At 45.8% G+C, this 57,671-nt stretch carries 41 protein-coding genes and 2 tRNA genes (1 of these 43 running past the window's edge); 13 read left to right on the top strand and 30 right to left on the bottom strand.

Annotated features, from left to right (window positions below):
* Together QUB64_RS13265 and QUB64_RS13260 are read right to left on the bottom strand one after the other, a co-directional pair.
* Positions 1–261, bottom strand: the 5' portion of a protein-coding gene (locus QUB64_RS13265; RefSeq protein WP_333268728.1) for a type II toxin-antitoxin system RelE family toxin. 3 nt of this gene lie to the left of the window's left edge; only the first 261 of its 264 coding nucleotides appear in the window; its start codon is at positions 259–261; its stop codon lies off the left edge, out of view.
* Positions 258–497: a hypothetical protein gene (locus QUB64_RS13260; protein WP_333268730.1), complete on the bottom strand. Its 240-nt coding sequence runs from the start codon at positions 495–497 to the stop codon at positions 258–260. The genes QUB64_RS13265 and QUB64_RS13260 overlap by 4 nt, the downstream gene beginning before the upstream one ends.
* Positions 498–1,256: 759 nt before the next feature.
* Here QUB64_RS13260 and QUB64_RS13255 point away from each other — a divergent pair.
* A complete protein-coding gene (locus QUB64_RS13255; protein WP_333394078.1) occupies positions 1,257–7,055 on the top strand; it encodes an Ig-like domain-containing protein in 5,799 nt (1,932 codons plus the stop codon).
* 126 nt (positions 7,056–7,181) lie between these two features.
* Positions 7,182–8,732 (top strand): ATP-binding protein, encoded by a 1,551-nt coding sequence (locus tag QUB64_RS13250; protein ID WP_333268734.1) that lies wholly within the window; start codon positions 7,182–7,184, stop codon positions 8,730–8,732.
* A gap of 169 nt (positions 8,733–8,901) precedes the next feature.
* On the opposite strand, the gene QUB64_RS13245 is transcribed toward QUB64_RS13250, so the two are convergent.
* From QUB64_RS13245 to QUB64_RS13235, 3 genes are all read right to left on the bottom strand, one after another.
* The gene (locus tag QUB64_RS13245) at positions 8,902–10,956 is read right to left on the bottom strand and encodes a transglutaminase-like domain-containing protein (protein WP_333268737.1); all 2,055 of its coding nucleotides are present in this window, start codon (positions 10,954–10,956) and stop codon (positions 8,902–8,904) included.
* 2 nt (positions 10,957–10,958) lie between these two features.
* Positions 10,959–12,077, bottom strand: a complete 1,119-nt coding sequence (locus QUB64_RS13240; RefSeq protein WP_333268739.1) for a DUF58 domain-containing protein — start codon at positions 12,075–12,077, stop codon at positions 10,959–10,961.
* A 237-nt stretch (positions 12,078–12,314) separates the two neighbouring features.
* Positions 12,315–13,277: an AAA family ATPase gene (locus tag QUB64_RS13235; protein WP_333268741.1), complete on the bottom strand. Its 963-nt coding sequence runs from the start codon at positions 13,275–13,277 to the stop codon at positions 12,315–12,317.
* Between the two features lie 290 nt (positions 13,278–13,567).
* Here QUB64_RS13235 and QUB64_RS13230 point away from each other — a divergent pair, with 290 nt between their 5' ends.
* Positions 13,568–14,860, top strand: coding sequence for a leucine-rich repeat domain-containing protein (locus QUB64_RS13230; protein ID WP_333325402.1), 1,293 nt, complete (start codon positions 13,568–13,570; stop codon positions 14,858–14,860).
* Here the strand turns inward: QUB64_RS13230 and QUB64_RS13225 are convergent.
* From QUB64_RS13225 to QUB64_RS13205, 5 genes are all read right to left on the bottom strand, one after another.
* Positions 14,771–15,145, bottom strand: coding sequence for a hypothetical protein (locus tag QUB64_RS13225; protein ID WP_333268745.1), 375 nt, complete (start codon positions 15,143–15,145; stop codon positions 14,771–14,773). The genes QUB64_RS13230 and QUB64_RS13225 overlap by 90 nt on opposite strands.
* 260 nt (positions 15,146–15,405) lie before the next feature.
* Complete coding sequence (locus tag QUB64_RS13220; protein ID WP_333268747.1) at positions 15,406–17,883, bottom strand: GH116 family glycosyl hydrolase; 2,478 nt, start codon at positions 17,881–17,883, stop codon at positions 15,406–15,408.
* Positions 17,884–18,007: 124 nt separating this feature from the next.
* Positions 18,008–18,166, bottom strand: a complete 159-nt coding sequence (locus QUB64_RS13215) for a hypothetical protein (protein ID WP_333268749.1) — start codon at positions 18,164–18,166, stop codon at positions 18,008–18,010.
* Positions 18,150–18,266, bottom strand: coding sequence for a Uma2 family endonuclease (locus QUB64_RS13210; RefSeq protein WP_333343206.1), 117 nt, complete (start codon positions 18,264–18,266; stop codon positions 18,150–18,152). Before QUB64_RS13210 ends, QUB64_RS13215 begins: the two co-directional genes overlap by 17 nt.
* 196 nt (positions 18,267–18,462) lie before the next feature.
* Positions 18,463–19,008 (bottom strand): gamma carbonic anhydrase family protein, encoded by a 546-nt coding sequence (locus QUB64_RS13205; RefSeq protein WP_333268751.1) that lies wholly within the window; start codon positions 19,006–19,008, stop codon positions 18,463–18,465.
* A 105-nt stretch (positions 19,009–19,113) separates the two neighbouring features.
* Here QUB64_RS13205 and QUB64_RS13200 point away from each other — a divergent pair, with 105 nt between their 5' ends.
* Positions 19,114–19,623, top strand: a complete 510-nt coding sequence (locus QUB64_RS13200) for a TIGR02652 family protein (RefSeq protein ID WP_293178626.1) — start codon at positions 19,114–19,116, stop codon at positions 19,621–19,623.
* A 108-nt stretch (positions 19,624–19,731) separates the two neighbouring features.
* Here the strand turns inward: QUB64_RS13200 and QUB64_RS13195 are convergent, their stop codons facing one another.
* A complete protein-coding gene (locus tag QUB64_RS13195) occupies positions 19,732–19,932 on the bottom strand; it encodes a hypothetical protein (protein WP_333268756.1) in 201 nt (66 codons plus the stop codon).
* On the opposite strand from QUB64_RS13195, the gene QUB64_RS13190 reads away from it, so the two are divergent.
* A complete protein-coding gene (locus QUB64_RS13190; RefSeq protein WP_333268758.1) occupies positions 19,924–20,376 on the top strand; it encodes a VOC family protein in 453 nt (150 codons plus the stop codon). The genes QUB64_RS13195 and QUB64_RS13190 overlap by 9 nt on opposite strands.
* A 322-nt stretch (positions 20,377–20,698) precedes the next feature.
* Positions 20,699–22,003 (top strand): Nramp family divalent metal transporter, encoded by a 1,305-nt coding sequence (locus tag QUB64_RS13185; RefSeq protein ID WP_333268759.1) that lies wholly within the window; start codon positions 20,699–20,701, stop codon positions 22,001–22,003.
* Positions 22,004–22,330: 327 nt separating this feature from the next.
* Here the strand turns inward: QUB64_RS13185 and QUB64_RS13180 are convergent.
* Together QUB64_RS13180 and QUB64_RS13175 are read right to left on the bottom strand one after the other, a co-directional pair.
* Positions 22,331–22,402, bottom strand: a tRNA-Gln gene (locus QUB64_RS13180).
* A 101-nt stretch (positions 22,403–22,503) separates the two neighbouring features.
* Positions 22,504–25,293 (bottom strand): GAF domain-containing protein, encoded by a 2,790-nt coding sequence (locus QUB64_RS13175; protein ID WP_333343200.1) that lies wholly within the window; start codon positions 25,291–25,293, stop codon positions 22,504–22,506.
* 704 nt (positions 25,294–25,997) lie between these two features.
* On the opposite strand from QUB64_RS13175, the gene QUB64_RS13170 reads away from it, so the two are divergent.
* Positions 25,998–26,387, top strand: coding sequence for a response regulator (locus QUB64_RS13170; protein WP_333268763.1), 390 nt, complete (start codon positions 25,998–26,000; stop codon positions 26,385–26,387).
* A gap of 325 nt (positions 26,388–26,712) precedes the next feature.
* Here QUB64_RS13170 and cheB read toward each other — a convergent pair whose 3' ends face one another.
* The 3 genes from cheB to QUB64_RS13155 all read right to left on the bottom strand — a co-directional run bounded on the left by cheB (position 26,713) and on the right by QUB64_RS13155 (position 32,646).
* Positions 26,713–27,804 (bottom strand): chemotaxis-specific protein-glutamate methyltransferase CheB, encoded by a 1,092-nt coding sequence (cheB, locus tag QUB64_RS13165; RefSeq protein ID WP_333268766.1) that lies wholly within the window; start codon positions 27,802–27,804, stop codon positions 26,713–26,715.
* Positions 27,805–27,969: 165 nt separating this feature from the next.
* Positions 27,970–30,456 (bottom strand): hybrid sensor histidine kinase/response regulator, encoded by a 2,487-nt coding sequence (locus QUB64_RS13160; RefSeq protein WP_333268768.1) that lies wholly within the window; start codon positions 30,454–30,456, stop codon positions 27,970–27,972.
* A gap of 306 nt (positions 30,457–30,762) precedes the next feature.
* Positions 30,763–32,646: a methyl-accepting chemotaxis protein gene (locus QUB64_RS13155; protein ID WP_333268770.1), complete on the bottom strand. Its 1,884-nt coding sequence runs from the start codon at positions 32,644–32,646 to the stop codon at positions 30,763–30,765.
* Between QUB64_RS13155 and QUB64_RS13150 the strand changes: the two genes are divergently transcribed.
* Complete coding sequence (locus tag QUB64_RS13150; RefSeq protein WP_333268772.1) at positions 32,645–32,839, top strand: hypothetical protein; 195 nt, start codon at positions 32,645–32,647, stop codon at positions 32,837–32,839. The two genes, QUB64_RS13155 and QUB64_RS13150, sit on opposite strands and share 2 nt — an antisense overlap.
* Here QUB64_RS13150 and QUB64_RS13145 read toward each other — a convergent pair.
* The 8 genes from QUB64_RS13145 to QUB64_RS13110 form a co-directional block, all read right to left on the bottom strand.
* A complete protein-coding gene (locus QUB64_RS13145; RefSeq protein WP_333268774.1) occupies positions 32,828–34,540 on the bottom strand; it encodes a methyl-accepting chemotaxis protein in 1,713 nt (570 codons plus the stop codon). The two genes, QUB64_RS13150 and QUB64_RS13145, sit on opposite strands and share 12 nt — an antisense overlap.
* 245 nt (positions 34,541–34,785) lie before the next feature.
* Positions 34,786–36,246 (bottom strand): methyl-accepting chemotaxis protein, encoded by a 1,461-nt coding sequence (locus QUB64_RS13140; protein WP_333268776.1) that lies wholly within the window; start codon positions 36,244–36,246, stop codon positions 34,786–34,788.
* A gap of 240 nt (positions 36,247–36,486) precedes the next feature.
* Positions 36,487–37,608, bottom strand: a complete 1,122-nt coding sequence (locus tag QUB64_RS13135) for a chemotaxis protein CheW (RefSeq protein WP_333268778.1) — start codon at positions 37,606–37,608, stop codon at positions 36,487–36,489.
* Positions 37,609–37,724: 116 nt separating this feature from the next.
* Entirely contained in the window at positions 37,725–39,383 is a 1,659-nt protein-coding gene (locus QUB64_RS13130; RefSeq protein ID WP_333268780.1) for a CheR family methyltransferase, read from the bottom strand.
* A gap of 310 nt (positions 39,384–39,693) precedes the next feature.
* Entirely contained in the window at positions 39,694–41,478 is a 1,785-nt protein-coding gene (locus QUB64_RS13125; protein ID WP_333268782.1) for a R3H domain-containing nucleic acid-binding protein, read from the bottom strand.
* A gap of 416 nt (positions 41,479–41,894) precedes the next feature.
* Complete coding sequence (ldpA, locus tag QUB64_RS13120; RefSeq protein ID WP_333268785.1) at positions 41,895–43,046, bottom strand: circadian clock protein LdpA; 1,152 nt, start codon at positions 43,044–43,046, stop codon at positions 41,895–41,897.
* A gap of 523 nt (positions 43,047–43,569) precedes the next feature.
* A complete protein-coding gene (locus QUB64_RS13115) occupies positions 43,570–44,901 on the bottom strand; it encodes a four-carbon acid sugar kinase family protein (RefSeq protein WP_333268787.1) in 1,332 nt (443 codons plus the stop codon).
* 552 nt (positions 44,902–45,453) lie between these two features.
* Positions 45,454–46,104 carry a hypothetical protein gene (locus tag QUB64_RS13110; protein ID WP_333268789.1) on the bottom strand — a complete coding sequence of 217 codons (651 nt, stop codon included), beginning with the start codon at positions 46,102–46,104 and terminating at the stop codon, positions 45,454–45,456.
* 96 nt (positions 46,105–46,200) lie between these two features.
* Here QUB64_RS13110 and QUB64_RS13105 point away from each other — a divergent pair, with 96 nt between their 5' ends.
* Positions 46,201–47,370: a cysteine desulfurase family protein gene (locus QUB64_RS13105; protein ID WP_333268791.1), complete on the top strand. Its 1,170-nt coding sequence runs from the start codon at positions 46,201–46,203 to the stop codon at positions 47,368–47,370.
* A gap of 700 nt (positions 47,371–48,070) precedes the next feature.
* Here QUB64_RS13105 and QUB64_RS13100 read toward each other — a convergent pair.
* Positions 48,071–49,093, bottom strand: a complete 1,023-nt coding sequence (locus QUB64_RS13100; protein ID WP_333268793.1) for a glycosyltransferase family 2 protein — start codon at positions 49,091–49,093, stop codon at positions 48,071–48,073.
* 17 nt (positions 49,094–49,110) lie between these two features.
* On the opposite strand from QUB64_RS13100, the gene QUB64_RS13095 reads away from it, so the two are divergent.
* A complete protein-coding gene (locus tag QUB64_RS13095; RefSeq protein ID WP_333268795.1) occupies positions 49,111–49,260 on the top strand; it encodes a hypothetical protein in 150 nt (49 codons plus the stop codon).
* A 122-nt stretch (positions 49,261–49,382) separates the two neighbouring features.
* Here the strand turns inward: QUB64_RS13095 and QUB64_RS13090 are convergent, their stop codons facing one another.
* On the bottom strand, positions 49,383–50,123 hold the full coding sequence (locus tag QUB64_RS13090; RefSeq protein ID WP_333268797.1) for a C40 family peptidase: 741 nt from the start codon (positions 50,121–50,123) through the stop codon (positions 49,383–49,385).
* Between the two features lie 89 nt (positions 50,124–50,212).
* Between QUB64_RS13090 and QUB64_RS13085 the strand changes: the two genes are divergently transcribed.
* Positions 50,213–51,151 (top strand): serine hydrolase, encoded by a 939-nt coding sequence (locus tag QUB64_RS13085; RefSeq protein WP_333268799.1) that lies wholly within the window; start codon positions 50,213–50,215, stop codon positions 51,149–51,151.
* Positions 51,152–51,593: 442 nt separating this feature from the next.
* On the opposite strand, the gene QUB64_RS13080 is transcribed toward QUB64_RS13085, so the two are convergent.
* Both QUB64_RS13080 and QUB64_RS13075 read right to left on the bottom strand, forming a co-directional pair.
* Positions 51,594–51,682, bottom strand: a tRNA-Ser gene (locus tag QUB64_RS13080).
* A gap of 176 nt (positions 51,683–51,858) precedes the next feature.
* Positions 51,859–52,986, bottom strand: coding sequence for a patatin-like phospholipase family protein (locus tag QUB64_RS13075; protein ID WP_333268801.1), 1,128 nt, complete (start codon positions 52,984–52,986; stop codon positions 51,859–51,861).
* A gap of 6 nt (positions 52,987–52,992) precedes the next feature.
* On the opposite strand from QUB64_RS13075, the gene QUB64_RS13070 reads away from it, so the two are divergent.
* On the top strand, positions 52,993–53,349 hold the full coding sequence (locus tag QUB64_RS13070; protein WP_333325412.1) for a hypothetical protein: 357 nt from the start codon (positions 52,993–52,995) through the stop codon (positions 53,347–53,349).
* 97 nt (positions 53,350–53,446) lie between these two features.
* Here the strand turns inward: QUB64_RS13070 and QUB64_RS13065 are convergent, their stop codons facing one another.
* Complete coding sequence (locus QUB64_RS13065; protein ID WP_333268805.1) at positions 53,447–54,295, bottom strand: mechanosensitive ion channel family protein; 849 nt, start codon at positions 54,293–54,295, stop codon at positions 53,447–53,449.
* Positions 54,296–54,441: 146 nt separating this feature from the next.
* Positions 54,442–55,644 carry an alanine racemase gene (gene alr / locus QUB64_RS13060; RefSeq protein WP_333268807.1) on the bottom strand — a complete coding sequence of 401 codons (1,203 nt, stop codon included), beginning with the start codon at positions 55,642–55,644 and terminating at the stop codon, positions 54,442–54,444.
* A gap of 254 nt (positions 55,645–55,898) precedes the next feature.
* On the opposite strand from alr, the gene QUB64_RS13055 reads away from it, so the two are divergent.
* Positions 55,899–57,476, top strand: coding sequence for a peptidoglycan-binding protein (locus QUB64_RS13055; RefSeq protein WP_333268809.1), 1,578 nt, complete (start codon positions 55,899–55,901; stop codon positions 57,474–57,476).
* Positions 57,477–57,671: the final 195 nt, after the last annotated feature.

Here is a 57,671-nt window from a genome sequence, read left to right as displayed (position 1 = left end):
ACCTTCTCTGTAAACGTCCTTCCGATGTTTGCATTGTAACAGCAGAATCGTTAGCTTTTCATCTTCTATTTCATAACGAACGCGATAATCACCGATGCGAATACGGTATTCATTTTCATAACCTTTGAGTTTAACCACTCCATCTGGGCGAGGGTTTTCGGCAAGTTGCTGGACTTTGACAGCGATACGCTCGTAGACATCATCGGGCAAGGCATCTAGCTGTTTTTGCACAGCTTTGGGTATGATGATTGTATAAGTCATAATGACTTTCTTACCCGTTGATTCATGTATTCGTCGAACGTGGTGCAATCACCAGCTTTGTAATCAGCACGGGCGGCCTCAATTTCAGCAATATCTTCGGGAGAATCTTCCTCTTCCGGGAATAGTTCAGCTTCCAAGAGTTCCCAAAGCTTCTGTTTTTCCGCAATTTCCAGTGACAAAATTGCTTCCAGTAGTGATTGAAATGTGATATCTACTTTCACGATATTCTCAGCCATTCAAACTTTTCTCCATATTTAGTTTTACATTTTTAATTATGCCTGTGCCCATTGTCGCAGTTGCTCGTCGGGGCGATTCACGAAGAGGGATAGCTGCGCCGCGCGTACTTTAAAATTTTTCCATCAAAAATAATGTATTTGTTTTAGGTCAACACTTCGGACAGTTTTGGATTGCCGACCGTAGAATCAGGGCTTCAGGGCGATCGAGATGCTTTCGGGTAAATCAAGGGTTTCACACTGCGACCTAAAAAATGTCCAGACTATTGATATATCGTACCCGGTAATTTTACCATAATTCCGCTCCGGGGTGGGTTCACGCCCGGTTTCCAATATCAGCCAGAGAGCGGCGTAAACTCGCCACTGCAAAAATATTGCGATCGATCGAACACGATATCGTTTGTTGGTTATTTTTGATATTTAGGCGGCTAATTAGTCGCCTAAATATCAAAAAATTTATGAATAAAATTTATTGATGTGACCGGATGCTTGACATTATAAATTTGATTGGCTAAATTTAAATTATAGTATTTTTCATTAATTCACATAAATTATTAGTAGGAGTGCGTTAAGCTGTTAATTATATATCCGCACGTCTGGTGGGTGCGTCATATCCTCACATCTTTTCCCATACTTCAAGCGAACGGTATGACACACCCTACGGTCGAAAAATAAATCCTCACTTGCTTGAATGTTGTCAGAATGTGACTGTTTTTTACACATTATTTATCTGATTATTATATCTAATTTAGGTGCCTCGAAATGGGACAGATAATTATTAACGAATTCCGGCGCGATACTGGAGACTTTACAGGCAATGAGTATGTAGAGTTACTGCTGACAGAAGATTTAACAGCTACTCAGCTTCAGAGCTATTTTGTAGGCGACTCAACTGCTCCAACAACAACTAAATATTCAGCTTATCGATTTGCCAGCATGGCGAGTATTGCTCCCGTGTTTAAAGCAGGAACAATAATTGCGATCGGTGGAGCAATCGCCAATCAAGAGATTACCTACAACCCCATACCTTTGGGAACAGATAGCGATTGGAACATTAGATTGAGTCCCGAAGGTGGATTTTTGACAAAGTTGCTCCCAGCGGGAAATTTTGATGGGGATTTCGCGGCTTCTGATGTTGTTTATGTTGATAATACTAGCACTATAAACACCGATACAGTAGATGCGATCGCCTGGAGGTCATTGGGAACGCACGGAGCCTTTGGTAGTGCAGCTAAGGTGCAAATTTCAGCCCCAAATAACGGGCGTAATGTCGAGTTTTCCAGTGCTCTTGGGGGCGTCAACCGAACTGCTAATTATGCTGTTGATAGTCCAGGTTCTATCGGTTTGCCCAACGGTGGAATTAACACTATTTATATTAACAGCCTCCGCAACCCGCAGGTCAACAGCGCTCCGACTTTGATAAATCCTAATGTTAATAATACGCCGATCGCAATTGATGAAGATCCAGCCAACGCAGCTAACACGGGCTTTAGTATTTTCAACATCACTAGCGAGTTAGGCGGTGACGCTAATGGCGATCCGTTGGGTGTCGCAGTCACAGCAGCAGACAATACTAACGGCAATTGGCAATTTTCAACGAATGGCAATACTTGGACAAATTTCGGTACATTGTCGGAAAGTTCAGCAACAGTGTTCGGCCAGACTCCTCTTTATAATGGCTTGCTGGGCAACACTCCCAGTTCTCAAAATAGGCTGTATTTGACTAATTTAAATTTTATTTCTCCTAGCACTACAGCTTCGGAAATATTTAGCGGTAATGGAGCTAATTTAAACAGCACTGCTGCGAATAGCATTTATGCTGGTTATACAAATGATCCTTTAAATACGTCATTTCCGCCCCTCGATCGCACGCAGGGATTTAGCTTATCTTTTAATCTGCAAATTATCTCCGAAGCCCGTACTAATGCCAATCGGGCGGGTTTTAGCATTGTTGCCGTTACAAGCGATAAAAAAGCAATTGAAATCGGTTTCCAACAGCTATCTGCAACTACGGGCAATATCTTTGCTCAAGCAGACGGAATTACTCCCAATCCTGGCGGACAACCCAATAGCTTATTTCTGGCTGCCGAAAAGGCTGCTTACAATACGAATCTTGCTACTAACTATACTCTGAAAGTTCTAGGCGACAATTACTCTCTTTCGGACGGAAGCAATAATGTTATACTAACGGGGCCGCTGCGAAATTATGCTGCATTTACTGGCGCGAATGACCCCTATGAAACTGCTAATTTTCTATTTCTCGGAGACTACACAACCTCAGCTCAATCTAACATCAACTTAACGCGGGTTTCTCTACAAACGCCTGCGAAAGTCCGCTTTGTACCCAACCCAAATTATTACAGTATCGCTGGCAGCGAACCAACAATTACGGTGCGGGCGTGGGATGGAACGAATGGAGTTGCTAACGGTACTGTGGGTGTGAACGCTTCAGTTACTGGGGGAACAACGCCGTTTAGCACTAATTCGATCGCACCGACAATTACCGTTAATCCAGTCAACGATGCACCCTCGTTTGTCAAAGGGGGCGATCGCACTCTCAAGAGTAATTCCAGCGCGCAAACAGTCCCCGGATGGGCGACGGCAATTTCTCCAGGCCCCGCCAACGAGTCGGGACAAACTGTGGCTTTTCAAGTAGTCGGGAATGACAATGCTGCTTTGTTTAGCGTACCGCCTGCGATCGACTCGGCGGGCACGCTAACATTTACACCGGCCGTGGGTGCGATCGGCAGTGCTAAGATCGCTCTCAATCTCAAAGATAATGGCGGCGTAGCTAACGGCGGTGTCGATACATCCGCCAATCAAACTTTCGTCATCAACCTCACCAACTTGCCGCCTGCGGGACAAACAGACAATTACACCATTCCCCACACCAAGGTATTCAACCAGCAAGCCCCCGGAGTATTAGGCAACGACAGCGACCCCGACGGCGATATCCTGACAGCCAAGGTATTGTCAAACCCAATCAACGGCAAGGTCGATTTTAAGGCAGACGGTTCATTCAGCTATACTCCCAATGCGGGTTTTGCCGGGCCAGACAACTTCACCTACAGCGTCAGCGACGGAGTATCGCCGTCTGGGGCTGTTTTCGTCAACCTCAATGTCGCCAACTTGCCGCCTGCTGGACAAACAGACAATTACAGTACCTCACTTGATACCGCCCTCAACATTTCTGCGATCGCAGGCGTCTTAGGCAACGACAGCGACCTCGACGGCGACCCGCTGACGGCAACTTTATCAACTGGCCCCAAAAATGGCAAGGTCGATTTTAAGGCTGATGGTTCCTTCAGCTATACTCCCAACCCCGCCTTTGTCGGTGCAGACATTTTCAGCTACAGCATCAGTGACGGGATCTTGCGATCTCCTGCCATTTCGGTGAATATCAACGTCACCAACTCGCTAACCAACCAGCCGCCAGTAGCAAATAGCGACAACTACACAACTCTCCACAGCAAGGGACTGAATGTTCCAGCCCCCGGAGTCCTGGCCAATGACATTGACCCCGACGGCGACCCCTTGACTGCCACAGTGGAGTCACTTCCCAACAACGGCAAGGTCAATTTCAAGGCTGACGGTTCCTTCAGCTATACTGCCAATCCAGGTTTTATCGGTACAGACAACTTCAGCTATAGCGTCACTGACGGCATCACCCCACCTGTTTCGGTGCCGGTCAAGATCAATGTCACGAATCAGCAGCCACAAGCAAATAGCGATCGCTACAACACTCCCCACAACAAGACACTCAATATTCCAGCCCCTGGAGTCTTAGGCAACGACAGCGACCCCGACGGCGACCCCTTGACTGCCAAACTGGTAATATTACCCAAAAACGGTAAGGTCAATTTCAACCCTGACGGTTCCTTTAGCTATACTCCCAATCCGGGTTTTGTCGGCCTGGACGAATTCAGTTACAACATGAGTGACGGGGTATCTACGTCTGCGGACACTCCGGTAAGTATCAATGTCACCAATCAGCCACCACAAGCAAATAGCGATCGTTACAATACTCCCCACAACAAGACACTCAATATTCCCTTCCCCGGAGTCCTGGGAAACGATCTCGATCCCGATGGCGACCCCTTGATTGCCAAAATAGTCACGTTACCCACCAACGGTCAGGTGAGTTTCAATGATAATGGTACCTTTAGCTATACTCCGAGGCCGGATTTTGTCGGCTTGGAGGAATTTAGCTACAGCATCAGTGACGGGGCGTTCACTTCCGCGCCCACTTCGATCGGGATTAATGTCACCAACCAGCAGCCGATCGCCAATCCAGACAGTTACAGTACATTGGATACCAGTGTTCTCTACGTGGATGCGATCGCGGGCGTCTTGGCCAACGACTCCGATCCCGACGGCAACCCGCTGACATCAGTCCCGGCTGATTTGCCCAGCAACGGCAAGCTGACATTCAATAAAAACGGTTCTTTTACTTATACTCCGAATACTGGCTTTTCTGGAACAGACAGTTTTACATACATAGTTAATGACGGCATCCTTGACTCTGCGCCCGTCGCGGTGAACATTACTGTTAAGAGTGCGGGCGCGTTTAACTTCAGTAAAGCTAACTACAGTATCAAGGAAAATGCTGCTGCTGCGACAATTACCGTCATTCGTACAAATACTGATGTTGCTGCTGATGTCAGTTACAGTACGTCGAACGGCACTGCTAATGCTGGCGCCGACTATACTGCTGCATCGGGTAGGCTGAATTTTGCGATCGGCGAAACTCAGAAAACTTTTACTGTACCAATTATTGACGACTCCTTAGTAGAAGGCGATGAAACTGTTAATCTCAGCTTGAGTTTGCCTAGCAATGGTGCCAGTTTGGGAACGAATTCTGCTGCTATTTTGACTATTTTAGACAATACTCCCACACCGACTCCGACGCCAAATCCGATCGCAATTCCCACGCCAACTCCTGCGGAAACTCCCACGCCAACTCCTGCGGAAACTCCCACGCCAACTCCTGCGGAAACTCCCACGCCAAATCCTGCGGAAACTCCCACGCCAACTCCTGCGGAAACTCCCACGCCAACTCCGATCGCCATTCCGACTCCCACGCCAGCGCAAACTTCCACGCCGACGCCAAATCCGATCGCAATTCCGACTCCCACGCCAGTGGAAACTCCTACGCCGACGCCAAATCCGATCGCAATTCCCACTCCCACGCCAGCGGAAACTCCCACACCGACGCCGCTCGCAATTCCCACGCCAACTCCCACGCCGACGCCGCTCGCAATTCCCACCCCAACTCCCACGCCGATCGCACCCATTCGCACGCCGATCGCAATTCCGACTCCCGCGCCAGTGGAAACTCCCACCCCGACTCCCGCGCCAGTGGAAACGCCGATCGCCCCCATCGCACCTCTTCCAACCGAAACCCCAATACCTGAGGTCATTCCTGCTGATTCTGAAGACTGTACGTGCGATCGAATCAATTTACCCGATCGCACTGCCATTCCCGGCCCCAACCTCACTGCAAACACTCTCAACGGTACTGACGGTAAAGATACTCTTACCGGCAGCAATCTTAATGACAGCATCAACGGTTTTAACGGCAACGACTTGCTAATTGGCTTGTTCGGCAGAGACAATATTTACGGCGGCCTTGCGAGCCCGGTTCCTGTGGGCGCGGATGCAGACAGCGACACGATATTTGGCAACGAAGATAACGACTACATCGTCGGAGACGCTGGGAATGATGTTATTTATGCGGGAAAAGATGACGATCGGGCGATCGCAGGCAAAGATAATGACATAGTTTGGGGTGACAAAGGCAACGATACCTTGCTGGGGGATGAAGGTAATGACAGTTTATTTGGCGGCACTTCTGACTCCTCTGACGGCGATTTTACAGGAAAAGATTTGCTATTTGGGGATAACGGCAACGACCTTTTATACGGGCAAGAAGGTGCAGATACTCTTGCTGGTGGCAATGGCAATGACAGCATCCACGGAGGCAAAGATAACGATCTAATTTGCGGCGAATCTGGCAACGATCTGCTGTTGGGAGATTTGGGAAGTGACACCATCTGCGGCGGCGAAGGCGACGATACAATTTTCGGAGATATTGACAATATTCCGACGGATGGTAGCAGCCAAAAAGATTATTTGTGTGGCGGTAGCGGCAACGATCTAATTTTTGGCAATGAAGATGCGGATAAATTGTGCGGCGGTGACGGTAACGATACTCTGTACGGCGGCAAGGGTGACGATACTTTGATTGGGGGAAGTGGTGACGACTGGTTGATTGGAGACTTCGGAAACGATACGCTGCAAGGGGGAAGCGGGCGCGATTACTTTGGCTTAACTGCGGGGGATGGTGGCGATGTGATTGCTGATTTTAAGCAAGGTGAGGATTTATTGGTTTTGACGGGAGGGCTAGCAGGCTTAAAGGTCGATCGACTCAGCATAGTTCAAGAAGGCGGTGCAACATTAATCAAAATTGCCAATACAGATCAAATCTTAGCTACTCTCAACGGCGTACCAGCTAACCTCATCACCCAACAAGATTTTAGAGTAATTGAGTTAGGTTTGTAGATTTAAGATAGCGGTTGCAACCGCTTCGAGGGTGCAAAATCGAATCTGGTAACGCTGGGGCGCGATCGGCCTTCCGACAATCGCAAGGTAAACTGAAAGCAACCCCTGACTCACCCCAGTTTACCTATGCCTCGCTGGTTCAATACCGCTGGCCCCTGCCAGGAAGACATTCATTATACGCTGTCTCCAACACTGCGCTTACCCAGCTTGGAACGATTAATTGCCCAACGCAACTATTTCGTCATCCATGCACCGCGACAAATCGGCAAAACCACTGCCATGTTAGCTTTAGCCAAGCAACTCACTGACAGCGGAAAATATACCGCCGTCATGCTATCAGTGGAAGTTGGCGCACCTTTCAGTCAAGACATTGCTGGCGCTGAAAATGCCATTCTCGGCGCTTGGCGAGATAATATTGCTTTTCGCCTTCCGAGTGAACTTCAACCTCCTGATTGGACAGGTATAGAGTCTGGACAAAAAATTCGGGCAGCTTTACAGCTTTGGGCGCAGGCATCGCCCCGTCCTCTAGTCATTTTGATCGATGAAATTGATGCCTTACAAGACCAGGCTTTAATTTCAATTCTACGCCAATTGCGAGATGGTTATCCCAATCGTCCAACAGCTTTTCCTCAATCAGTCGGCTTAATCGGTTTGCGAGATGTGAGAGATTATAAAGTAGCAGCAGGTGGCAGTGAAAGGCTCAATACTTCCAGTCCGTTTAATATTAAAGTTCGTTCCCTCACTATGCGGAATTTTAATGCTGCTGAAGTGGTCGAACTCTACCATCAACATACTGAAGATACCGGACAATTTTTTACAACTGAAGCCTCAGCTTTAGCTTTTGAATTGACTCAAGGACAACCTTGGTTAGTGAATGCGTTAGCTAAAGAAATCGTTGAAGAGTTAGTCACGGATGAATCTGTAGCCATTACAGGCGAACATATCTTAACAGCCAAAGAGATTCTGATTAAACGACAAGATACACATTTAGATAGTTTAGCCGAACGACTCAGAGAAAAGCGAGTTCAAGCCATTATCGAACCAATTTTAGCGGGTTTAGAACTGGGAAATGTCCCCAATGATGATATTCAGTTTCTCATTGATTTGGGTTTGTGTAAAATGGATACTCAAGGCGGATTGACCATTGCCAATCCCATTTATCGCGAAGTTTTGCCGCGCGTGCTAACGGTAACACCAATGGCTTCATTGCCACAAATTGCACCGAGTTGGTTGACGGCTGAGGGCAAATTAAACACAGATGCCCTTCTCGATGCCTTTCTCGCCTTTTGGCTGCAACATGGCGAACCTTTGCTCAAAAGTGCCTCCTATCCCGAAATTGCACCGCATTTAGTGTTGATGGCGTTTCTGCATAGGGTGATTAATGGTGGGGGAACTCTAGAGAGGGAATATGCTATTGGGCGCGATCGCATGGATCTCTGTTTGCGCTATGGTGAGGTGACATTGGGAATTGAATTGAAGGTGTGGCGCGATCGGAAAGTCGATCCTTTGACTAAAGGATTGGAACAGTTGGATGGGTATTTAGCGAGATTGGGGCAAGATGAGGGTTGGTTGGTAATATTCGATCGTCGCGACAATGCGCTGGAAATAGAAGAAAGACTCAAAACTGAAATTCATCCCAGTCCCTCGGGGCGAGAGATTACAGTCATTCGGGCGTGAGGATTCTTTTTAATTAAAAATCTATCAATCTAAAATCTAAATCTGTACCTCATCTACCTGAGAAAGGCTATAGCCTTTCTCACATTAGTGGGGTATGAATCTTGACCTGAAAAGCTTGCTGTAAGGGTTGTAGCATAACTCAGCATACCTCATATGAAAGCTCGAAACGCTATATAGTAGATTTACCACTTTTATTAACCAGAGAGTTTGAAGCGATCGCCTGCGTGCGATATCGATTTAGCCAGGATTTAATTGCCAATTTAAATTCAGCTTTTTGTGCCTCTTGAATTCCTTCCGGATCGAAGCGATCGCAATAATGAATCTCAATCAATAATGTCAACTCGTCGAGTAAATATAATTCCGGTTGTTCCTCTTTCAACCTCTCGATCCAATTTTTAAAAGACTCGGAAGAATGGCGAATCAATCCTAGCTCATTTAAAGCCTGTTCGATCAAATAAAAATTAGATTTCGGACTCAACGAATCTTTTTTATAAATAGCTTTTAGCCACCTCCGTTTCTTAGGTGAAAAGCGGAAATTTTTCTTAAATTTGGGATTGCACGTCAGGAAAAATATTACTGCCAACAGCATTCCTCCCCCATACTTCAATCCATTGTCGCCATCTGATAAATATCGCAACCACAGCCAAGTTTTGAAACTCAACAACGACCATAAATCAGAGATAAATGCCAATTGGGGAGCAGCACTATCCTCAATGCTTGTCCAATCAGAAGGCGTAGTATCAAAAGCTTGCCATTTTCCCGCGACATAAGCCAAAGTCCAAGCATGAGCGTGGCGGCTTCTTACAATATATTGGTTCTCCAAAGAACTAAATTCATGAACGGAATATCCCACAGCATAACGGGCTGGAATACCTAGTTTTCTCAAGAGAAGTGCCGCAGCAGTCGCAAAATATTCACAATGTCCGGTGCGGGATTGCAGTAAAAATGTTGACATAGGAGTAGCATCATTATCTTGACCCGCAAGCTTTAGTGAATAAACGAAATTCTTCAGAAAAAACCACTCTATTCGATCTAATATTTCTGGTTGCGATTTTCCTTGAATATTCAGTTGGCTGATAATGGTATTCAGTGCGACTATCTCGGATTTTGGTATTTGCAGGTCGTCTTCTGTAGGCGGGCTATCTAAAGAAAAATTATTATTAAAATAGGTTTTATAAACTGGTCGCTCGACTTTTCCCATCACTTTAACTGTACCGTATTGATTCTTTTCCATCTGACTGACAGGCAATGCGTCAATTTGAAAAGTTCCATCGGGCAGTTTTAATAAACCTCCACCTCCTTGCAGTGCAGCCGCAATAGTAATCCTGGAGGAATTAGGTAATTTGTCGGCTAAATCCCAAGTTGTGCCATTAATCTGTGGTTGTATCGGGACAAAATTAGGATTTAAGGCGATCCAAGTTGAAGATTTGTAGCGATTGTAAGTGGCTTCTCTTAGCAGTCGAGGCGGAGTCTGTTTAGCTTCAGAAGCAACTCTAAAAATAATTTCATTTGACTGTTTTAATAATCCCACTTCCCCGATGTTCGTGTGTTTTTGCAAAGAATCTGTCTGTTGGGAATTCATATTACTAAGCCATGAAATTGCTTGCTTTTCTACTACTAGGTGAAGTTGGTGCAACCCCATCTGTCCTATAAATCCTATACTGCCAGCAATTAACATCAGACCAATCCAGAGAATAGATGAAAATCTTTGCGATCGCACCGACTGCAAAGCAATAGCAGTTAAGATAAACATCCCAGGATAAAAAGATATCTCTCTACTGTTCGAGGTACTGGCAGATAACACGCAACAGATAAAATATGGATAAGTCAGATTCACCATCAAGGGGTTAAGTAGTGCTTTTTTTGTTCCCTTGTTTAGCCACGAAAAAATCATGCGTATATCCAGACTTTCATTAACAGAATAGAGCTGAGCAGCCACCAATGGGAAAAATACAGCAGGAAGCCACTGCAACAAAATATATATCACGTAAATAGAGCGGTTATTGAAAATAGAGCGGTTAGTGACCAAAAGATAAGCCAGTAAACAGCACAAAATAATCAGGCAGAAATTAGCAATGCGCCTCAAATCACTAGCTGAAAAATCCCACCGATAAGGCAACCAGTTAGCTGCTTCTAAGATAAAAGCAATTGGCAAAGCCAAAAACCACATTCCCGTCTGCCAGCCCCAAAAAAATATAGTAGCACCCAAAAGCATCACTGGCATTTTCATAATTTCATTAACTCCTCTTGTATTTTGCCTAACTTTAAAATATGGCAGTTTGTTAAGTTATCTTTAATTAACCCTAAATTTAAGCTATCTAATTCAGCGTGTCGCTCGGTTAGAATTAAAACTAAGGTATGGATACCGCGACTTCTTAGATAATTTACTAATTTTTTTCTCTGTTCGTCCCAACACAAAAATATGCAAATACAACCGCTTACTAGAGAAATTTTATCCATCACGACTGAGATTAGGGAGTCAAAAACTTTATCCTGACAGGCACTGATGGAGGCGAGAACTTCTAGCATTTTTTCACTAGAGTTCAGCCCCCTGCCAAAGGTAAAACAATAAGCTTCTTGAACGACGAACATCAAATCTAATAATGATTCTTGAGTCTGAACTTCACAGGCTAATGAAGCTGCGATCGAGATTGCTTCTTCTAAAATTTCACTGTATTTTACACTTTGAAATGTATCCAAAATTAGGGCGTGGCGCACAAAAAATTCATCCTGTTCTTCTTTAACAATTGGTTTACCCGTTTTTGCCCAACTTTTCCAGTGAATTTTGCGTAGCGAATCTCCCGATCGATAATCCCGCAGAGACCTAAATTCTTCGGAATCTCCTACGGATGAAGCTAACGTTACTCCACCTGATTGATATCTTCTTAAACCAGGAAGCTGAATAGGTGGTAAATGATATAGTTTTGGTAAAATTAACATAGATTGGGGTAAGGAAATTGTTTGACAAGCATTCCAAATCCCAAAAGGATCTGACCTGGTAACTGTTAAACCTGTCAGGCGGATAACACCTCTACATGACGGCGTAATTTCACCAAAAACTTCTGTTTTGCTATTGTGTGGAAGAGGAGGCAAGTTTATGACTTTAGCTGTGGCGCACTGTTTTCTATAAATCAGCCATAGCCAACGATAATAGCCGCAGTATCGATCGAATGAATTGCGCTGTTCTTCACTGGGTTCAGGTGTTTCTATAAATTCTTGAAAACTCGGTCTGCTATCGGCAAAATTTTCCCACAATTTCAGGTTGGTTTGACTCTGGCTGGTTTTGTTGTGAACGAGGATGCGGTATTTTACAGTGATTCCAACAGTTGCAAATTTGGGCAGCACCCTTACTGCATGGAAGCGGAATCGAAAAAACCTGCTGAAAATTATTGCCATCCCGATAATTGACAATAGGAAAGTAAATATTTGATAGGTCAAGGCCTGATTAGTATCTAATCCTACAATACCTATTATAACCGTGCAGCTAAGCACTACTAACCCATTGTTGGTCAATCGCTTTTTCCTAGACAGATTTACAGCATAACTGAAGCGAAAAATAGCGTAAAAAAAGCGTTTCATTTTTTAGGATGGTACGGGGATAGATTTGATAATTTCTTGCACAACATCTGTGGCGATTCTACCAGAAAAACGCGCTTGAGGTTCCATTACTAGCCGATGAGCGATGACTGATACTGCTGGTTCTTGAATGTGTTCTGGTGTCACAAACTCATAGCCATCAAACAAAGCTAATGCTTGAGCAATTTTCATTAAGGCTATGGAAGCTCTGGGACTCGCTCCTAGTTGTACGCCTTCGGCTGAGCGAGTTGCATTCACAATATCTACGAGGTAACGTTTTAATTCTTCACTGATTCTTACTTGTTTGACCTGCTGTTGTAAGGTTATTAGTTCCTCTAAATTAACGCAGGTTTGAAGGGTGTCAATAGGATGTTGATAAATTTGATCTCCCAGCAGTTTAACCTCGTCTTCCGGTGAGATGTATCCTAGACTAAACTGAAGTGCAAAGCGATCCATTTGGGCTTCAGGAAGTGGATAAGTGCCACGAGATTCTACTGGATTTTGAGTGGCTATGACAAAAAATGGGTCTTTAAGTTTTCGCAAATTCCCGTCAATGCTGACTTGAAATTCTGCCATTGCTTCTAGGAGGGCGGACTGGGTTCGCGGTGATGACCGATTGATTTCGTCGGCTAAGACAATATTGGCAAAAATCGGGCCTTCGTGGAAATGGAAGGTGCGTTCGTTGGGGTCTAACATGGATATGCCCAAGATGTCGGATGGTAACAAATCGGGTGTAAATTGAATGCGTTTAAAGGCGACATCGACAGATAAGGCTAGGGCTTTAGCTAGGGTAGTTTTACCTGTACCGGGATAATCTTCTAGGAGGACGTGCCCGCCACTGACAAAGGCTGACAGCAATTTCCTGATTGCTGCTGATTGCCCTTTCACTACTTTTTGAATGTTGTGGGAAATGCTTTGATAAATTTCTCTGCCAGAGTGGTTATGATTTTCTGTAATTGCTTGATCCATTATTGTGTTCGTAGCGATCGATTACTGTTTATATTATTAACTACTGTATTATAGAAGTCAACTAAAATAGTTCTGCACATTTTTTGTAGCACAAGTAAATTATTAAATAATGGGAAATAGTATGCGACGCGATTGGGAATTGTGGTATAATCACTAAAGCTGTCAAATTAAACTTAGGAATAAAAATTCAATAAGTTCGGCATTCTCATGCCTGGACAGTCTACGGGCAAGGATTGAGAGGGGAACGTTGCTTAAGTTATTAAGTTTTAATTCCTTAGGAGAGTTGCAAAATGTTAGAAAAGCTTTTCGGTAACAGGAATTTGCCCAGAATTGTAAAGCGGTATGCTTGGCAGTGGATCGTCTTCAGCCTGTCTTTAATTCTAATTCTTGGCAACTACAGATTGCCAGAGGTTGTCGAACAGCAAACACCTACAGCAAACTACAAAACTTTTACCGATTGGTGTGTCAATAAAGCTAAGTTAAAATCAGGGGCTAGACACACTGTTGATTTGTTGTTAAAGAAAGCTGGAACTAATGAGTGCCAACCAGCTAATCAGAAGCTTTATAGTCTCGGTGAACTCGACCTCTACGACAATCAAATATCAGACTTTACGCTCCTGAAATTTCTGACTAACCTAACTAAACTAGACCTCAGCCTCAATCAAATATCAGACATTACACCCCTGACATCTCTGACTAACCTAACTGAGTTCAGGCTCAAAGGCGATCAAATATCAGATATTACACCCCTGAAATCTCTGACTAACCTAACTGAGTTCAGGCTCAAAGGCGATCAAATATCAGATATTACACCCCTGAAATTTCTGACTAACCTAACTAAACTAGACCTCTTTAGCTATCAAATATCAGACATTACACCGCTGAAATCTCTGATTAACCTAACTGACCTCAGGCTCGAAGGCGATCAAATATCAGACATTAAACCCCTGAAATCTCTGACTAACCTAACTAAACTAGACCTCGGCTTGAATGAAATATCAGACTTTACACCCCTGAAATTTCTGACTAACCTAACTAAACTAGACCTCTTCAGCTATCAAATATCAGACATTACACCCCTGAAATCTCTGACTAACCTAACGAACCTCGGTCTCTACGGCAATAAAATATCAGACTTTACACCCCTGAAATCTCTGACTAACCTAACTCAGCTCTACCTCTACGGCAATAAAATATCAGACATTACACCCCTGAAATCTCTGACTAACCTAACGAACCTCGGTCTCAGCGACAATAAAATATCAGACATTACACCCCTGACATCTCTGATTAACCTAACTAAACTCGACCTCTGGAACAATAAAATATCAGACATTACACCCCTGAAATCTCTGACTAACCTAACGAACCTCGGTCTCAGCGACAATCAAATATCAGACATTGCACCCCTGACATCTCTGACTAACCTAACTAAACTAGACCTCAGCCTCAATCAAATATCAGACATTACACCCCTGACATCTTTAATTAACCTAGCTGAGCTCAACCTCGAAGGCAATCCGATCGCAAATAAAACCTGTCCCCTCAAGCCAGAGTTTATCTGTAAGTTTTCTTGGTTTTAGCGAAATTGGCAAAAACACTAACACATCCAAATACCACCACCAGCGCCGAGGAGGAATAGCTTCAGCCTTTCTAATGTCAGCTAAATTGACAAAGCACGACAACTCACGATAAAAATCGTTTACATTTTCAATTAATTGCCGATCGCCCTTAATGAGTAACGTCTTTTCTGCTTCGCTCAAGTCAGATTCAATTTCTGCGAGGCGATCGCGAATTTGCAGCATTTCCAAGTGTTCTGCACCGCTGACATCAGGAAACTTAACACTAACGCAATACTTGTTTAACACAGAATTGATATGCAAACAGATTTATCCAATAGGTTCGTAGTGAGGACTTTAGTCCTTCTTAGCTTAACTCAAGAACGGACTGAAGTCCGCACTACGAACCAACTAACAGGTTAGTAGTGAGGACTTTAGTCCTTCTTAGCTTAACTCAAGAACGGACTGAAGTCCTCACTACAAACCAACTAACAGGTTCGTAGTGAGGACTTTAGTCCTTCTTAGCTTAACTCAAGAGCGGACTGAAGTCCTTACTACGAACCTATTCCCTATTTAAAACGAGTCAACACCCCGTAAATTGCCCAAATCGCCATCGCCCGCAAATAGTGACTCGCCCGAAAAGTCCCCCCAGCCGTAATCGCTTCCGGCGTGCGAAACTGCAACCCATTCTCATAAATCTGCTTCACCACCGCATCCGTCAACTTAAACGCCTTCTCCTCCATTCCCATCTGTACCAAAAAAGCCGCCAACCCAAAATTAATCCCCGTCCAAACTTCCAAAGGATGAGTCGCATTTGGATTTTCCGGGGAACCGTTCAGCATCACCCCATTCGCCGCGCCAAACTCACCGTCATTAAACTTCAAAAAGCAAGATTCGTACACAGTTTCTAAAGCGCTGAGTGCACATTCAGGCGGCACAATATCCGGCAATCCCAACAGTTTCGCGTAAAATTGACCGCACAATTGGTCGGCCATCACGACTTGGGAATTACTCTCGCTGTCCAAACGGTAATATTGACCGTTCCACAGTTTTTCTTGATAGCTCGGTCTTGCTTGTAGCAGCCAACTGTGATATAATGCAATCTTTGCTTGCGGATTGGGAAGTATGTCCGATGCTGCATCTTCTAAGATTTCACCGATCGCGATCGCACTTTCGAGCGCCGCCAACCACAAACCCCCGCAATACGCACTAATTCCCCGCATTTGCCAATCATCAAACGTCTGATCCGGTGCACCCGAATTCTCAGGAATTCCGTCCCCATCCTCATCAAAGGTTTTCAGATAAGCCAAAGCCTCAACAATCGCCGGCCAACACTCTTGCAAAAACTCGCAATCCGTGCCACCAGTCAACAGGAAATCCCGATAAACCTGCAACACAAAATCGCACGGTAAATCCTTCCACAAATTGCAATCTTGATAGCTAGTATAATTCGTTTTTTCCCAAGGATGTTCGTTGGGAGCACCCAAATCGTGGGGCGTCGCGCCGACAGCTTTTCTAATCGCCGCAGCTTGATTCCACCCAATAACTCTCGGCGTATCGTCACCCGCCGAGATTGCCCTCGCAAAGGCAATCATTACCGACTTTTCTAATTCAGGCCACAGCATTAACAAAGCAAAAGAACCGTAAAGCCGCACGTCCAAACTTTCGTACCAGCGGTAATCAATGCACTCCAAAACCCCAAATTGACCCTTCGGATCGCGTTCGTCCGCGGCAGTCCACAGAGTACCGCCGTCAGTCAAAACGTACAACTCATTAAACAGCGCCATTTTAAAACTATCTGACAAATCTGTGCGTTCTAAAATCGGTTTTTGCCAAGCTTCAATACTTTCGCGCCAAGTATCGGAATGCTTCATCGCCGTGCGAATCATCGGCCACACATTTTTGCCATTGCGCCCGAAGAAATCTGTATAACGGCGGTAGTAAGAAATTCCCGATGCAAACTCAGTAACGGGCAAATCCCAAGCTATGATAAAGGGGATTTTGCGAGTTTTTCCCGGTCTAACTGTAAACCGAACTGCGATCGCACAAGCCAAATGTTCTCCTGGGGCGGCGGCTGACTCGTCTCTGTCGTCCAACAAGAAACCTTCATTGGAAAAGTGCCGCCAGATATCCTCGCCATTCCCTGCCGGATTCCAGCGAGTTTGATAGAATACTTCTACCGCCGGATTGGTAATTGTTGCGATCGCCCACTGTCCATCACCTTCTTGTGGTCGATCGTCAGCAGTCAGCCGCGTCATCACGCAACCAAAACGGTGAAAATCTTCCACCAACAAATTCATATTTCCGCCACTTTCTCCCCACCGGGGTTTATAGTCATAAAATGGACTGCCATCATCTCGCACCTTCACTTCCGGGGACTTGTTGGCATTAGTAAACCACCCGACAATATTCTCCCAAGTTAGCATGATGCTGAGAGTAATCGGCGCATCTGTCGGATTGTGTGCTACCCATTCAAACATGGCAACTGGGTAACTGCTTTCTTGATAATTATTGGGCAAAATTGGCGAAAATTGTTCGCAGCTTAATTGAGCCTCAAATACATTTTCGTAAACAAACCAACTGCGCGGATACAAAGCATGATAAGTCCCAGTATAAGACTTTGCTCCTCTTCCTTCAGCCTGCTGTCTCCCCTCCGTTACATCCGTTACATCCGTTACAAAATCCGCTGCCGAACTTCCTTCATTCGGATACCATTTCCAACTAGATAAACTGCCATCGGTAGGTAGTTCAGTGGACAGTGCATAAGCTTGTTTCTTGCCTCTTGTTTCTTCAAAAACGCTAAATTGACAAGCAGGCAAACTGCGAAAAATGTGTTCGCCGCCGTCGATGTGCCAAAGGTTGAAGTCGCCGCGGGGCGATCGCCCGATGCAGCCGGCACCGAAGCCGCCCAGAGGCATTCCGTGCCAAGGGCCGTCGTCGAGATTGCTTGCGTAGCGGACTGTATAGGGATTATCCCAACCGAGGCCGATGGGACGTTTCCAGGTGTGCGGGGGGATGTTTGGGTTAAATGTGCGATCGTTATTCATGGAATTAATCTTACAATTTTAGATTTTAGATTTTAGATTTTAGATTTTGGGTGAGATAATTATATTTTAGGTTTTATTTGTCAATATAAGTCAACAGATTTCCAGATTTTGGACTGGCGATCGCCTAACGGGGAAGAATATCATCTAACCGAAGTTGCAAACTCTTTAACAGAGGAGAAACAATCGGTTCGCGCAGGCGAAATAGTTGCTTGCTATAATAATCTTGGTCAATCAGTTCGCAAACCTTGACAGTAGGTTGTTTCGGTTTACCGATCAAAGCCACGCCCCAATCCGCGATAATCGACTATCCAATATTCGGGAATTCCTAAAAGAGCATATTCTTCAACTTTTCGGGCGTAATCTGTCTCCCAATCGAGCGACAAATGCTTCAAAGGTGAGGATTTTGGGCGCGGTGTAAGTCATGGCAAATTAACAGTTTTTTGCTGAAAATCTTATTCTATCAACTAACCTCTTGGATAAATATTTTATTGATAGATCGACCGCAGATGAAAGACAGATTAACACAGATTAACGCAGATAATTGCAAGAATTGAGAGTGAATGAGTGTAAGAGATCTAACTAACTAAATCCCAAATCAGAACCTTTTCCCGCGTGAACCAAAGCCAACTTTTCGTAACGCTTGGCGTGTTCCACCAACTGGGCAGATTCCTCTTCAGACAAGTCTCGCAGCCGCTTGGCAGGCACTCCCGCAACCAGCGTGTGAGGGGGAACGTCCTTCGTGACAACCGCCCCTGCACCGACGATCGAGCCTGTTCCCACTCTCACTCCGTCCAGGACGATCGCCCCAATCCCGATCAAACAGCCCCGTTCAATGTAAGCTGAATGAATCACGGCTCGGTGTCCGACTGTCACAAAATCTTCTAAAACCGTCGGTTTCCCGGGATCGCCGTGTAGAATTGCTCCGTCTTGGATATTGGTACTTTTGCCGATCGCAATTCGCTCTACATCCCCGCGCACCACCGCCCCGTACCAGATACTAGCGCCCGCTGCCACCTCTACCCTGCCAATGACAACAGCCCCTGCCGCGACAAAAGCAGCTTGGGAGAGATCCGGCAAGGGCCAACAGGCAGGAAGTGCAGGGAGAGGTTCGTTGAGATTGCTCATCTTTTTGGTCGATCGTGATACTTCTAGCAGATTAGCTGGTTGTTGATACGGGATATAATAAGACTATTTGCCACTTTTGCAGATAAATATGCTGGGACGCAATAAATGATTGAAGTTGCCTTGCAATACCCGATGTTTGGCCCGGAAATTCAGTGTCCACACTGTCGCCAAACAATTCCGGCTTTAACACTCACGGATACCTATTTGTGTCCGCGTCACGGGGCATTTGAGGCAGATCCAAAAACGGGGGAACTCGTTCACCTTCAGTCTGGGCGACACTGGCGCCGCTGGGAAGATGAATGGTATCGCCAGCACACTCACCCCGACGGAATTCGGTTTGAAATTCACGAAGCGCTCGATCGACTCTATACTCAAGGCTACCGAGCAACTCGCGTGATCGTTGCCCAACGCTATCGAGACTTAATCAGCGCTTATTTGGAACGCAGCACGCCGTGGCGAGGCCAGCCGGACTCACCACGCCCCCGGCTGTACGGTTTACCTGTTGATTTTAGCCCCGATCCTCAAGAGGAACCTTGTTGGGAAGTGATTAATTTTGATTTGGAAAAAGAGCCTGGAGTTCCGATTAGATATCCCTATTTTCGGTTGTTTGAATAGTCAGTAGTCAGTAGTCAGTAGTCAGTAGTCAGTAGTCAGTAGTCAGTAGTCAGTAGTCAGTAGTCAGTAGTCATTAGTCATTAGTCATTAGTCATTAGTCATTAGTCATTAGTTGATTAGTAGTTGGTAACAAGTGACAACTATCAACTGCCAACTGCCAATGCCCGATGCCCAATGCCCGATGCCCGATGCCCAATGCCCGATGCCCGATGCCCGATGCCCAATGCCCAATGCCCGATGCCCAATGCCCGATGCCCGATGCCCGATGCCCGATGCCCACTGCCAACTGTCAACTGCCAAATGCACCACGCCTCGATTCGCACTGCTAACATTCACCGGGCGATCGCCTTTTACGAACAGTTAGGCTTTACTGTCAGCGATCGCTTTACCACAGGTTACACCCTAGCCTGTTGGATGGAAGGTCTTAACGGACGCATCGAACTCATTCAAATCCCGGAACCAAAACCCGCACCCGATGCTTTCACAGACGAGCATTATGTTGGATATTATCATTTATCCTTCGATTTAACTGAGGCGACAACTGATTTGCCGAGTTGGTTGCAGTCTCTGAAACAGCGGTTTGAGGAAGCAGCTAGAGAGCAACCAAACCAGTTTCAAGCTTTGAAAGTTTTATTAGAACCGACTCAACAGGCGATCGGGCAAAATGTTTATGAAGTAGCTTTTATTGCCGATACCGACGGTTTGCCCTTAGAGTTTATCCGGCGCCTTAACGAGCCAAATTCTGAAAAGTAGGGCAACGACATCGCCGTCTCCAGCTCTGGGATCTGCGACTTTTCACTAAATCTTTGATGCCAGCAGCTCAACCGCAGATATCAGGCAGATAAACACAGATGCAACGCAGATGAATGCCTGATTGGAAAGCTTGGGAAAGCAATTCAAGTCTATTGAGCGATTGATTTTTTGTCGATCGCCCGTACCTCCCTTCAACCTCAAAAATATACACAAATTAATATATACGCCGATTCCGCCGGATTTTGACCCATCCGACTGATGAAATTTAACGAGATTTGTGAGAATATGAAAAGAATATGAAAAGTATTGAACCGTAAAACCAATGACCCACTCGGAAAACAGACCCAGCCTTCCTGAAGTCCACCGCAGCATCCCCATTCCCAACAGCAAAGGCTTCTGGCGTAAAATGCTGGCTTACGCAGGGCCGGGATATCTGGTTTCCGTGGGTTACATGGACCCGGGAAACTGGGCGACTGACTTAGCGGGGGGAGCAAAGTTTGGCTACGCGCTATTAAGTGTGATTTTGCTATCTAATTTGATGGCAATTTTGCTGCAATCATTGTGCGTGCGGTTGGGAGTCGCAACGGGACGAGATTTGGCACAAGCTTGTCGAGATTATTTCAGTCCGCGAGTCAGTTTTTTCCTGTGGATACTTTGTGAAATTGCGATTTCTGCTTGCGATTTAGCTGAACTTGTTGGTAGTGCGATCGGGCTGCAATTGCTATTTGGCATTCCCTTAGTTTGGGGAGTGTGCATTACTGCATTAGATGTAATCATGGTGTTATTTTTACAAGGCAGAGGCTTTCGTTATATCGAAGCTTTGGTGATTACTATTATTACAATTATTGGCGGTTGCTTTGTCGCAGAAATGATTTTTGCTAAACCAGATAGCGGAGGAGTTTTACTCGGTTATGTTCCCAGCCTAGAGATTTTACAAAATCAGGGAATGCTTTATATTGCGGTTGGGATTTTAGGAGCAACTGTGATGCCGCACAATCTCTACCTGCATTCATCGATCGTGCAAACTCGTGCTTGGGAAGAAACTTCTGAGAAAAAATGGGAAGCCATAAAATTTGGCACAATTGATTCTACAGTAGCGCTGTCAATAGCTTTGTTTATTAATTCAGCAATTCTGATATTGTCGGCTGCAACATTTCACTTTTCAGGCTATCAAGAAGTAGCAGAAATTCAAGATGCTTACAAACTGCTTTCTCCGGTGCTAGGTGTGGGTTATGCTAGTGCAATTTTTGCCTTTGCTTTATTGGCTTCGGGCCAGAACTCAACTTTGACTGCAACTCTAGCAGGACAGATTGTGATGGAAGGGTTTTTGCATTTTCGTCTGCGGCCTTGGTTGCGGCGCTTGCTGACTCGACTGGTGGCTATTGTGCCAGCTTTGATCTCAATTATCCTGTTGGGTGAAGGTAGTACCACTAATTTACTGGTTTTCAGTCAAGTGATTCTCAGTTTGCAATTACCTTTTGCAGTAATTCCTTTGGTAATGTTTACCTCAAACCGCCGCTTGATGGGAGAGTTTGTGAATCCATTTTGGCTGAAAGCGGTAGCTTGGTTCGTTGCTAGTATTATAGTTGGATTAAATATTTGGCTGTTATTACAAACCATTTTCTAGCAATCTGAGGCTATAGGGGTTTTCAATCGAGTGAATTACAGAGTCGGTCGAATGACCATACTAAGATTAGTTTGTAGTGCGCCCGAAAGTCCGCTCTCTGTCTGCGGACTTTCGGGCGCACTACAAACCGTTTTTGTTATGGTAATCGACCTGATAGGATATGAATTACAGAGCCGAGTAGCGACGCCAGTGCCGTGTCGTGCCCTGTAACCATCCCAAAAAGTAGAGGTATAGCGGTTATGTCACATCAAACCCGGTGAGATCGGAATGAGATCGCAGTGCGAGATCGCCGAAACGCGGAGGCAACACAATTATCAGATAATTTAACTGGGGCGAAAGGATTCGAACCTCTGAATGGCGGGACCAAAACCCGCTGCCTTACCACTTGGCGACGCCCCAACGTCTTAACCTTCACTATCTTAACATTCCAACACCTGAATCTGTCAAGCGTTTTGACAATAAAATTTAAAAAATGTTTTTGAAAGCGATCGCCCGCCAGTTTATTCTTTGACAACAGCGGGGCGATCCATCGGGATCTCAATCCAGAACTCCGCTCCCTGTCCGGCTTGGGAGATACACTTCAAACTGCCGCCGTGTTTTTCCACCACAATCTGGTAGCTGATAGACAAGCCGAGTCCCGTACCCTTACCCACCGGTTTAGTCGTAAAGAAAGGGTCAAACAAGCGCAATTTAGCTTTTTGGGTCAATCCCGGCCCGCTGTCGCGAATCCGAATCAGCACAAGTTGACCGATCGACTTTCCAGGCTCAGCATCCTCCGAGTCTCGGGATACCACCGCCGTCGAGATTTCGATCGTCTTGGGTGCGGGCTGATTTTCCAAAGAGTCGATCGCATTCCCCAAAATATTCATAAATACTTGGTTGAGCTGTCCGGGATAGCACTCTACCTTCGGTAAGTCGCCGTAGTCTTTAATTACCTTAATTCCCGGTATCGGCCCGTTGGACTTCAAGCGGCTGTGCAAAATCAGCAGCGTGCTGTCAATCCCTTCATGAATGTCCACCGGCTTCTTCTCGGCTTCGTCGTGCCGCGCAAAGTTCCGCAGAGACAGGACAATTTGGCGGATGCGTTCGGCTCCCATCTCCATTGAAGACAAAATTTTCAGCAAATCCGGCACTACGAAATCCACATCGATTTCTTCGCTTTTATCGAGAATTTCCTCGCAAGGGTTGGGGTAGTGCTTTTGATACAACCGCAGCAAATCCAGCAGATCTTTCATGTACTGCTCGCAATAAGTCAAGTTGCCGTAAATAAAATTAACCGGATTGTTAATTTCGTGGGCGACGCCGGCCACCATTTGACCGAGAGAGGACATTTTTTCGTTTTGGATGAGCTGAGCTTCTTTCTGCTGCAAACTCTGCAAAGTTTCCGTCAGTTGGCGGGCTTGAGCTTGAGCGGCTAAGGCTGCTGCCCGGGTTTGGGCGTAAAGTTCGGCTTGGTCGATCGCGATCGCCAGTTGATCCACCACCGCTTGCAGCAATTCCACTTCGCTCGCCGCCCAGGAACGGCGGCTGCTGTAATGGTTGCAAACTACCGCCCCCATTTGACCGGAGCGAGTTTTGAGCGGCAGCAGCAGCTTAGAAACAATCCCGACATCGGTCAAAAAAGCTCGCGTGGGCGGTTCGATGCAGGCTGCTGTTGCCGCGTCGCCGATCCGCAGCGTTTGGCGGTGGCGAATTTTCTCGGCCAGCAGCGTTACTTGTTCGATCGGATATTCTGCCAGCCGCTCTGTGAGTTCGGGATTTGCCGCCTCGTGGGTCATCGCAAAACTTGGGTGTCCGTGCCGCGAGATGTCATACCACAAAAAGTAGCACTGGTCAACCTGCAACAAGCTGCGAATCTCGTTCACAGCCGTATCTAAAATTTTGTCGAGATCGAGGGAATTCCGCATCTGGCTGGCGAGGCCGAACAGCAAGCCTTCGCGGCGGCTCAACAATTCTTCTCGGGCCTTGACGCGATCGATCGCCACAGCGATAGCGTTAGCCATCCACCCCAGAACTTCTAGCGTCCCATCGGTAGGCGGAGCGCTGCTGCACAGAGCCATCACTCCCACCAGCCGCTCCTCCACAATCAGCGGATAGGCAATGGCCCAGAGGGACGGGATCGACAGCAGCAACACCGGGGCAGTTTGGAGTTTTCCCGGTTCTGCTCGCACCCAATCTGCTATTTCCCGTTCCCACTCTTCGCTGCTGAGTCCTGAAGCGGCCTGCAATTCCAACCGCTCTGTCTGTGGGTTGAACGTCCAGATGCTCGCCCCTGAGGCGTCGAGGTAATCTACCATTGCCTCGGTGCAGCGGTTGAGGGTGGCGGGTATTGTCCCGCCTTGTCCCAGGGCTGCACCAACTTTAGCTTGCAGGGTTCCCAAGCGCGATCGCTCCTGTAGCGAGGCTGCTGTTGGTTGGCGCCCGGTCGCTATTTCTGGGATTTGTTTGCTATCGGGTTCGCACTCGATGCGCCCTGAAGTTTCCCGCAAATCTTGAGATTTGCCGGTTTCGAGAATCGGGAGCTTTTTTGTTTGGAATATTCTCGTGCCAATCTCTGGCGTCTGTACTGTCCAGAAAAAGTCCTGGTTCGTCGATCGACCTAACTCGCAGATTTGCTGGCCGTCCGAGGTGAGATCTTCTACCTCTGCCACCTCTTTCTGCGCTTTGACCAATTGCCAGCGCAGCTCTACCAAACTCGCAACTTGCCGACTTAAAGTTTCTATACCATCCATCGTTTCTTTTGTCAAGTCTCTGGGTACGGAGTCCATGACACAGAGCACTCCCAGCATCTGCCCGTCTGAGGTGACGACTGGGATGCCGGCGTAAAATTTCACGCCTGGGTAGGAAACAATTAGCGGATGCTGAGCAAATCGCACGTCTGTAGAAGCGTCTCGGACAATGGTTGGTTGTCGCTCTTGCTTGAAGGAATTTGTCGGGAGTTCGATCGCTCCGGAGGCCGCAACCGCAGGTTTTTGTAGGGGAATTGCGCGGTCTAATTCCGATAGAGAGTTCGAGCTGATGGCGAAATCAGGGGGAGTTTGGTCGATCGCGCGAGCGCAAAAATTCAGGTAACGGTGGGCCAAAGTTCGATCGATACCTAGCTGCGACTTCAACCAGTGGCCTGAGGCGTCAATCAAGCTCAAGAAAGCAATAGGAGTTCGGCCGATCGTTGCGGCCAAGCCGACCAAATCGTCAAAGCAAGCCTCCGGATCGGAGCCCAGAAGCTGATACAAATCGATGCGCGAGAGCTCGAACACTGTTTTACCAAGAGGCAAGGGTGCTTTCATCATGTATAACTGCCCATCTAGTTGCTGGCAACCGCCATTCTCAATACTTTGAATAAACACGAGCTATGAATTTTGTGCCTGGAGACTGTGGGAGCAAGTCGCGCGCAGGCTGCTTGCGCCCAACTCAGACCAACCTCTTGACTGACATGGAAACTTTTGAGTTGTGGGAGTTAGAGCACCGCAGATCTAATACTGTAGAAATTATACTTCGAGTTGACGATACTTTTGAATACCTCCGGCTGGGTGAATCTAAGAGCCTCCGTGGGGAGGAAGCACCATTCAAAAATATATGGCGGATAGCTTACATAGAATTTCTTAATAAGTTTAATAGTATCTTAACAGACTTATCTAATCATGAGTAGCTGGCTTGCTGGTACATTAAAATAATCGGTTTGTGTCATAATACCAGTGCGCTTTACCGGACTGTGCCGCAGGTGGCTCAACTACAGTTAGGAGATAAACTAGAAAAGACCGCCAAAATGTTAAACTTTGTAACAATACTTGGTCAAACTCTACCGTCGAGGGTTTCTGGGTTGGGATGCACATTACTCCTGATGATCGAACCCAAAATTTTCGACTAAGAGTTCAAGATCCCAGATTCATCTATGGAGTAAATGTCAAATCTCAAATCTCAAAATGGAAAATCGACTGACGGTGGGAATGATGTTTTCTATTTTCAAGAACTCTAAATAAACCAGGAGAAGAATATGTCTGCAACTAGCAGTCAATTACCAACTATTTTGGCAGTTGATGATAGCGTCGTGATGCAAGGACTGGTCAAACAAGCCTTAAGCAAAGAGTTTCGAGTTCTCGTGACAGACAATGCAGTCGATGCTTTGTCAACGATTTATCACGAACAAATTTCGGTTTTGTTGCTCGATGTTTCGATGCCTGGGATTGACGGATTGGAACTCTGCCGTACCGTGCGCAGCTTGCCTCAGTTTCAGAATTTGCCGATCGTCATGCTGACAGCCAGAGATGGAGCATTTGATAAGGTACAGGGGCGTTTGGCGGGAGCAACCGAGTATTTAACTAAGCCCTTTGATGCTGAAAAATTGCGCGAAGTAATTGGTAAGTTTATCAATCTCAAATCATAAAAGTTACCCGCCCTACATCAAAGAAACAGTCCTCTATATGTAGGGTGCGCAGTGCGCACCGAGAAGACTATAAGTAGCGCGTAAAACCATTTTTTTGTTTGAGTCCTGAGAAACGGGGTTGATGATTTCCTACGGATTGCTGAAAAAAAACTATTGCGATCGAGCAACCCGGTTTCTGCTAGTTCACACCTCAAAATTATAGTATTTTTATATTCAGGGAGCCACAGGCTTAGAATTACCAATTACCAATTACCAATTACCAATTACCAATTCCCAATTCCTCATTACCTCATTAAAGGGCAAAGGGCTATATTCTCGCTAAGTCCTAAACTTTTAATTTCGCCAACAGCAGAGGAGCGATCGCACTAACGGGTAAAACGTGCTGGACCGCACCCAGGGCGATCGCCTCTTTCGGCATTCCGAACACAACGCAACTAGCCTCATCTTGAGCAATTGTCAAACCGCCGAGTCGGGCGATCGCCAACAAACCCTCAGCACCATCTCGCCCCATTCCTGTTAGCAACACCCCCGCAGCCCCGCGACCATAAAAACTAGCAACTGACTTAAATGTTACCGTTACAGAGGGGCAATGTCCCGCTTCACGAGCAGCTTCAGAATAAATAAAACGCCCTTGAGCATCCAATTCTAAATGACGTTTTTCTGGCGGGAAATAAACAATCCCAGCTTGCGGGAATTCCCCCAAACCAGCTATTTTCACCGGCAGTTTAGATTCAAAACCCAACCAGTCAACCAATCCCTGCAAAAATCCTTCACTAATGTGCTGGATGCAAATTACCGGCACTGGAAAATTAGCCGGAAACTGCGAAATAATCGAGTGTAGCGCTTGCGGCCCGCCTGTAGACGCGCCAACAGCCAATAACTTAATAGTTTGAGAATTGAGATTTTTGCTAGATAATTGGTAATTATGAATTGGTAATTGATAATTTTTTTTGCTTGGGCGACGCTCGGCTGTTTCGATTCCTCCAAGCCTTTGATGCCGCGTAAATACTTTAACTCCCGACAACACTTTAACTTTAGCGATTAATTCATTCCCCAGGCGATCGTAATCAGACGCCAACCCGCCAATGGGTTTAGGAAAAACATCTAATGCACCTGCTTTCATTAATTCAAATACATTTTGAGTATCCTTTGCTTGTACAGAAGCACTAATTATTAAAATTGGGCGCGGGTATTTTTTCATCACTTCCCGCGTGAACTCTAACCCGTTCATTTGTGCCATATTCAAATCCGTACAGATGACTTCCGGTTGAAGTTTCGGGATTAATTCTAGGGCTTCTAACCCGTTAGAAGCCGTTCCGACAACCTGGATTTCTGGCGAAGCATCCAAAATGCGCTTGAGAACGATCGTAGCTACTGGGGAATCTTCTACCAACAATACTTTAATGGGCAACAACATCAGTTATTTTAGGTAATTGGCAATTGGGAATGGGGCATGGGGAATAGGGCATGGGGCATGGGGCATGGGGCAAACAGGGCATTGGCAATTGCTAATTGGTAGTAAATAAAAAATCACAAATAACAAATAACAAATAACCCACAACCCACCACCAATAACTAACAATTAAACTAACCTTTTCAAGGTCTCGATTAATACATCTTGATTGAAAGTACCTTTAGGAATATAAGCATTAGCCCCTGCATCAGCCCCTCTTTTTCTATCTTCATCCGACGCCAAAGATGTCACCAAAATAATCGGCAACTCACTGTATTCTTTTTGCTGGCGAATTTTAACTGTCAGTCCCAAACCGTCCAAATTAGGCATTTGTACGTCAGAAATCAGAGCATCAAAATAGCGAGTTTTTAATTTATTGAAAGCATCCAATCCGTCTACGGCTGTCACCACTTCATAACCTGCACCTTCGAGAATGCGCTTTTCTTGAGTGCGGGTAGCGATCGAATCTTCTGCTAAAAGTATAACTTGTTTTCGGCTGACTGTCTCAATTGGCGATCGCGCACTCCCAACCGCACCCAACAAAACCTGCTTGCGTACAGATTTTATCAAATCGTGGGGATTGAGCACCATACAAACTTCCCCCGTCCCCAGAATCGTTGCACCTGAAACATTTCGCACCCGTTTCAGCAATTGACTTTGAGGTTTAATCACCACATCCTGTTCATCAATCAAAGCATCTATAAATAATCCCAATCTTTCCTCCCCAACTTTCAAAACAATACAAGACATTTTCCGTGAATTATAATTCTCGGATTCTCCCTCTCTTTTCCTGTTGACTTCTCTCCAACTTTCCTGTCTCCACTCCCGATTTTTAGGCAACCACTCTCTATTATTTAAGTCAAGTAAATCAGCCAAATAAGCAACTGATAGTGGCTGACCATCAGAAAGTATAGTTGCCTTATCCTCGACGGCAAAAATCTCAGAATTAGCCACGCTTTTGGCAGTTTCAACAAACTCAATTGGCAGCGCATAAGCAATACCTTCAACCGCAACGATTAATACATTAGCAGTAGCTAGCGACGTGCTGATTTGTAGCCTAAAACTGCATTTTTTCCCGGATATAGATTCAACTTGAATGCTGCCCTTTAATGCTTCAACATTAGTCCTAACTACATCTAAACCCACCCCTCGTCCCGAGATTTCCGTAACAAATGTTCTGGTTGAAAAACCCGGAGCAAAAATCAGCGATTGAATTTGGCTTTCTGTCATAACCGCCAGTTCTTCGGGCGTGCAGATGTTGCGTCTCACAGCAGTTTGTTTAATGCGATCGAGATTTAGCCCCCGGCCATCATCAGCAACTTCAATGATAATATTGCTAGCAGTCTGGTAGCCTTTAATTCGGAGAGTAGCAGCGGGAGGTTTGCCGAGCTTTTCGCGTTCTGCGGGCGTCTCTATCCCGTGGTCGATCGCATTCCTAATCAGGTGCATTAAAGGGTCTTTCATTTCTTCTAAAATGCGTTTGTCAGCTCGATTTTCCCCACCTTCAATGACTAATTTAACCTCTTTTCCTTCCCGCTTAGCCAAGTCTCTAACAGCGCGGGGAAATAGATTAAAAATAGTAGACAAAGGCAACAGTCTGAGAGTTCGAATTCCTGATTCTAATTCCTCCGAAATTAATTCGAGTTTGGCAGTATCTTCATCAACTCGATTTTTTAAGCGATTTACTAGAGTTCCCAGACGTTCTAAACTTTCTTCAGTACGCTGGTAATAACTCTGTAACTGCATGATGAGCGCGTTTTCTTGAAAACCATTTTTATCGGATTGTATCTGATGAAAAGCCAACCGATTTATAAAAGCTTCTCTGCTCCAACTCTCCCACAAATTGGTCAGTTTATCGATATCAGCAAGTCGGTGTAATAGCCGAGTTTTGGTGACAGTAAGTTCCCCTGCTTGAGTCATTAAATCGTCTAAATTTTGGGTAGCAACGCGAATAGTTTCGATGCGGTAAGACGAACTAGAGGAAGCGCTAAAAGTTGGTTGGGAAGCCGATGCAGCAACGGGAGCAGCAGCAGGCAATTTTTGAGCTTGCAGTAGCAATTCTTGCTCTGATTGTATCGTCGAAAAAGAGTAATTATTATCTAAATTAGCGGCGGAAGAAGTTTCACTATTAGTTTCTATTGGTGGCGTTTCCGAATCAGAAAATAGCGTTTTTATTAATTGTTGTTCTGTTACTTTTGAAGCTTCTGGCTCAACTTGAGCGGGAGTCGGCTGGGGCTTGCTAGAAGCGCCCATCATACTAGCAAGCACGTAAAATGTATTGACACCCGAATCTTCACCCGTGACGGCTTCGTCAACCAGTTTGCGGATGGCGTCTAAACCTTGCGAAAGTCGATCGCTAATTTCTGAAGTTAGCTGAGTCTCTCCCCGCTTGACACCTCCCAAAATATGCTCTATTTGATGAGCTAAAGATGCTACATTTTTTACCGCCAGCATCCCCGCATCGCCTTTAAGGGAATGAGTTTCCCGCAGCAATTCTTCTAACTTAGCTGAGTCCCCCGGATGTTGTTCCAAGTACAGCAGTCCATCGTCGAGTTTCTGCAAGTGTTCTTCACTAGCAATTTTAAATACATCTCGGAGTTCTTCATCTTCAATCATAGATATTTCGGGGAATTGGTAATTGGTAATTGGTAATTGGTAATAGGTAATTGGTAATTAAATATTACCTCTTTCTTGTTGTTTATTCCTAATGACTAATGACTAATGACTAATGACTAATGACTAATGAGGGCGGGCACGGGGGCACCGCCCCTACCTACTGACTACTGACTAATGACTAATGAGGGCGGGCACGGGGGCACCGCCCCTACCTACTGACTACTGACTACTGACTAATGAGGGCGGGCACGGGGGCACCGCCCCTACCTACTGACTACTGACTACTGACAACTGACTACTGACTTCTTAGACTACAGACTCAAGATTTAAAGCAGCTTCATTAAGTTTTTCAGTACCTACTTTGACTTGAGCAATACCGCTGATAGTTTGAGATGCAGTGCGGTTGAGAGAGTTCATTTCATCACCTACCTGCTGAATAGCAATCGCCTGCTGTTTAATATTCAAAGAAATTTGTTGATTGCTAGCAAACACCAGATTGCAAGCTTCCCGAACCCCCGTAAAAGCTTCTGCTGTATCCTGCGCTGTTTTCACCCCTGCGGCGACAGTTTTGCGACTTGCTTCCGTTGCTTTCACCGTCGAGTCGATCGCGCCCTTAATTTCTGGAATAATACCATTAATCTTTTGCGCCGCTTGTTGGCTTTCATCTGCTAATTTACGAATTTCGCTTGCTACCACCGCAAAACCTTTGCCATACTCACCAGCTCTGACAGCTTCCACAGCCGCGTTAAGAGCCAGCATATTTGTCTGAGTGGCTAAATCGCTAACTAAATTTGCCAAAATCGAGATATTACCAATCTGACTCGTGCTATCCCCCAAGCGCTGATTTTGCTCAGAAATTGCCGCCACAGCTTCTCTAAGACTCAGCATTTGATTGAGAGTTTCCTCAACCATTTGAGTACCTTCTTCCGCTAGTGTTAAAGCTTGGCTCGCGGCAGCGGCAACAGCCTCAGCTTGCTCGGCTGTTTGCCGAGAAGATCTGCCCAATTTTTCTAAGGTTGCAGTTGTTTCATTGACAGAGAGAAATTGCTGGCCGACGACTTGCTCTTGCTGGTTCATATTAGATAATATTTGCATTGAGAATGACGATATTTGATAGATTAGTCCCCGAATCAGCTTGATTAGTTGTTGCAGCACAAAAAATCCTAATGCCAGCACAGTACCTAGGGATAATATAGTAATAAGAGTAGCTATTTTTTTCAAAACAAAAATTGAATCAAAGAGCGAATTTTTCGGTGCTTGATTCACCATTACAACAAATTTTTTGTTATTTCGGTTGTCTAAAAAAACTGTATTATAACTAATAACTCGATCGCCTAAGTCAATATTGCCTTTGCCACCGGAAAGTATTTGAGTCACTACGTCTGCTGAATAATCTTTCTTGATGTTTTCATTTGTTTTGATTTCGGAACCCCATTCTTTTCTAGAATTGGGATGATAGACATAGTAACCATCTTGATTTAACATAAAAGCTTGGTATGAATTTTTATGATTGATATTTTTAACTATATCAATCAAATTTTTGCCCAAATAATTGGCAATCAAAATGCCTTTTCTTTCCCCTTTTGTATCAAAAATTGGAGTGGCGTGGCGAATTGTTGGCTTGTAAGGAACTTCTATTTTGCCGCGCTCCTGATTCAAATTGAATTGAGACACATATATTTCTCCAGGTTTTAGATTCATTGTCAAGTAAAAGTAATCCCTATGAGCTTGATTTTGCAGTTCTGAATTTGGAACAATTTTGATAGTTTTGCCGTCAGAATTTAGGCGCACGAGTTCGTTACCTTTCTCATCTATATAACGCAACTGCATATAATATGGCTTGACTTCCATCATTGATGAAAATATGATTTGCATTCGATCGACCCAATTTTGATAAGTTGAATTAGTTTCTTTGTCTACTCCATTTCCATCTCTAGCTCTAATCATTCCTTGAATAGGGGGAGATTTGCTGAGTATCAAAACATCGTTATTGATATTTTCTAAATTGTTAACCATTTTTTCTCCGCTAGAAGCGACACTTTCCGCAAGATTGCTTAAGGCTAAGGTTTGCAGTGCTGCTGCGGAAGAAGAAATTCCATACCAGCCTACAAAAGATACTGGAATCAAGGTACTTAAAATTAAAAGCAGCAGCAGTCGGTGTTGGATTTTTTGGAAAAATTTATTCATCATGGGTAATTGGGAATTGGGAATTGAGAATTGGGCATTGGGCATTGGGAATTGGGAATTGGGCATTGGGCATTGGGCATTGGGCATTGGGCATTGGGCATTGGGCATTGGGCATTGGCATAATTTTTCCTTCTTCCTTCTTCCTTCTTCCTTCTTCCTTCTTCCTTCTTCCTTGAACATCTTCCTACACTGCTGATTTGAGATTTTGGGCTGCTTGATTTAGTTGAGAAATGCCGAGTTTGACTTGAGAAATGCCGGAGGCAGTTTCCTGAGTCGCGAGGTTAAGATAGTTGACGGTTTCAAGTACATCCTGAATGGCGCTCGCCTGATTTTTTGCTGTAACAGAAATTTGTTGGCTGTTCAAAACAATGCGATCGATCGCCCCGGCAACCCCAGCAAATGCGTCTGCGGTTTTTCGGGCAATTTTCACTCCATTTTGTACAGTTTTTGTGCCGTCATCCGTCACCCTTGCTGTCGAAGTAATGGCTTTCTGGATCTCTGCAACTAAAGAATTGATATTGCTAGCAGATTCCTTGCTGCGATCGGCTAATTTGCGAATCTCGCTCGCAACAACCGCAAATCCTTTGCCGCTTTCCCCGGCTCTCACTGCTTCGACAGCAGCGTTGAGGGCGAGCATATTTGTTTGGTTGGCTAAATCGCTGACTAAACTGGAGATATTCCCAATGCGATCGGTTTGCTCGCTCAAACGCAAAATTTGCTTTTGAATTGCTCCGACATTTTCTGTCAAAGTTGCCATTTCTTTCAAGGTATTGTCTACTGCTTGACTGCCTCCTGCTGCAAGTTGAAGGGCCTGGGCAGCCCCGAAAGCGGCCGCTTCGGCTTGCGAGGCACAAGCTTTGCTTGATTCGCCCAATTCGTCCATTGTAGTCGCAGTGCGATCGACAGCAGATAGTTGTTGGCGGGCGATGCGCTCCTGCTCTTCGATGGTGACAGCAATTTGCGACGAAGAAGACGCGATCGCCCGCACAATTTTATTAACCGATCGAGTAGTGCGACGAGCCAAAAAAATTGCGATCGCGCTAACAACAGCAGCCGTCAACCCAACTCCTGCCATCAGAGTAAAAAGCAACTCTTTTTGCGGAGCAAATACATCTTTTGTATCGTTGGCAATAATCACGCTCCAACCCAATTGTGGCAGCTCTTTTGATGTTTCAATAGGAGCGTAAGTAAGCAATTGCTTAGCTCCATCAATGCGATCAATATCTATCGCACTGTCAATCTTTCTGTTGGCTTGCATTTTGGCAAAAACACTAAAATCCGACACTGCATCTCTGCTCACCTGATCGGTTTCTGTTGCTGAGAAAAACTTGCCATTGCCATCAACTAAATGGTATTCCTCTTTTTTTAATGCCTCCGAGTCTCTGGTTAATTGATCTTGGTTTTCTTGATAATTCTGCTCTAAATAAGTTGTAGGCGTGCGAGTTCTGATGACGGCGATAGTTTTTCCTGTGTTGATATCGACAATCGGCGCCGCAGCAAAAATGGCGTATTTGCCATTAACAAATGACTTTCGGGGCTGCACAACTGTAGGACGATTAGTTTTAATTACTTCCTGAAAATAGTCGCGCTTGCCCATATCTGTAACTTCTTCTCCGCTCGATTGCAAAATAGTCTTCCCCTGGAGATCGGCGACTGCAATACTGTCGTAGCCATCCGCTGCTGTTAGATATTTATCTAACACAGCTTGTTTTTGACTGGTTGATGTGGTTTGGCTGACTCGGGGGTCGTTCAGTATACTTAGATTAGCCATATCCTGAACTTCATGATAGCGTTCTAATATCAAGTTTTGGACGTGATTTGCAGTGGCGATCGCCCGTGATTCTTGGTACTTAATTACGTAGTTTGTCAGGTGTTCGCTGGCAAATACATAAGTCATAGTTCCTGTCAATAGAACTGGGATGGTACTGAGAGCGAGCGCAAAAACAATCGCTTTAATTCTTAAAGACCATTTTTTCATTTTTTTCCTCATAACTCATAACTCATGCCATTTTAGATTTTAGATTTTAGATTTTAGATTTAAAAAGTGAAGAATTTAAGCAGTGAATAATGACTGCTAAGTATCGGTTTGGATCTGGCCTACAGTTGCATTTTTTGACGAAACTATCATAACTGATAAATATGCTAAACAACTCCTTTTAAATCTAAAGCAGCTTCATTCAATTTTTGAGTACCGACTTTAGTTTGAGTGATACCGCAAGCCGTTTGTGCTGCTGCTTGGTTGAGAGAGTTCATCGCTTCCACCACTTGTTCGATCGCGATCGCTTGCTGTTTGGCATTCAGCGAAATTTGCTGAGAGTTCAAAACCACGTTGTTAATTGCATCAGCTACTCCAGCAAATGCTGCTGCGGTTTCCTCCGCAATATTTACACCAGAGTCCACGGTTTTAGTTCCTTCGTCTGTCACCATGACTGTTGAGTTAATCGCCCGCTGAATATCAGCGACTAAGAGATTAATTTGCGCGGCAGATTTTTTACTGCGATCGGCAAGTTTGCGGATTTCTGAGGCGACAACGCCGAACCCCTTGCCGTGATCGCCCGCCCGGACTGCTTCCACGGCAGCATTGAGCGCTAACATATTAGTTTGATTTGCCAAATCGCTAACTACAGTTGAGATATTGCCAATGCGATCGGTTTGCTCGCTCAACTGCATAATTTGCCCTTGCATATCCTGCACTTTGGTTTTCAGTGTTGCCATTGCTTCTAAGGTTTGTTCCACAGCTTTTGTACCGCCCCTAGCTAAATTTAAAGCTTGCATTGCTTGAGATGCTGCCGTTTCTATCTGCTGGGAAGTTGCCCGAGAAGATGCACTCAATTCGTCCATTGTCGTAGTGGTTTGATTGACTGAAACTGCTTGCTGGCTTGCCATGCGTTCCTGTTCTTCAATGGTGGCTGCAATTTCGGCGGAGGAGCTGGCGATCGAACTAATTGTGCGATCGATCGATCCAGCAATTCCTGACGAAATCAGCCAAGCCACACTCGCACCCAACAGCACTAACAGCAACGAACCAACCACCAGCGTCGATACCAAAAAGCTTAAAGCTTCCTTCGTCATTTGCGTTTCTTGTTTAATGATCTTTAATTCTGTTTCCCGAAATTCCCGGTTTACTTCCACAAATTCATTCACAAATTTGGTGTACTTGCCTGTATTAAATATAGCGAGGGCTTCGGCTGTCTGATTTTGCTGAAATAAGCGAACTATTTCGTTAGAACCATCATAATATTCGTTTACCAGCTCCAGCATCCTCTGCAAACGGGCTTTCTGTTGGGGATTTTTAACGATCGGATCTACATTAATCGCCGACTGGCGAGCCAAGTCTGCACCTGTTTTAAAATCATTTAAAAACTGCTTATTTTTATTAATTAAGTACCCGCGCATTCCCCTTACCATTTGCTCCGCACCTACGGACATATTACTTGTTTCTCCGATGACATTTTCTACCCTTTCCACTTCTTGGAAAGTGTCAAACACCTGACTTGTAGTAGCGACAACTAGGACTGGTAACGCTAAGTAGATAGCTGCTGGCGCTAGATATCCGAGCAGCATCTTGTTTCTAATGTTTAATTTTTTAATTTGAGCAAACATATTTTTTTCGTAAATTTAAGATAGCATTTGCCTTAGTAAGGCTGTGACGCTGCAATAATCGTTGGGAGTCCGGCGTTGGCAACAGAAATCAGCCTGCAAGTTCTGGGAGTGATGCCGTGCAGTGACAGTAGAAAATAGTATCATAGCAAATTCTGTTCTCTTACTCTCTTTTCTTTAGTTTCGGGTGGCGCTGACATCGTTTTTGCAGGTGCGACCCCGATTTATCCGTAAAATCTTTCTTCAAACCTCCTCATCAACAGCAACTCCTCCTTTTGTTAAGAGTTTCTGCAAGTTCAGAACAGCGATAAGTTTTTCCTCGTAAAAAGCAGTGCCTCGAAGATATTCGCGGTTGGCCGAATTTAGTGCAGCAGGAATAGTCGCAATTTCTGCCACATTCAAATGTATAATGTCTAAAATTTCCTCAACAACTATACCGGCGACCAAATCTTCAATTTCAACAACGATCGCCTTTGAGAGAGATTTTGTGTCGGCTGACGACATATTTAACACATTCCGAATGTCCACTAGGGTGAGAATCTCGCCCCGCAAATTCATATTTCCAATAATGCGATCGGGAGTGCAAGGAATCGGAGTTACTTGGCGAATGTCAGTAAATTCGCGCACTACTGCTAGATTAATACCAAAGTATTCGTTGTTTAAAAGAACCACCGCCAGCGATATATGAATTGCGGCAGAATTTTCGCGATCGCCCTGCGGCCTCAAATTCTGAGCGCGATCTCTAAAAATCGCCTTTTCTTCCGCCGTAGCATTCGGACAAAAAACGTGAGGCTTGCCCAAAATCTTAGCATCTTCCGCTAACAATTTTGGCTCTATTTCTAATGGCAAATTGGTTGTTTCTAGGTTGTCTGCTGGCGTTGAAAGTTCTGCATCGCTTGCAGAAACTGGGATTTTTGCCTCTGTTTTGTCGGGAGAATATCGAATTAGGCGATCGATATCGAGCAGCATAATCAGATCGGCTTCGCAGCGGGCAAATCCAGCTAAAAAATGATGGGGGGCTTCTGCGTTGTCTCGCCCGTAAGATAGCTCCGGAGTTATGGCATCTGCGGGGATCTGCTTAACTTCGTTAACTCGATCGACAATGATGACAAGTTGAATTTCTTGCCATTCTATGACGATCGCACTATCTGTCACAGAATACTCTTCCCAAACGTACCCAAAACGGAGATTCAGATCCATCACGGGCAGAATCGAGCCCCTGAGATCGATCGCCCCGACTATATCTTGAGGCGCTTCGGCGATCGGTGTCAACTCCGGCAGAAAGAAAATTTCTCTAACGCAGCCGACTTCTACACCGCAGAGCAAACCGTTATGTTCAAATATAAGATACGGCTTAGTTTCCATATTTACCGTGACACTTTATTGACTAGGACTTGCGAAAAAAACTGGTTTCTAAGAGCATATTACGTTGGGCAGCGAGGCACTTACAAAAAACCTAGTTTTTAGCTTTTCCTGGCGCGTCATTTTTGTGGGCTGTACAATTTTACCAATTTTTTTTTAACATTCATCAATACTTGACTCGCTGTCATTTTTCCCTGCTGCTCGATCGGAGTATGGGGCGGTAGTTTTTTGAGAATATCGCAAGATGAGTTGTACATTTTAATCGCTTTATTTAGCTGACCTTCTTTATTGTATATGTTCCCGAGTTCGAGATAAGCTGAAACAAAAGACGGGCAAAGATAGATAGTTTTTTTTATAAAAAATTTAGCTGTTTCCAAGTCATCCTGTTCTTCAGCAATCTGAGCTTGCAAATAATAAGGCAATACTGACATACTATCTACTTTGCTAGCTCGCTTGCAGTATTCGATCGCCTGAGAATACTTGCCTAAATTTGCATAAATTTGAGCCAGCAAATAATTAGCATCAAAATTATGAGCTTGCAGGTCGATCGCCTGTTTTGCTTTATCAATTGCCTCAACATAAGCTTTATTTTTAAAACAAGCTTTTGCTTCTACAATCAGGAGCTGAGGCGTTGGGCTATCGGCTTTTTCTGCTGTTGAAGGTAAACCCGACACTTGATTGCTAACCACATCGCCCTCGACATAGCGAGTTCCCAGAATTTTTCCCAGCCCAGTACCTGCTGTTAACAGGGACCCAACATCCGCAAAATTGCCCTTAGCAAAACTAGCTTGCACAGTTTCTCCCGGTAGCAACTCACCCCTGTCATCGCCCAATTCCCCTTTCTTTCCCGATTCCCCAAACGCCGATTTTGCTTGGGATGCTGGTGCAGTCAAAGACTTTATTTTAGCTGGTTCTTCCCCTAGGACATTCTTGGCTTGATAAACAACCGACTCCGGGAAAACCTTTGGTTGAAACTCGTTCATCCCGTGACTGTGAACTTCAGCATGACCCGTCATTAAATATCCTCCGGGTCTCAGCGTCTTGGCAAACTTTTTCAATACCTGTGAAATATACTGATTTTCAAAATAAACAAAAACATTTCTGCACAAAATCAAATCCATGTTATGAAGATCTGTGTTAATTTTAGGAAAATTATCTGTCACTAAATTTACATGGCTAAAGCTGACAAATTGGCGCAATTTACAATCGATTTCCCACTCGGTTTTCCGCCGATCGAAATACCGCCTTTGCACTTCCGGGTCAACTAAGCGAAACGACCAAGGGCTGTAAATTCCCCGCTGCGCTTTTTCTATTGCTTTTTGATTGATGTCAGTACCTAAAACTAAAATTTTCCATTTGTCCCAATCGGGAATTAGCTGTTTTAAAATAATAACTAAAGAATAAGGTTCTTCACCCGTCGAGCAGCCGGCACTCCAGATGCGTAGTGTTGGCTGAATTCCCAATCTCTCGTGCAATTTTCTTTTGTGTTCGATCAATTCCGGGAAAATCACTTTTTCCAGCAGCGAAAACTGTCCTTTGTCCCGCATGAAATAACTTTCGTTGGTTGTCAGCAGCAACGCGATTTCGCGCCATTCGCTTTGACTTTCCGGACTCGGATCGGCTAATATTTGATAATATTTATCAGGAAAGGCTATTTTTATAGCTTTCATCCGAGTCAAAATTTTTTGAGACAAAGCCGATCGATCTTGCGGGCGAATTTGTAAACCCGTGTGAGCCGCAATTAATTGAACAAATAGCTGAATTTGTGCATCATCCATGTCAACTACGGTAACTCTGTTTATGTATAATCTGTTATTATGGAGGGTTGGTAATGGGTAATGGGGAACTGGCTAGGGATTTGAGCCGATCGCGCTGACAAAAAATATACCAACAGAGATAATATCATGTCCGGTCGATCGACCACAAGATTCGGGTCTGGGCGAGTAGACTAGGTTTGATCGTGAGGACTGAGCGTCCTCATCAAAATCAGAGGACGCTCAGTCCGAAGGATCAAACGTTCTCAAAGGCAAAAGGTAGAAAGCGGTTTGTCTTCTACCTTCTGCATTCAAACAGGTGAATCTCCAACAGTTAAGCTGGGAAAATCCGCAGGCGGCGGTTAGGTTCTTCCCCAAAACTGTGGGATTTCAGGTGATAGTGTTCCACAAGTTCGTGCTGCATTTTGCGGACATTGGGAGAACGGGGTAAGAGTTCCACAGGCTGTCCCTTGGGAATGACAATTTGCTCGACGGCCAAGCGGGTTTCTTCGAGAGCTTCGAGCTCGTCAGAAGTACCGCTGCGGGCGAATAAGGCGAGGTCTGCCACTTCCGGGGTGCCCGGGTCATCCATGTCCAACAGGCGCCGCAAAGCTCTCGCTACGTGGGGAATAGTCCCAGCTTTGATTGTGTGCAGGGGAACTTGGCGAGTTTTGGCCAAGTGCCTCAATTTTGACTGGTTCCGCACGTTCGATCGCAAAGCCAACACCACGTCAGCACTTTCAATATCCTTCGTCAACTGCACCGGCAGGTTCAGGGTGGAAATCACCTGTTCGAGCTGGTGGCGAGCTATGCCGTAAGGATAAACGTGGAGGGGCAAATCTTCGCCGTTAGGGCCGACATTCTGGGAATAACGACCCCTGTACTGGGGTACGGGTTCCACGGACAGGGATTCTTCGAGGAGTTGCTCGAAATACCGAGTCTCAGGAACAACCGGCGCGCTGTTAGCCGCAGCAGCGAATTTCTCGCCTTGAGGGGGCATGGGCACCATTTTGCCTGCACTCCGCCACCCAGAAATTGGTGTGACTGGCCGCATTGCTGATACCGCAGCCGGGCCGCTAGAGCCGGAAGCTGGCATCCCGGGAAAGCGGGCGGGGGGAGCTGCTGACTCGCGTTCGATAATTACTTCTCCACTGTCGCTGACACTTCTGATTTGCTGGTTGGGTTCGCGTCCCCGCAGCAGGCTGTCGATCGAATCTGAGACTCGTTCGTGGATTACCCAGCGCTGGCGTTCGAGCATTTCGATCGCAATTTCAAAAGTTGGCGGTGATTTGCGTTCCAAAACTGTCTTTTGAGAACCGCGGCGCCGCGCCTCGTCATCTCCCAGCGTCACCGCTTGGATGCCCCCGATTAAGTCGGCCAGAGTCGGGTTTTTCATCAAGTTTTCGATCCGGTTCCCGTGGGCGGTACCGACCAATTGCACGCCCCTTTCGGCGATCGTCCGAGCGGCCAAAGCTTCGAGTTCCGTGCCAATTTCGTCAATCACGATTACTTGCGGCATATGGTTTTCCACTGCTTCGATCATGACTTGGTGCTGGAGTTCGGGACGCGAAACTTGCATTCTGCGAGCTCTGCCGATCGCCGGATGCGGGATATCTCCATCTCCAGCAATTTCGTTGGAGGTGTCGATGATTACCACCCGTTTTTCCAAGTCATCGGCGAGCACGCGGGCGATTTCCCGCAGGGCCGTGGTTTTGCCGACTCCGGGGCGGCCGAGCATCAATATTGACTGACCGGTTTCCACTAAATCGCGGATAATGCCGATCGTCCCGAACACAGCGCGGCCCACCCTCAAAGTCAAGCCGATAATCTCGCCGCTGCGGTTGCGAATGGCGCTAATTCGGTGCAGGGTTTGCTCGATACCGGCTCGATTGTCGCCGCCGAAGCTGCCGACTCGATCGATGCAATAGCTGATGTCTGCTTTGGAAACTGGTGTTTGGGAAAGATGTTCGGCCGAGGATGGAAAACGAGCTTCTGCTCGGCGGCCCAAATCCATCACAATCTCAATGAGATTGTTGCGCTGCGGGTGCTGCTCTAAGGGCTGCCGGATCTCATCTGGCACGATGTCTAATAGTCTGTTGAGGTCGTCTGTAATCTGCATTCGCCTCGGTGTGTTCGGTGACGTTTTCAACTTTTTAGTCATTAGTCATTTGTCATTAGTCATTTGTCATTAGTCATTTGTTGTCTGTTGTCTGTTTGCGGATTGCGCCTCGGTGGCTAGAAACCCGGTTTCTACGAGTTTTGGGGACAGGAACGAGAAATATAGCAAGAAACCGGGTTTCTGAGGGTGCAAGTGCGATCGCAAAATCGAAAACTACAGTTGTTAGTTGTTAGTTGTTAGTTGTTAGTTGTCAGTTTTTTTTGATTAACTAATGACCAATGACCAATGACCAATGACCAATGACCAATGACTTTTGACCAATGACCAATGACCAATGACCAATGACCAATGACTTTTGACCAATGACCAATGACGGCAGGACCAATGACCAATGACCAATGACCAATGACCAATGACTAATGACTTTTGATCTGGGAAACTAGAGAACGAGCTAAACTCACCGCCTCCGAGAGAAGTTCTGGGACGGCTTCGAGCTGAGTCAACCGAGGTGTTTGAACTTCGGCTGCGCCGCAAGCGACTGCTACCGGAACGGCATAAGCTCGATCGGTTTGCATTGTTTCTAATTGTTCTAAAATTGGCGATAGCAAAACCCTGGCATAACTGCCGTAAGCTACACCTGCTATGTATTGGACAGGGGGAACTGACAAATTTTTTCCGCCATCCAAAAGTAGTCCGCAGGCTCTGAGCTTGCTGACAGTACGAGCATTAGTGCCACCTGCAAGTTGCACGTATCCCGGCAACTGAGCAGCCAAAACTTTTTGACCGAGTTTGACCGCGGCCCTAGTAGTTCCTGTTCCAATATCTCCACTCATCGGCCTACCGTCGGTTTGCCAAATTAGAGGACAAGGAAGGGGGGAAATTATTTGATAGAGTGTCCGCAAATAATCAATCAAACCGTCTCCATCGGGGCAACTAATTGCTATTAACTTGAGTCGATCGACCCACGGAGCTATGCTCGACCAAAGTCGCGCAAAATCTGCCTCTCTGCCTACTTGCGTGTGGATTTCTAGGGCGTCCGCACCGGATTGCAAGATTAAAGGTGCGATCGCGGCGGGAGCAGACACGTAAGAACGAGTATAAATTAATTGACTCGGACAAACCGGCAGACAGCGACCGCAGCCATAGCACTGCTGGTCTATCACCCCGGAAAAACCACCGCCAGCAGCCTGAAAAACTATTGCTTCGGCTGGACATATTTTTTCGCACGGCCGCCAGCAGTCCGCCGGACATTCGGCTGGGTTGAATTCGGCCTTGCGAAAATGCGGGTCTTCTCCATCGTTTAAACTCACCATCAGCCAGGGCAACCCTTTGCCGCCAAACCTGCGGTTTTGAGTTCTGAGCTGTAATTCGCTGGCAACTTGTAGGGCTTCTTTCGCTGCTGCGACGGCGGCGGGATCTGCCGCGACATCGATACAGTCAGCACCTGCTAAGGTGTAAGCCAATGTGAGATTCCGAACCGCCGGCAGGTGTTGAAAGCTCGCCCCACAGATCAGCTTGAACCAATGACCATCTTTTAATGAGTTTAGTGGATGATAATGTTCTGTCACCCTTATATGCTAATCCTTTCAGCTAAAAATTACTATGTGAAAATTTTTACTTAATTTGAAAATTTAGGCTGATACAAGCTGGAAACGCTACTGATAGCAGTGGAGCTGGGGCTGTTGGCTCTATATGTAGAGTTCGACCTTAATTTTTTTTCGGAAATTTCATTTTTTTGAGAGCGGCTGCCCAGGGGCGATCGGATTTGAGAGTTGAGATGTGAGATTGGGAATTTTAAATGATGACTATTTTAAAGGCAGACTCTCTACAGTAGCATATTTGGGCGGTTTGGGCAAGGACTAAGTATCAGAGAGATTTTTTTAACTGGTTCCCAGGCTGTGCCTGGGAACCCCGATCGAGAGGCTCTGCCTCGGCACAGGATGAAGGAGGCAGAGCCTCCGGATCGGCGTTACCAGGCACAGCCTGGTAACGAGTATAAAACGACGTTTTTCAACGGTTTTAGGCTTATGTTGATATCAATGTGTGCTCCTTGATTAGAACTCAATTCATCTGCGTCAATTTACGGCTCAACTAGCTATCATGCTTGCTCAGCCGCTTGTAAACCGTAGCCAAAGCATGGCTGTCCCCCACATTTCCCGGAAACAAAACCACTGGTAAATCTGGAAACAGAGGATGATCTGCCTCGGTTTTAACCACCGAACAACCTGCGATTATTTGACCGATTTGCCTGACACTTTTCAGCGACAAACCTGTACTCAAAACATCATTAGAAGTAATCCCGCCCTTGCTAATTAAAAAACCGATATCCGCAGGCAGTCCCCGCACCACATCCATCAACAAAGCAGAAACAGCAGCACCAAATTTTAACCTGACTTCTGTATTTTCAAATTGTAGTTCCTGGCGGCTAGTATAAATTACAGGCGTTTTGCCATCTGCATGAGCAGTGTGGACTTTTTCGAGAGTTTCATCGAGGATTTGGGTGCGAGACTCTGGTGAATCTTCTAGCAAGTGAGATACATCTATTTCAATGCTAACTGTATTAGGTTCTTCTAACAAGCGTTCCAATTGATCTGTCGTTTTCTTAACGTGGGAACCAACTATTACTGCACCAGGTTTGCCGTCCTTCACGTATTTTGCCATTTCATCGGCGGCTACTGGCTGGTGGCCGAGGTCTGCTAACGATGTTAAAATACTTGCCGCGCTGCGGAATAAAAACTTTTTGCCTTGACTGGCTGCTTCGAGAATGTGTTTGGCAAATCTGTCTAAATCGCCTTGGCTTTCGCCGTCAACAACTGCACATTGGTTGTCTGTCATCTCCATCAGCCGATCTAAACTTCCGTAGCGAATGTCTGCGAGTAAAAAGCGATCGACTGTATCAGCGTCGATGCGACCTTTGGTTTTTTCTTCTACGTAGTCTGGCAGGTAACTGTGACTGTAGCCGAAGACTGAATCTTTGGCAAATTCGGTTTCGTGAACAGGCGTTTCGACGCCGTTAACCATTAGGTAGTGCACGCTGTTGCGGGTAATTCTGCCTCCTTCAAAAAAGGCGGGAATTAGAAAATGAGCGTCGAAGGGGCCGAGTTCTTCGGCGATCGCGTCGGTTTCGATCGGATAGTGGCCGCGCAGGGTAGAATCGGAACGGCTAACTATTAGGAAGTCTTCGATTTCTTCGCTCGCGATCGCCTTTTTGAGATTTTGGCACACTTCGCGGGTGACGGAGGCTGCTGTTTCGGGAGTTAGCGATCGAGTATTTGTCAGTATAAAAAAAATCGGGGACTTGTCCCGCAGTCCCAAACACAGGGTTTCTTCATCCCAACGTGTCAGCAGCAAGCAACTGTGCACGGTTTGAGAACCGGTGGGATCGTCATCGAGAACTATAATCTTAGGTTTGGTAGAAGACATACTGACCTGGTTGTTAACATCTCCTTTCCAAGATATCCTTACCTGTTACCTAACAGGAAAAAATTTACAATTATGATATTTCTTAACAATTCTCATGATTCATAAATTTTAAAATGTGTTTGACTTCGATCGCTTCACGGTTGGTGCGCGTTGCTACCAAGAAGACCGGGCGGTTGAAACCGCGTCTATACAGACTCTCACCCGACGGGAGCGGGTTTCCGAGTGAGCAGTTAAAATTCAATATGGTTGGGTTAACGCTAATGTCCGAAGAGATATCTTAGGGTTAGCGCAGTGATCCGCGACGATCGCATCGCCGAGACTATGATAGTTATCAATTAACTGATGTGTGCGGGGAGAAATTAGCTTTTTAACCCAAGCGTATTTGGCTAAAATTACGTTATTCTCTTCATTCCGCACCAGACCCAATTCGTTTGTGTAGATGCGGTTTCAACCGCCGTCTGCTTTTAAAATTACGTTTGATCTTCATTCCGCACCAGGCCCAATTCGTTTGTGTAGATGCGGTTGAAACCGCCGTCTGCTTTTCCATTTTTTTCAATTAGCAGCATTTCGATCTTGCAGCTTTTTCATTTCTGCTTGAACTCCCACAGCTAGCTGCAAAGCTTCGTTGAGCAATCGCCCTTGTTCGCTAGCTCGATCGCTAATTTGCATAGCATTCAAAGCGATCAAATTATTGGCAAACAGTTCTGAGTTAGTAGCGACAAATTTTTTGTTTTCCCTGAGAATTCTCTCGGTTTTCAAAGCTCGAACTAAATCCTCTCTGATGAGCTGCAAGGCTTGAATGACTTTTGAGCGATCGCCTATTTTGACGAACGCATTGCCAGCATCTTCGATTTTATCATTAATTTCGATCGCCTTAATTATACCATTATAGCGCTCGACATCATCAAAAAGATTGACTAAATGTTTGTTTTGGTGGCTGCACCAAATCTTCCACGCATCCTCAAAGATCAAACCAGCGATCGCAGCGAGGTGGAGCGCGAACCACACCAAATAAGCTCTAGGAAATATCGCCACCAGCAGCCAACAACTGATTAGAACCAAAACAATTAAACCGACTGTTTTCAAAGCTTCCCGGGCAAATTTAGTCGCACTCGCGGGCCGGTATAGGCGATCGGGCCCCGCGCCGCACAGGTGCTTGAGCTCACCCACAGTAATTTCTAATCCCTGAATGTCAGCTCGCATAAATCTTCACAAATATTTGTTAATTATAAAGTTTTGTAGGACAACAAGGGGCTCGTCTACAATAAACCTAACACTTTTTTCTACCAAAACTCCACTATGTCCGCACGTCCTATATACCTCGACAACCACGCCACAACCCCTGTAGACAAACGGGTACTTGATGCGATGCTACCGTATTTCACCGAACAATTCGGCAATGCAGCCAGCATCAACCACGTTTACGGCTGGGAAGCAGAAGCAGCGGTTAAACAATCGCGGCAAACCATAGCAGAAGCGATCAATGCCTCTCCCGAAGAAATTGTTTTTACCAGCGGCGCAACGGAAGCAAATAATTTAGCGATTAAAGGCGTCGCCGAAGCCTATTTCAGCAAAGGAAAGCACATTATAACAGTAAAAACAGAACATAATGCAATTCTTGACCCCTGTACCTATTTGCAAAAATTGGGGTTTGATATTACTGTTTTACCAGTGAAAAGCGACGGGCTGATTGATATCGGCGATTTGATCAAAGCGATTCGGGCCGAGACAATTTTAGTTTCGGTGATGACTGCTAATAACGAAATTGGTGTCATTCAGCCGATCGCCGAAATTGCAGCAATTTGTCGCGGAAATGACATTCTGTTTCATACGGATGCAGCCCAGGCGATCGGCAAAATTCCCCTCGACGTACAGGAAATGAACATCGATCTGATGTCTTTGACGGCGCACAAAATCTACGGGCCAAAAGGCATCGGTGCCCTCTACGTCCGGCGTAACAAACCGAGAGTGCAGCTAGCGCTACAAATGCACGGAGGAGGCCACGAACGGGGAATGCGATCGGGCACTCTTTACCCACCGCAAATAGTCGGGTTTGCTAAATCAGTAGAATTAGCAATTGCTGAAATGGAGTCGGAAACAGAACGAGTTGTGAATTTGCGGCAGCGTTTGTGGGAAAATTTGAATGAATTGGGTGATGTTTTTATCAACGGTCACGCGACTAAGAGATTGCCGGGAAATCTCAATATTAGTGTAGGCGGGGTTGACGGTCAAGCGCTGCTGTTGGGTATGCAACCGGCGGCGGCTGTTTCTTCTGGTTCTGCTTGCACTTCGGCTAAAATATCCCCATCTCATGTTTTAGCAGCGATCGGGCGATCGGACAAGTTAGCCTACGCCTCAATTCGGTTTGGGATTGGCCGGTTCAATACTGCTGCTGAAATAGATGCAGTGTCTCAACACGCGATCGCGACTATTCAATCTCTGCGCCAAGCTCAAAAAGTCATGAGTTAAAAATAATATCTTGTTTTGTCGATCGCCTACAATAAAATTGGTTGGTAGTGAGGACTTCAGTCCTTTGATTTTTGCGGACTAAAGTCCTCACTACAAACCTGTTGATTGCGGTTTGTAGTGAGGACTGAGCGTCCTTCTTGAATGCGGAAGGGAGTCCTCACTACCAACCTCTTGATTGCGGTTTGTAGTGAGGACTTCAGGGTAATTCAACAACTCTTATAAAAAACCCAAAATATACCGTAGGGTGCGTCGCCCTTAAAAATCTCTGAATAAAAATCGACAATCTCATGGATCCGCACCGGGGTAATTCAACAACTCTTATAAAAAACCCAAAATATACCGTAGGGTGCGTCGCCCTTAAAAATCTCTGAATAAAAATCGACAATCTCATGGATCCGCACCGGGGTAATTCAACAACTCTTATAAAAAAACCCAAAATATACCGTAGGGTGCGTCGCCCTTAGAAATCTCTGAATAAAAATCGACAATCTGATGGATCCGCACCGGAGTAATTCAATAACTATGATAAAAAAACCCAAAATATATTGTACTGTAGCAACACTTACAAATAGTATTATATGTGGCTCGTGATGACACAGGTGCGTCGCTCTCAGATTGTCGATTTTTAGTTCAAGTTTATCATGGCGACGCACCCTACGAATACTACGAATAATGTTGAATTCGTAAATAAAAATTGGTATTACTTAGAACCAAACACTTCACGCACTCGATAAATCGGTTTTCCCTGAGATTCGTGATAAGTCCGCATCATCACTTCCGCCAGCAAACCAAAACAAAATAACTGCACGCCAGTCAACAACAAAACCACCGCCAAAATCAGCAAAGGACGATTACCAATAGTTTGACCTAGACCCAATTTCACGAAAGTCAAATAAATCCCTAAAACCGTTCCCAACGCCATAGAAATCATTCCCAACAGTCCAAAAACGTGCATCGGTCGAGTCAGGAACTTCTTCATAAAAGAAATAGTTAGCAAATCCATCAATACCCGAAAAGTCCGCCAAATCCCGTACTTACTTTGACCGAAACGCCGCGCGTGATGCCGCACAGGAATCTCTGCAATTCTCGCCCCTTCAATAAACGCCAAAGCCGGCAAAAATCTGTGCAACTCCCCGTAGAGATTCAAGTCTGCAACCAACTCAGATTTATAAGCTTTCAAAGAACAGCCGTAGTCGTGCAAAGTTACGCCTGTAACGCGGCCAATTAACCAGTTAGCAATTTTAGAAGGAATCAGGCGGCTGATAGTATTGTCTTGCCGATTTTTGCGCCAGCCGCTAACTAAATCGTAGCCTTCATTTAACTTGTCCAGCAACACCGGAATATCCGCAGGGTCATTTTGCAAGTCTCCGTCTAGGGTAACAATAGCACGACCGGTCGCGCGATCGAAACCTGCCGACATGGCAGCAGTCTGCCCGTAATTGCGGCGCAAAATTACAGCACAAAGGTCATTGCGACTGCTGGCTAACTGTTGGAGAAGTTCCGCAGAACCGTCCTTAGAACCGTCATCTACACAAATAATTTGATAGCTGAGTCCAGATGGTTGAATCGCAGAGGCGATCGCCTCAATCAAATGAGGCAAACTTTCTACCTCATTATACACTGGTACCACCACCGAAACATCGAGAACAATCTCATCAGCAGCCTGCTGTGCAGCCAATTTTTCCAAAAATAATGCAGCGTCCATTGCTTTGTTAGATAACATCAGTAGTCAGTAGTCAGTTGTCATTGGGCATCGGGCATCGGGCATCGGGCATCGGGCATCGGGCATCGGGCATGGGGCATGGGGCATGGGCAAAACAGGCAAAACAGGCAAAACAGGCAAAACAGGCAAAACAGGCAAAACAGGTCATTGGCCAAACAGGTTATTAGTGAACAACTCCAGAACTTAGGGGTGGGTGGTTAGAAACCGGGTTTTTTACGAAAATACTTTGTTAAAACCCTCAATTTAGGTAAAAACCCGGTTTCTTAGTTCATAGTTGATAAGCCATAAACTAACTAGGTTGATAATTTGCCACAACTTTACCATATCCGCGCAATTGCTGATAATAAGCTCGACTGACTGCATCCCCATCATCCGACAAAACATCGATACCAATACCGTCGCGACCTTGTACTTTTCCCGAACTGTGAATATAGCAATTATCTCCGAGGTACAATCCTACATGAGTTGCTTTTTCCGGCGTACCAAAAAATACTAAATCTCCCGGTTCTACATCGCTAACACTAATAATAGATGTAGTAAAAGCTTCTTGCTGGTAAGCATCCCTCGGCAACCAGATGCCCGCGGCCACAAAAGCAGCTTGCATCAATCCCGAACAATCATAATTAGGCCCGACTGTACCGCCCCAAAGGTAATAATTGGATTGCTGCATCGCCTCGCGAGTGAAAGTAATTGCGATCGGCAATTTATCCCTAATTTCTTCCTCAGAAACCACCAGAGGATGATACACTGTTTCTGTGACTTCGAGCAACTCAAGATCTCGAACATCCAACCATCCCGGATAATCGTCTTCGCACAGCCGCACCATCACAGCGTTTGTATCCCCCTGCACAAGGGAATCTCTGCCATCTCTCCCCCCCTTAACAAGGGGGGGCTGGGGGGGGTCAAAAAGGAGCAAATGCCGCCCCAAGGCTGCTTGAGTTGCTAATCGATCGCACTTTGGGGAATCGTAAATATTTATGTGCGATCGCGCCCGGTACTCCACAACATCAGATAATTGATAATTGGTCATTGCTAATTGCTAATTGTTTGCTGTTAATTGTTCGCACTTAACGATTTATTGCCATTAGCCGTTAACCGTCAGCCGTCAGCCATTAACCCATGACATTTTTCCACAAAGACGAACAATTAGAAACCCTCGGCAGTAGCATTATAGACTCCGCCCAGGCAGAATTTACAGGATTGAAGGGCGATCGTACGGCCATAACCTGGATCGTCTACGATCCGCCGGTGCGAGTCAACACAGGCGGCGCCCTGAGTGCACAAGAATTTTGGAAATATCAACCGCGAGGCTTTAGCGCCAGGGCTTCCGAACGAATTTATCCCGCCAGCATCATCAAACTATTCTACCTCGTTGCCATCTGGGAATGGGCACAAAAAGGCATGATTCAAACATCGCCTGAATTAGAACGCGCCGTCCGAGATATGATAGTTGACTCCAGCAACGACGCCACCAGTTTAGTAGTAGACGCCCTCACCGGCACCACCAGCGGCCCAGAATTATCACCAGGCCCCTTTGAAACTTGGAAACAGCAGCGAAACATCGTCAACCGTTACTTTCAATCATTAGATTGGCCGGAATTACAAAACATTAACGCCAATCAAAAAACCTGGTGCGATGGCCCCTACGGTCGCGAGCGAGCATTTCTGGGAGAATTAATGGAAAATAGAAATATGCTCACCACAAATGCAGCGGCGCGTTTGCTGCACACTATCATCGGTGGCGTAGCTGTTTCTGCAAAAGCATCCCAAGAGATGATGGGTTTAATGAAACGCAGTTTAGCACCAGCCGAATTAGAAGCTGATCCGGAAAATCAAGTTACAGGTTTTTTAGGCTGCGGATTACCAGAAGATGCAAAATTGTGGTCAAAAGCAGGGCTGACAAGTCAAGTTCGTCACGATGCTGCTTATATTGAAGTACCGGGTTTGCGGCCGTATTTGTTAGTTGTATTTACTGAGGGGAAAGAGAATAGCAAGAATGAAGAGATTTTGCCTTTTATCTCGCGGCAATTTGTGGAAGCAATGAAGGCACTTGATTAGATTCGGTAGCTGATGATTGCTGCTAAATTGATTCAAATTCACTATTGATCCGGGTAGGGAAACGGCATTGCCGTGTCCGTTAGTTTCAAGTTAAGGTTGAAAACCTTTGTATCTCTAGTTTGTTACCGAGGCCAGATCCCCCTAAATCCCCCTTAAAAAGGGGGACTTTGATAAGAGTCTTGTCCCCCCCCTAAATCCCTCTTTAAAAGGGGACCTTTGATCGGAGTCTTGTCCCCCCTAAATCCCTCTTTAAAAGCGGGACTTTGATAATACTCTTGTCCCCCCTAAATCCCTCTTTAAAAGCGGGACTTTGATAATACTCTTGTCCCCCCCTTAAGAAGGGGGGTTAGGGGGGATCTAGCCTAATCGTCAGAGAGCAAAAAACTCGACTTTCAATAACATGATTAACCTGAAGCCCTTGCTAAAGAAGGAAGTTCTAGAACGGAGAGGGAGGGATTTGAACCCTCGAAGGATGTTAACACCCTTAACAGATTAGCAATCTGCCGCTTTCGACCACTCAGCCACCTCTCCAAGATGACGGTAACTAACTATAGCACACACATCCTCTTCTTGCCAACCCCTAAATCAAAAATTATTCAATCCCTTACTCTGTATACGTTTTGTCGAAGGAAGAAGAGAAATGGAAGTCGGAAGAAGGAAAAATTATCCCACTCCCCCACTCTCCCACTCTCCCCTCTCCCACTGTCCTACTGACCAAAGCCCCTCGCCTTCAAGTGCTTTTCCCAGCTAAAATTGGGACTCAAAAAGAACCTCTTAGTATACAAATATCCCAACCGATACAGCTTAGCCTTGCGATCGGCATCAAGGTTAAAATCCGTCGTCGTCACCCCAGCTTCACTCACATCAATATTAATAACTCGCCCTTTATCCATTTCCCGCTGGTGATAGCGATCTCTTGCTTTCATCATGGTTCTGAACATCGCCGCCAGCATCGACAGCGGAGTGTTAATCTTAACTTGATGTTCAATGCCAGTATCAACTAATCGAAACCCAAAGGTAAACCACCGGGGCATCGCGGGAGTCGAACCGACGGATTGTTTGTCATAAATCCACAGCGGGAAATTGCTCAGAATTCCCCCATCGACAATTAAGTCATTGCCCAGTTTTCCAGGCTCAAAAAATAGCGGAATACTCATCGACAGTCGCACCGCTTCAGCTACGCTAAAGTCTTCGGCATTTTGCAGCCGCAACTGCTGGTACAAAGCATCAGAATCCGCCGAATCTTGCCGTCGCAAGTCATCGGGCAGCACCAACATTTCACCGCGAGTTAGGTTGGATATTACTACTTTTAATTCCCGCTCTTTTACGAGTTTTTTGACATCGGCAAAAGTGCGCAAGTTACCTTGGCCAAGTGTTGCTTCTAGCCACTGTCGGAAAGGCTGTGCTGAATACTCTCCCATCTGGCGGCTAATTGTGAGGAAAAGTAGCGTCCAAGCTGGAGATTGCAAGTCATCGGCTGGGTCGCCATTTAAAATTAGAGGACTATTTTTTTGAGTCAAAAATATGCTATAATCGAGATCTCCTAACAACTGCTCTAAGTCATCCATTGACAAGTCTGTTGCCAATACTGCTGCTGTAATTGCACCGGCAGAAGTACCGGCTAGTTTTCGCCAGTGGACGCCCAAATCGTGGCAGCATCTGAGTGCTCCTAAAAAAGCAAGTCCGCGCACGCCACCGCCTTCAAAAATGGCGTCGGCATAGATTTGACCGTCTTTGTCGGGAGGCGGAAATTTTTTGAGAATTGTTTCTTTCTCGGTGGCGGACATCCTGACACCGGGTTCTTGCAAAATTTGCTGGGGATACAATTTACTCATTTTAGATTGGGTATTGGGAATTGGGCATGGGGCATGGGGCATGGGGCATGGGGCATGGGGCAAACTGGCCCGCGCAGGGAATTGGGGAATTGGGCATGGGGCATGGGGCATGGGGCATGGGGCATGGGGCATGGGGCATGGGGCATGGGGCATGGGGCAAACAGGGAATTGGGAATTGGGGAATTGGGCATCTTGCCCGCTCGCGAAGTCGAAGGGTGGGCATGGGGCATGGGGCATGGGGCATGGGGCATGGGGCAAACAGGGAATTGGGAATTGGGGAATTGGGGAATGGGGAATGGGGATTGGGGAATGGGGAATTGGGGATTGGGGATTGGGAATTGGGAACTGATTATAGCTGACTGAAATAAATTTTGTTTTTATAAAAAGTTTTGCATTGGGTGACGAGAAGTTTACTCATAAACAGGGTCGATAGTGACGCGCGTGCAGGTTTTATTGAAATTTATTGTGCTTGATTTTTGTGGGCATTCATGGCTTCTTTGACCTGTTCTTGAAGTTGCGATCGCACTTGTTCGTAGGCCAGCGACGCGCACCACGGTCGCAGAGATAGAATAGTTGTATCTGGAGTTATCTCGGTTACCAAACAAGTTGGGGGCGGATTCTCCAATACCAGCGGGTGAGAGTGGGCAATTTCTAGTAACTCGGTCATCATCGGACGAATCGCCCGATCGCCAATATCAATTTTTAAGTCTACTCGCCTCGTGCCCATTGCCGTGGTATTTTTCAGTGTACCGTTAAATAACTGATTGTTGGGGACAATAATTTTGATGCGATCGTCCGTCACGACGGTTGTGGAAAAAATCCCGATGCTGTCCACCACTCCCTTAACATCCGTAGCTTCGATCGCATCTCCGACTTCAAAAGGCCGTAAACTAATCAACATCACCCCAGCCGCAAAGTGGGATAGAGTATTTTGCCACGCCAAACCAATCGCCAAACCCGCCGCACCCACAACAGCCACCACGCTAGTAGTTTGAATTCCCAACTGATTCAAAGCGGCGACTACGCCGACTACCAAAATCACAATTTCCGCAGCTTGAACCAAGAATTTCCGCAGCGTGGCTTCAGTGCGCCCCAGTGCTCGGCGAGTCACGCGCCCCGCAATGCCGATCGCAAATCGCGTAATTAACAAAATGCCGATCGCCCACAGCAGTTGAGGTACAATTTGAAACCCCAATTCTACGAATTTTTTCGAGAATTCTTGGGCTACTTGCATCGCCTGTATTCTTTCTGCATCTAGCTGCGCTACGAAGGTCTGAGATATTAGTATACTTTTGCCGAGCGCTGTCATATTGGGAATGGGGAATTGGGCATGGGGCATGGGGCATGGGGCATGGGGCATGGGGCTTTGGGTATTGGGTATTGGGTATTTTTTACATCAAAATCAGTAATATAGTCCCGATTGCTCTCAAGCTCCGCGATCGGTCTTCGCGCTAGTTAAGAGTTTACTGTAACGCGGGGCAATCGGTGTTTAAAACCGCAGAGTATTTCCCACGAAATAGTTCCTAAAGTTTCTGCCCAATCGTCAGCAGTAATTTGATTTTCTCCATCATTACCCAACAACGTCACCACTTCACCGACTTCTAAATCGGGAATCTCGGTGACATCCAGCATTAATTGATCCATCGTCACGGCCCCAACTTGCTGCACAAATTTGCCCCTAACTAAAACCTGCATTTTATTAGAAAGATTGCGCGGAATCCCATCGGCATAACCGATACCAACTACCGCAATCTGTGTCTCGCGCCCAGCAATAAATTTATAGCCGTAACTGACGCCTGTTCCTGGTGCAATTGTTTTCACCTGCGTTACCCGGGCTTTTACCTGCATTGCGGGGTGCAAAGAAGCGATCGCCTGCAAGTGAGAAGCAGGATAAAGACCGTAGGTAGCCAGACCGACTCGTACTAAATCGTAGTGCAAATCGGGGTCTGTGAGGGCGGCAGCAGAGTTTGCCAAGTGCAGGCGGGGGGGGGTAATTCCTGCTGTTTGGATTTGCTCGATCGCCTTTTTGAACCGTTGCTGTTGCTTTCTCATAACGGCGGGATCGGGACTGTCGGCTGTTGCCAAGTGAGAGTAAATGCTGGCTAATTTTAAATTTGGCAAACCCTTGACTAATTGCACAAATTCTGTTGCTTCTTGCCAGGGCGTACCCAAGCGAGACATTCCCGTATCTAACTTAGCGTGAACTGGCAAAGATTGGTTGATACTGGCGAGAACTTCCGAAAAAATTAGGGCTTGTTTGGCAGTACAAATAGTCGGCTGCAAGTGCCATTGGGCGATCGCCTTTACCTGTTGAGCTGTATGAGTTGCCCCCAACAGCAAAATCGGCGCTTCTATCCCAGCTTCTCGCAACTCTATTCCTTCGGGAATCGTCGCCACTCCCAGCCAGCTAGCACCTGCTTGCAATGCGGTTTGACTGACTGCGATCGCACCGTGGCCGTAAGCATCCGCTTTCACAACTGCCATCAGTTCTGTGTTTGGAGATAAGAGATTTTTAAGCTGTTTTACATTGTGAGTTAAAGCTGCTAAATCGATTTCTACCCAAGCCCGCTGGCACATTCCGCAGTCACCATCCCACAGCACAGTCTGGCGGGATTCTTTGGTTGTCGATCCTGCGGTTGTTTGTTCCTCACTCAACATTGTCGATCGCTCCTACTTGCTTGCACCATTAAAAACTGCTTGGAGATTTCACCCTAGGTTTGATTATAATAAAATTTGCCCTTGAATCAATCTTATACCAGTTAAAAAAATCAGGCCACCGCAGGCAAGCTGCAAACCACGAGCTTCATCAGTCATTCCCAATTCTTCAAGTCTCAAATTTAAAATCCAAAAATGGAAAATCTCAAATGGTATTAACTGGTGTATGATAGCACCAAAAATACCCGGTAAAAACTATGGACGGACTGGCTTACCTGCATTTAGCAGAAACTTGGGAAACGCCCGCAGCTCAAACTCGATCGCCCAACTCGAAAAAGCACCTAAATTTAGCATCGACTCCTTTACTCTTCTTTACACTCAGTCTCACAATTTTAAATTTAGTCAATCCCGCACTCGCCATCAAAATGACAAAAGGGGATTCCGGCCCGGAAGTTGCCGAACTCCAGAAAACTCTGCAAGACGCAGGATATTTTCGCAGCAAGCCCACAGGATTTTACGGTTCTGTAACCCAGGCTGCGGTGAAAAAGTTCCAAGCAGACAAAAACCTGAAAGTTGACGGAATTGTCGGCCCTCAAACCTTGTCAGCCCTGAAAGTTAAGCCGGAAGGCGCAAGCACTGACAAGGAATCTGCGGGGGAAACATCACCTTCGCCATCTCCTACCGCCACAGAAAACACCAACCAACTCGAAGATACAACTAAAAATCAGCCCAAACAACCTCTTTTTCAAGAACCATTTTTACCGCCATTTAAAACAGAAACTACTGCCCCAAGCCTTGAAAATAAAACAAATGAATCTGAAGGCAAAAGGCTTGTAAATACTGAAGGTAAAATGACTTTGAAAAAAACTATTTACGGCAAAATATCGCCGAAATCAATAGTTTATTCGGGAGCGGGTTTGTTTTTTGCTCAAAACATGATGTACAGTCATACAATTACAGTTTACGACAGGAAGTTTAAATTAGTCAAGACTATTCCAGATACAGTAAACTTGTCGAAATTTGGCTTTTCTAAATTCAAAGGCAATTATCAGGGTTCTCCCGTAGAAGCTGCTTTTTCAACAGACGGCAAATATGCCTACGTATCCAACTATCAGATGTACGGTTCGGGGTTTGACAATCCGGGTAGCGACAGGTGTTCTCCTGCGGCCAAACACGACCAAAGTTTCATGTACCGCATCAACACCCAAACGTTGAAAATAGAAAAGATAATTCCTGTAGGTGCAGTTCCGAAATTTAATGCTGTTTCGCCTGACAATCGTTTCGTCCTGGCGAGCAATTGGTGCAGTTGGGATTTGAGCGTAGTCGATATCAATAAAAATAGCGAAGTCGAGCGGGTAAAACTGGGTGCATATCCTCGCGGTATTGTTGTCACTCCCGATTCAAAAAATGCCTATATTGCCGTCATGGGTTCTTCGGATATTGCGAAAGTGAATCTGATAGACTTTTCGGTAGAATGGTTGAGAAATATTGGCAATGCGCCGCGTCATTTGACGATCGATCCCAAGGGCAAGTATCTTTATGCCACTTTGAACGGTGAAGGGAATGTGGCAAAAATTGACCTGGAAACTGGTGAAGTGGTGGATAAAGTTTCGACGGGAAATGCACCTCGCAGCATGACAATTTCCGCTGATGGAAAAATGATTTATGTGGTTAACTATTTATCGAATACTGTTAGCAAAGTCAGGACGAGCGATCTGAAAGTGCTGCAAACAGTGAATGTTAATTCAAGTCCGATCGGGATTACTTACGATCCGGAAACTAATCAGGTTTGGGTAGCTTGTTATTCGGGCAGCATTATGGTGTTTCAAGATTAATTTACCTGGTTCGTAGTGAGGACTTCAGTCCTGCTAAAAATTCGGAAAACGGACTTGCATTCCCTACTACAAACCAGGTTCGTAGTGAGGACTTCAGTCCGCATAAAATCCGGAAATAGGACTTGCATTCCCTACTACAAACCAGGTTCGTAGTGAGGACTTCAGTCCGCATAAAATCCGGAAATAGGACTTGCA

The organism is Microcoleus sp. Aus8_D2, from assembly GCF_036702665.1.
Classification (GTDB): domain Bacteria; phylum Cyanobacteriota; class Cyanobacteriia; order Cyanobacteriales; family Microcoleaceae; genus Microcoleus.
Note: the sequence above shows the minus strand (reverse complement) of the source record. Positions and strands in the feature narration are given on the sequence as shown.

What these genes read in the sequence shown, in the direction of transcription:
- QUB64_RS13125 (WP_333268782.1), bottom strand. Translation starts at nt 41,478, where the DNA reads ATGCAGATTACAGACGACCTCAACAGACTATTAGACATCGTGCCAGAT.
- QUB64_RS13110 (WP_333268789.1), bottom strand. Translation starts at nt 46,104, where the DNA reads ATGCGAGCTGACATTCAGGGATTAGAAATTACTGTGGGTGAGCTCAAG.
- QUB64_RS13185 (WP_333268759.1), top strand. Translation starts at nt 20,699, where the DNA reads ATGACCCACTCGGAAAACAGACCCAGCCTTCCTGAAGTCCACCGCAGC.
- QUB64_RS13055 (WP_333268809.1), top strand. Translation starts at nt 55,899, where the DNA reads ATGGACGGACTGGCTTACCTGCATTTAGCAGAAACTTGGGAAACGCCC.
- QUB64_RS13245 (WP_333268737.1), bottom strand. Translation starts at nt 10,956, where the DNA reads ATGCCAGTGATGCTTTTGGGTGCTACTATATTTTTTTGGGGCTGGCAG.
- QUB64_RS13150 (WP_333268772.1), top strand. Translation starts at nt 32,645, where the DNA reads ATGGGTAATTGGGAATTGGGAATTGAGAATTGGGCATTGGGCATTGGG.
- cheB (WP_333268766.1), bottom strand. Translation starts at nt 27,804, where the DNA reads ATGTTGTTGCCCATTAAAGTATTGTTGGTAGAAGATTCCCCAGTAGCT.
- QUB64_RS13140 (WP_333268776.1), bottom strand. Translation starts at nt 36,246, where the DNA reads ATGTTTGCTCAAATTAAAAAATTAAACATTAGAAACAAGATGCTGCTC.
- QUB64_RS13220 (WP_333268747.1), bottom strand. Translation starts at nt 17,883, where the DNA reads ATGAATAACGATCGCACATTTAACCCAAACATCCCCCCGCACACCTGG.
- QUB64_RS13090 (WP_333268797.1), bottom strand. Translation starts at nt 50,123, where the DNA reads ATGACCAATTATCAATTATCTGATGTTGTGGAGTACCGGGCGCGATCG.
- QUB64_RS13135 (WP_333268778.1), bottom strand. Translation starts at nt 37,608, where the DNA reads ATGGAAACTAAGCCGTATCTTATATTTGAACATAACGGTTTGCTCTGC.
- QUB64_RS13200 (WP_293178626.1), top strand. Translation starts at nt 19,114, where the DNA reads ATGATTGAAGTTGCCTTGCAATACCCGATGTTTGGCCCGGAAATTCAG.
- QUB64_RS13260 (WP_333268730.1), bottom strand. Translation starts at nt 497, where the DNA reads ATGGCTGAGAATATCGTGAAAGTAGATATCACATTTCAATCACTACTG.
- QUB64_RS13145 (WP_333268774.1), bottom strand. Translation starts at nt 34,540, where the DNA reads ATGACTTATGTATTTGCCAGCGAACACCTGACAAACTACGTAATTAAG.
- QUB64_RS13155 (WP_333268770.1), bottom strand. Translation starts at nt 32,646, where the DNA reads ATGATGAATAAATTTTTCCAAAAAATCCAACACCGACTGCTGCTGCTT.
- QUB64_RS13175 (WP_333343200.1), bottom strand. Translation starts at nt 25,293, where the DNA reads ATGATGAAAGCACCCTTGCCTCTTGGTAAAACAGTGTTCGAGCTCTCG.
- QUB64_RS13115 (WP_333268787.1), bottom strand. Translation starts at nt 44,901, where the DNA reads ATGTCTTCTACCAAACCTAAGATTATAGTTCTCGATGACGATCCCACC.
- QUB64_RS13105 (WP_333268791.1), top strand. Translation starts at nt 46,201, where the DNA reads ATGTCCGCACGTCCTATATACCTCGACAACCACGCCACAACCCCTGTA.
- QUB64_RS13205 (WP_333268751.1), bottom strand. Translation starts at nt 19,008, where the DNA reads ATGAGCAATCTCAACGAACCTCTCCCTGCACTTCCTGCCTGTTGGCCC.
- QUB64_RS13100 (WP_333268793.1), bottom strand. Translation starts at nt 49,093, where the DNA reads ATGTTATCTAACAAAGCAATGGACGCTGCATTATTTTTGGAAAAATTG.
- QUB64_RS13235 (WP_333268741.1), bottom strand. Translation starts at nt 13,277, where the DNA reads ATGGATCAAGCAATTACAGAAAATCATAACCACTCTGGCAGAGAAATT.
- QUB64_RS13170 (WP_333268763.1), top strand. Translation starts at nt 25,998, where the DNA reads ATGTCTGCAACTAGCAGTCAATTACCAACTATTTTGGCAGTTGATGAT.
- alr (WP_333268807.1), bottom strand. Translation starts at nt 55,644, where the DNA reads ATGTTGAGTGAGGAACAAACAACCGCAGGATCGACAACCAAAGAATCC.
- QUB64_RS13160 (WP_333268768.1), bottom strand. Translation starts at nt 30,456, where the DNA reads ATGATTGAAGATGAAGAACTCCGAGATGTATTTAAAATTGCTAGTGAA.
- QUB64_RS13250 (WP_333268734.1), top strand. Translation starts at nt 7,182, where the DNA reads ATGCCTCGCTGGTTCAATACCGCTGGCCCCTGCCAGGAAGACATTCAT.
- QUB64_RS13255 (WP_333394078.1), top strand. Translation starts at nt 1,257, where the DNA reads ATGGGACAGATAATTATTAACGAATTCCGGCGCGATACTGGAGACTTT.
- QUB64_RS13230 (WP_333325402.1), top strand. Translation starts at nt 13,568, where the DNA reads ATGTTAGAAAAGCTTTTCGGTAACAGGAATTTGCCCAGAATTGTAAAG.
- QUB64_RS13075 (WP_333268801.1), bottom strand. Translation starts at nt 52,986, where the DNA reads ATGAGTAAATTGTATCCCCAGCAAATTTTGCAAGAACCCGGTGTCAGG.
- QUB64_RS13085 (WP_333268799.1), top strand. Translation starts at nt 50,213, where the DNA reads ATGACATTTTTCCACAAAGACGAACAATTAGAAACCCTCGGCAGTAGC.
- QUB64_RS13130 (WP_333268780.1), bottom strand. Translation starts at nt 39,383, where the DNA reads ATGGATGATGCACAAATTCAGCTATTTGTTCAATTAATTGCGGCTCAC.
- QUB64_RS13065 (WP_333268805.1), bottom strand. Translation starts at nt 54,295, where the DNA reads ATGACAGCGCTCGGCAAAAGTATACTAATATCTCAGACCTTCGTAGCG.
- QUB64_RS13190 (WP_333268758.1), top strand. Translation starts at nt 19,924, where the DNA reads ATGCACCACGCCTCGATTCGCACTGCTAACATTCACCGGGCGATCGCC.